Genomic DNA, 42,701 nt, shown 5'->3' with positions numbered 1-42,701 from the left:
CGGGAGAGGGGGCGCCGCTTCCGGAGGGGTCGCAACCATCATGAAGGGCGCCACCTGAATCGGCGTCGCGGTCCCCTCTCCCGCCCCACTCCGCGGGGCACCCTCCCCCGCAGAGGGGAGAGGGTTCGGCGCTGCGGGATCGCTCATGGCACTGGAAAAGCTGGAAAAAATCATTCGGCCGGCAGCGCCCGCGTGGCGGAATCCCCGCGCCGGCGGCGCCCGACCCAGAGCCGGAACCGGTCGAGGTACAGGTAGACGACGGGGGTGGTGTAGAGGGTCAGGACCTGGCTCACGATGAGGCCGCCCACGATGGCGATGCCGAGGGGACGACGCAGCTCCGAGCCCTCGCCGCCGTCGAGAATCAGCGGCAGCGCGCCGAGAAGCGCGGCCAGGGTTGTCATCATGATCGGGCGGAAGCGCAAGAGGCAGGCTTCGCGGATCGATTCCCGTGGGCTCAAGGCGCGGGTGCGCTCGGCGTCGAGCGCGAAGTCGATCATCATGATGGCGTTCTTCTTCACGATGCCGATCAGCAGGATCACCGCGATGAGCGCGATCACCCCGAACTCCTCGCCCGCCAGCATCAGGGCGAGGATCGCCCCGATCCCGGCCGACGGCAGGGTGGAGAGGATGGTGAGCGGGTGGACCCAGCTCTCGTACAGGATGCCCAGCACCGCGTAGACCGCGAGCAGGGCGGCCAGGATCAGCAGCGGCTGGCGCGAGGACGAGGACTGGAAGCTCTTGGCCGCGCCCGCGAACTCGCCGTGGATGGTGGCGGGCATCCGCAGGTCGCGCATGTGGCCGTCGATCGCCGCGGTGGCGTCGCTCAGGCTCTTGCCGGGCGCGAGGTTGAACGACAGCGTCGTGGCGACGAACAGGCCCTGGTGGCTGACCTGGACCGGGGTCGAGCCGGCCTCGAAGCGGGCGAAGGCGGCGAGCGGCACCATCGTCTCCTTGGCGCTGCTGACCGCGGCGCTCGACGAGGCGCTGGAGCGGCCGGAGGACGCGATGGCGTTGGTGGCGGCGTTGCGGGCCGAATCGGCCGCGAGCGCGGCCGCGCTGCCGCTCGCCGCGGTGGCGGCGCTCGCGACGGTGCCGGCGACGGCGTTGGTGGTGGCCGAGCCGCGGGCGGGCCCGCCGGAGGTCGAGACGTAGATGAGCTTGAGGGTCTCGGGATTGTCGAGGAAGCGCGGCGCGATCTCCATCACGACGTGGTACTGGTTCAACGGGTTGTAGATCGTCGAGACCTGGCGCTGGCCGAAGGCGTCGTAGAGCGTGTTGTCGATCTGGGACGGGGTCAGGCCGAAGCGGGCGGCGGTCGGCCGGTCGATGACGAGGCGCGTCTCGAGGCCGCCCTGCTGCTGGTCGGAATTGACGTCGGTGAAGATCGGGTCCTTCTGCAGGACCTCCAGCAGCTTCGGGGTCCAGGTGTAGAGCTCCTCGCTGGTGTCGCCCTGCAGCGTGTACTGGTACTGCGAGAAGCTCTGGCGCCCGCCGACCGAGAAGTCCTGGCGCGGAAACAGGTAGAGCCGGGCGCCGGGAATCGCGGCGAGCTTCGGCCGCAGGCGGGCCATCACGTCGCTGATCGGGTCGCGCTGGCCGAGCGGCTTCAGGCCGACGAAGACGTTGGCCGAGTTGGTGCCGCGCCCGCCGGTGAAGCCGACGACGCTCTCCACTGCCGGGTCGGCCTGGACGATGGCGGTGGCGCGCCTGAGCTTGGCGCTCATCGCCTGGAACGAGATGCGCTGGTCGGCCTGGATGCCGCCGATCATCTGGCCGGTATCCTGCTGGGGAAAGAATCCCTTCGGCACGATGACGTAGAGGTAGACGTTGAGCGCCACCGCGGCGAGCAGCACCAGCATCACGGTGACGCCGTGGCGCAAAGCCCAGTCGAGGGTGACGCGGTAGCCCGACAGCAGCCCGGAGAACGCTCCCTCCAACCCCCGCGCCAGCAGGCCCGGCCGTGCGCCGTGCGCCTCGGGCTTGAGGAAGCGCGCGCACAGCATCGGCGTGGTGGTGAGCGAGACGACGAGCGAGATCAGGATCGCCAGGGACAGGACGACGGCGAATTCCTGGAAGAACCGGCCGATGATGCCTCCGGCGAGCAGGATCGGCAGGAACACCGCGATCAGCGACAGGCTCATCGACAGCACCGTGAACCCGACCTCGCGGGCGCCGAGCAACGCCGCCTCGATCCGCGAGCGCCCGTCCTCGATGTGGCGCTGGATGTTCTCCAGGACGACGATCGCGTCGTCGACGACGAAGCCCGCCGCGATGATGAGGGCCATCAGCGAGATGTTGTCGAGGCTGTAGTCGCACAGCCACATGGCGGCGAAGGTGCCCACCAGCGAGATCGGCACGGCGACGGCCGGGATCAGCGTCGCGCGGGCGGAGCGCAGGAAGCCGAACACCACCAGGATGACGAGGCCGACCGAGATCATCAGCGTGCGCTCGGCCTCCGCGAGCGACGCCCGGATGGTGAGCGAGCGGTCGCCGGTGACGATGAGTTCGGTGTCGCCCGGGAGCGCCGCCTTGAGCTGCGGCAGGGCCGCCTTCAACCGGTCGATCGTCTCGACGACGTTGCCGCCGGGCTGCTTGTAGACGATCAGCAGCACGCCGCGCTGGCCGTTGACGAGGCCGAGGTTGCGCCGGTCCTCGACGCCGTCGACGACCTGGCCGACGTCGCGCAGCCGCACCCCCGCGCCGTTGCGGTAGGCGACGACGATGTCCCGGTAATCGGCGGCCTTGCGGCCCTGGTCGTTGGCGTAGAGCTGGTAACGCCGATCGCCGGCCTCGATCGCGCCCTTGGGCGAGTTGGCGTTGGTGCTGGCGATCGCCGCCCGGATGCCCTCGAGCCCGATGCCGTAGTTGAACAGGACGTTGGGATCGAGCTCGACCCGCACCGCCGGCAGCGACGAGCCGCCGATATCGACGTTGCCGATGCCCTCCAGCTGCGACAGCTTCTGGGCCAGCACGGTCGCGGCGGAATCGTAGAGCGCGCCGGGGCTCAGCGTCTTCGAGGTCAGGCCGAGGATCAGGATCGGCGCGTCGGCCGGGTTGAACTTGCGGTAGGTGGGATTGGTGCGGAGTGCCGTCGGCAGGTCGGCGCGCGCGGCGTTGATCGCCGCCTGCACGTCGCGGGCGGCGCCGTTGATGTCGCGGTCGAGCCCGAATTGCAGCACGATCCGGGTCTGCCCGACGGAGCTCGTCGAGGTCATCTGGTCGACGTCGGCGATCTGGCCCAGCCGCCGTTCGAGCGGAGCGGCGACGGTGGTCGCCATGGTGTCGGGGCTGGCGCCGGGCATCTGCGCCTGGACCAGGATGGTCGGGAAATCGATCTGCGGCAGCGGCGCCACCGGCAGCCGCACGAAGGCGAACAGCCCGGCGAGAAGGACGCCGAGGGTGAGGAGCGTGGTCGCGACCGGGCGCAGGATGAAGGGGGCGGAGAGGTTCACGCGGTGGCCCCGGGGGCACGCCGCAGGCTCTCCCCTCTCCCCGCGGGCGGGGAGAGGGTCACGACCCCCTTGTCGGGGTCGTGACAAGCGGAGGCGAAGCCGGAGCGAGGGTGAGGGGGTGGTGCCGGAAGAGTCTCATCCGGAAACACCCCCTCACCCTCGGCTGCCGCCTCGCTGCTGACCCGACAAGGGGTCAGCAGCCCTCTCCCCGCCCGCGGGGAGAGGGGATGCACACGACCGGAAGTGAGAATCTGCACGGCCGTCGCGCCCCTCACGGCACCGCCTCCCCGGGCGCCAGCCCGCTGCCCCGCCGCCCGCTCAAGCGCCGGCCGAGCCGGTCGAAGGCGAGGTAGATCACCGGGGTCGTGTAGAGCGTCAGGATCTGGCTCACGATCAGCCCGCCGGCGATCGAGATGCCGAGCGGCTGGCGCAGCTCCGAGCCGGTGCCGGTGCCGAGGATCAGCGGGACCGCGGCGAACAAAGCCGCGAAGGTCGTCATCAGGATCGGGCGGAAGCGCAGGATGCAGGCCTCGTAGATCGCGTCCCGCGGGGTCATGCCCTCCTCGCGCTCCGCCTGGAGCGCGAAGTCGATCATCATGATGGCGTTCTTCTTCACGATGCCGATCAGCAGCACGATGCCGATGATGCCGATGATGTCGAGGTCGTGCGAGAACAGCATCAGGCCGGCGAGCGCCCCGATCCCGGCCGAGGGCAGCGTGGAGAGGATCGTGATCGGGTGGACGAAGCTCTCGTAGAGCACGCCCAGCACGATGTAGACCGTCACGATCGCGGCGAGCACCAGGAACAGGGTGTTGTCGAGCGAGGCCTGGAAGGCGAGCGCCGAGCCCTGGAAGATCAGCCGGAAGCTGTCGGGCATCCCCAGCTCCTGCTCGGCGGCCCGGATCGCCGCCACCGCGGGACCGAGCGAGGCGCCCGGCGCGAGGTTGAACGAGATGGTGGTGGCCGGGAACTGGCCGAGATGGCTGATGAGAAGCGGCGCGCGACGCTCGCTCACCTGGGCGATGGCGGTGAGCGGCACTTGGCCGTTGGTGGCGGTCGAGGACGGGAGATAGATCCGCGACAGCGAGTCCAGCGTCCGCTGGAGGTCCGGATCGGCCTCCAGGATCACCCGGTACTGGTTCGACTGGGTGAAGATCGTCGAGATGATGCGCTGGCCGAAGGCGTCGTAGAGCGCGTTGTCGACCGAGGCCGGGGTGATGCCGAAGCGGCCGGCCGTGGCGCGGTCGATGGTGACGTAGGCGGCGAGCCCGCTCGCCTGCCGGTCGCTCGCCACGTCGGCGAGGTCGGGAATCTGCTTCAGGCGGTCGACGAGGCGCGGCACCCAGGTGTCGAAGGCGGCGAGATCCGGGTTCTCCAGGATGAACTGGTACTGCGTCGCGCTCACCGCCGTGTCGATGGTCAGGTCCTGGACCGGCTGCATGAAGAGCGCGATGCCCGGCACGTCGGCGACCCGGGCATTGATCCGCCGGATGATCGCGCTCGCATTCTCCGCCCGCTCGTCGCGCGGGCGCAGGTTGATGAGGAAGCGACCGGAATTGAGCGTCACGTTCTGGCCGTCGACGCCGATGAACGACGACAGGCTCACCACGTCCGGATCCTTGAGGATCTCGGCCGCCAGACGCTGCTGGCGCTCGGCCATGGCGCCGTAGGACACCGTCTGGTCGGCCTGGGTGATGCCCTGGACGAGGCCGGTATCCTGGATCGGGAAGAAGCCCTTCGGGATCACGATGTACAGGTGGACGGTCAGCACCAGGGTGCCGACCGCGACCAGCAGCGTCAGCCACTGGTGGGCGAGCACGCCCCGCAGGGTCCGGCCGTAGAAGGCGATGCCGCCCTCCATCAGCCGGCGCCCGGCATCGCCGATCCGGCCGGCGGCACGGGCTTGAGGCGGCTGGTGGCGCAGGAGGCGCGCGCACAGCATCGGCACGAGCGTCAGCGAGACCACGCCCGAGATGACGATGGTGGCGGCGAGCGTGATGGCGAATTCGTGGAACAGGCGCCCGACCACCTCGCCCATGAACAGCAGCGGGATCAGCACCGCCAGCAGCGAGACCGTGAGCGAGATGATGGTGAATCCGATCTCGCGCGAGCCCTTGAGGGCCGCCTCCATCGGGCTGTCGCCCTCCTCGACGTGGCGGGCGATGTTCTCGATGACGACGATCGCGTCGTCGACGACGAAGCCGGTCGCGATGGTGAGCGCCATCAAGGACAGGTTGTCGAGGGAGAAGCCCCACAGGTCCATCACGGCGAGCGCGCCGACGAGCGACAGCGGCACCGACAGGCTCGGGATCAGGGTGGCGGGCAGCGAGCGCAGGAACAGGAAGATCACCAGCACCACGAGGGCGATGGCGAGCAGCAGCTCGAACTGAACGTCCTCGACGGAAGCCCGGATCGTCACCGTGCGGTCGGTGAGCGGGGTCACCTGGACCGCCGCCGGCAGCGTCGCCTGGAGCTGGGGCAGGAGCGCCTTGATCCGGTCGACCACCGCGATGACGTTGGCGCCGGGCTGGCGCTGGATGTTGAGGATCACCGCCGGCGTGGTGTCCATCCAGGCGCCGAGCTGGGTGTTCTCCGCCCCTTCCACCACCTGCGCCACCGCCGAGAGCCGCACCGGCGCGCCGTTGCGGTAGGCGATCACCGCGTCGCGATAGGCGTTCGGGTCGCGGATCTGGTCGTTGGCGTTGATGGTGAAGGACTGGGTCGGCCCGTCGATCGAGCCCTTCGGGGTGTTGACGTTGAGGTTGTTGATGGTGGTGCGCAGGTCGTCGATGTTGAGGCCGTAGGCCGCGAGTGCCATCGCGTTGAAGCGCACCCGCACGGCCGGCCGCTGCCCGCCCGCCATCGAGACGAGGCCGACGCCCGAGACCTGGCTGATTTTTTGCGCCAGCCGCGTCTCGGCGAGGTCGCGGACCTGCGTCAGCGCCAGGGTCTTGGAGGTGAGCGCCAGCGTCAGGATCGGCGCGTCGGCGGGGTTGACCTTGGCGTAGACGGGAGGCGCCGGCAGGTCGCCGGGCAGCAGGTTGCCGGCGGCGTTGATCGCGGCCTGCACCTCCTGCGTCGCGATGTCGATGCCGAGATCGAGGTTGAACTGGAGCGTGATGACGGAGGCGCCGGCGGACGATTGCGACGTCATCTGGTTGAGGTTGGCGAGCTGGCCGAACTGCCGCTCGAGCGGCGCCGTCACCGCCGAGGTCATCACCTCGGGGCTCGCTCCGGGATAGAAGGTCTGAACCTGGATCGTCGGGTAATCGACCGAGGGCAGCGCCGAGAGCGGCAGGTTGAAGTAGGAGATCATGCCGACGAGCAGGATCGCCAGCATCAGCAGCGTGGTCGCGACCGGGCGCAGGATGAACAGGCGGGAGGGGTTCATCGGAACGCCCGATCATTCTGCACGGACGGCCGTGCGCGCCAAGCCCTCCCCCGCAGAGGCAGGGCTGTGCGGGGAAAATCCCGTCTGAATTCGAAGCGCGGGATCTCCTCTCCCCGCGGGCGGGGAGAGGAGAGACCCGCGCGATTCCTTTCCCCGGACAGCCCTGCCGCAGAAGGGGGACAGGTATGGGCGGCACGCCTCGTCTTGCTCACGGGTTCTGGCTCTGCCGGCGGCGGTGCGGGCGCTCGCCCTCGGAACGTGGAGCCTCCGGCTTCGGCTGGGCGGCGCCGTCCGGCTGGGCTTGCTTCGCCTCCGGCCCGGCCGCCTTCTCGGGCCGCCCGCCGGTGACGCGCACCTGCGCCCCGTCCTTCAAGCGATCGGTGCCGTCGACCACCACCCGGTCGCCGACCGCCAGCCCCTTGGTCACCACGGTGCGCACGCCGTCGCTCTCGCCGATCTCGATCGGGCGCACCGCGACCTTGTCGTCGCCGGTCAGGAGGTAGACGTAGGTGCCCGGCGTGCCGCGCAGCACGGCGGCGGCCGGCATGAGGGCGGCATCGCGCACGGTGTCGACGTCGAGGCGGGCATTGACGAACTGGTTGGGGAAGAGCCGCTCGTCCCGGTTCGGCAGCAGGGCGCGCAGCTTCACCGTGCCGGTGGTGACGTCGATCTGGTTGTCGACGGTGTCGAGGGTGCCGCGGTCCATCTCGGTCGTGTCCTGGCGGTCGAAGATCCGCACCGGCAGGGTGGCGCCGGCCCGCAGCCGGTCCATCACCCGCAGCAGCACCGTCTCCGGCAGGGTGAAGATCACCGACATCGGATGGAGCCGGGTGACGACGACGATGCTGGTCGAGGCGGCGGTGACGTAGTTGCCCCGGTCGATCTGGCGCAGGCCCACCCGGCCCTCGACCGGCGAGGTGATGCGGCCGTACTGGATGTTGAGCTTCTGCTGGTCGATCTGCGCCTTGTCGGACTCGACGACGCCCTCGTACTGCTTGACCGTGGCGGCTTGCGTGTCGACGTTCTGCTTCGAGATCGAATCCTGCCGGTTCAGGATCTGGTAGCGGGCGAGGTCGAGGCGGGCGTTCTGGAGCAGCGCCTGGTCGCGCAGGAGCTGGCCCTGGTACTGGGCGAGCAGGGCCTCGTAGGGCCGCACGTCGATCTGGGCCAGGAAGTCGCCGGCCTTGACGCTCTGGCCCTCGCGAAAGCCGATCTCGGTGAGGTAGCCGCTGATCTGCGAGCGCACCGTGACGGTGTCGAGCGGCGTCACGGTGCCGAGGCCCGACAGCACCACCGGCATGTCGCCCTTCTCGACCGTGGCGATGCCGACCGCCTGGGGCCCCTCCCCGCCCGCGCCGCGGCGCCCGCCGCGGCGGCCGGCGCCGGCCTGCTGCGTCTCCGCCCGCTTGAAGCCGTCCGGCCAGTAGGTGCGGGTGGCCCAGTAGCCGAGGCCGGCGAGCACGAGCAGCACGATCAGCCAGACCACGCCGCGGCCGCGCCGCCGGGGCGGCGACCCGACCGCGTCGTCGGTCCGGATGGGAGACAATTCGTTCATCGACCTGGACAACCCGGACTAGGAGACTCTGCTCTGAGACTTGGCTCTGATACGCGGCTCGCGCCCCCCGCGATGCCCCTCATGTCGTACCGGCGGCGCGGGATGCCGCCTGCGGCACGTCGCCCGCGCCCCTCGGGTCCCGCGCCTCCCGGCCCATTCCGCACGGCAATGCGTCGCCAGTAGGACGGCGATGTTGCCTCACGATTGCTGAACGCCGCCCGTGCGTTGCCCTGGAAGAGCCACGATCCCCACGCTTATCTGAGGACAAGTGGCGCGACATCGCGCCTCCTCCCCTCGGCTGCCATACCCCGACCGTCCGCAGACACGCCCATGCACTTCCTCCACGACCTGCCGGTCGCCGACCTGATCTCCCAGTACGGCTACTGGGCGATCTTCCTGATCGTCACCCTGGAGAGCGCCGGCGTGCCGATGCCGGGCGAGACCGCCTTGATCTCGGCCTCGGTCTATGCCGGCTCGACCGGGCAGCTGCGCATCGGCCTCGTGGTGCTGGCCGCGGCGCTCGCCGCCATCATCGGCGACAATATCGGCTACTGGGTCGGCCGGCGCTGGGGCATGCCGCTGCTCCTCAAGCACGGGGGGAAGATCGCCCTCGACCACCGCCGGCTCAAGCTCGGCCAGTACCTGTTCCGCCGCCACGGCGGCAAGATCGTGTTCTTCGGCCGCTTCACCGCGATGCTGCGCGCCTACGCGGCCCTGCTCGCCGGGGTGAACCAGTTCGACGCCCGCCGCTTCTTCCTGTTCAACGCCGCCGGCGGCATCGCCTGGGCCTCGTCGATGGGCTTCGGCGCCTACCTGTGCGGCCGCTCGATCGAGCACGTCGTCGGGCCGATCGGGCTGGGGCTCCTCGCCGTCGTGGTGTTCGGCGGCATCGCCCTGTGGCTGTTCGTGCGCCGGCACGAGGCGCGGCTGACGCAGGAGGCCGAGCAGGCGATCCCGGGCCCCCTCGCCTGAGGCCGCGCATTGCCGGCCGCGCCCGCGGGTGGCATGAGGCGCGCCACGATACTCCCACCCGCCCCGCGCGGGGCGGCCGCGGCACGCCGCGGTCCCGAACCGGCATGATGACACAGCCCACCCAACCCCTGGCCGCCCACCCCTCGGCCGCCCATCCCTTCGGCACCTTCGCGCCCGCCGGCCTCGTGCGCTGGATCGTCTCGCGCACTGAGCGCCTGCCCGACGAGAGCTGGGGCGCGCGGCGCCTCGCGCTCCTCCTGCGGCGCTGCGCCATCCGCCTGCTGCGCGGCCGGCCCCTCGACGTCGAGCGCTACGGCGCGCGCATGCGGCTGCACCCCTACAACAACAACTGCGAGAAGAAGGTGCTCTTCACCCCGCAGTTCTTCGATCCGCTCGAGCGCAGGCTGCTGGCGGAGCGGGTCGGGCCGGACTGCGTCTTCCTCGACATCGGGGCGAATATCGGCGCCTACGCGCTGTTCGTGGCAGCCCTCGCCGGGCCGGGCGCCCGGATCCTGGCGGTCGAGCCGCAGCCCGACGTGTTCGACAAGCTCGCCTTCAACATCGCCCAGAACCCGTTCGGCCGCGTCAAGGCGGTGGCCTGCGCGGTGGCCGACAAGGCCGGCGAGATGACCCTGTTCGTCGATCCCCGCAACCGGGGCGAATCGAGCCTGAAGGTGGTCGGCACCAACGAGGGCGCGGCGATCCGGGTGCCGGCGGTACCGCTCCTCGACCTCGTGCGCGGCGAGGGCCTGACCCGGATCGACGCGATCAAGCTCGACGTCGAGGGCGCCGAGGACCTGATCCTCGAGCCGTTCCTGCGCCAGGCGCCGCCGGAGCTGCACCCGCGCCTCCTCGTCGTCGAGGACGGCACCGACCTGTGGCAGACCGACCTCTCCGCCCTCCTCACCCGCCACGGCTATCGCCGCATCGCCCAGACGCGGCTGAACCTGATCTTCGAGCGGGCGGCGTAAGGACCGGCCCGGCCCTTGCGAGGGCCCCGGCCCCTCCCGATCTTCACGGGCGCCGATGGCCCCCTTCGCCGCCCGTCCTCCCGCCCGCTCCCCCGACGCCCTCGCCGGGTCGATCGAGCGCGTCACCTTCCACAACGCCGAGAGCGGCTTCTGCGTCCTGAAGGTCAAGGCGCGGGGCCGGCGCGACCTCGTGGCGGTGATCGGCCACGCCCCGGCGGTGGCGGCGGGCGAGTGGGTGACCGCCACCGGCGCCTGGGTCAGCGACCGCGAGCACGGGCTGCAGTTCCGCGCCGACACCCTGGCGGCGACGCCGCCGACCGGAATCGAGGGCATCGGCCGCTACCTCGCCTCGGGCCAGATGCGCGGCATCGGGCCGGAGATGGCCAAGCGCATCGTCAAGGCCTTCGGGGCCGACACCTTCGCGGTGATCGAGGCGGCGCCGGAGCGCCTGACCGAGGTGTCGGGGATCGGCCCCACCCGCGCCGCCCGGATCACGGCGGCCTTTGCCGAGCACAAGGCGGTGCGGGAGATCATGGTGTTCCTGCACGCCCACGGCGTCGGCACCGCCCGGGCGGTCAGGATCTTCAGGACCTACGGCACCGACTCGGTCCAGGTGATGACCGAGGACCCCTATCGGCTCGCCCGCGACGTGCGCGGCATCGGCTTTCGCACGGCCGACGCCATCGCGGGCAAGCTCGGCCTCGCCCCGACGGCGCCCGAGCGCCTGCGCGCCGGCCTCGCCTACGCGCTCCAGGCGGCGATGGATGACGGCCATTGCGCCCTGCCGGTGCCGGAGCTGGTCGCCCGCGCGGCCGAGCTGCTGGCGGTCGAGGCGGGCCTCCTGCGCACCGCCCTCGTCGAGGAGATCGGCGGCGAGTCGGTGGTGATGGACACGATCGGGGACGTGCCGCACCTGTTCCTGCGCGGCCTGCACGCGGCGGAACGGACAATCGCCGAGCGGCTGGTCGCCCTCGACGACGCGCCCCTGCCCTGGGACGAGATCGACGCGCGGGCCGCGCTCGCCCGGGTCGAGGCCGCGACCGGCCGGCCGCTCTCGCCCTCGCAGGCGGCCGCCGCCGCGACGCTGCTCAACGCCAAGGTCGCGGTGATGACCGGCGGCCCCGGCGTCGGCAAGACCAGCACCCTCGACGCGCTGCTGCGGATGCTCGACGAGGCGGGGGCCGCGGTGCTGCTCGCCGCCCCGACGGGCCGCGCCGCCAAGCGGATGAGCGAGCAGACCGGCCGCGAGGCCAAGACCATCCACCGCCTGCTCGAGATCGATCCGCGCCACGGCGGCTTCCAGAGGACCGAGCATTCCCCCCTCTCCTGCGACCTCCTGGTGCTGGACGAGGCCTCGATGATCGACGTGCCGCTGATGAACGCGCTGACCCGGGCCCTGCCGCGCCACGCCGCGCTCTGGCTCGTCGGCGACGTCGACCAGCTGCCCTCGGTCGGGCCGGGCCGGGTGCTCGCCGACGTGATCGCCTCGGGGCGCTTTGCGGTCGCACGCCTCACCGAGGTGTTTCGCCAGGCCGCCGAGAGCCGGATCGTCACGGGCGCCCACCGGATCAATGCCGGGCAGATGCCGGAGGGCTCAGGCACCCCCGACGGCGACTTCTTCGTGGTCCGGATCGACGATCCCGAGATCGGCGCCGACAAGCTCGTCGAGATCGTCACCCGCCGCATCCCGCGCCGCTTCGGCCTCGACCCGGTCAAGGACGTGCAGGTGCTCTGCCCGATGACCCGCGGGGCGCTCGGCAGCCGCCACCTCAACCAGGCGCTCCAGCGGGTGCTGAACCCGAATCCGACGGTCTCGGTCGAGCGCTTCGGCTGGGTCTTCGCCCCCGGCGACCGGGTGATGGTGGGCCAGAACGACTACGACCGCGAGGTGTTCAACGGCGATCTCGGCGTGGTGCTGCGGGTCGATCCCGAGGAGGGCCTGCTCACCGCCGGGTTCGAGGGGCGCGAGGTGGTCTGGCCGTTCGAGGAACTGGACGCGCTGAGCCCCGCCTACGCCATCACCATCCACAAGTCGCAAGGGTCGGAATACCCCGCCGTGGTGATCCCGGTGGCGATGCAGCACTACACGATGCTCGCCCGCAACCTGCTCTATACGGGCGTGACCCGGGGCAAGAAGCTGGTGGTGCTGGTGGCCCAGACCCGCGCGGTGGCGATCGCGGTGCGGGGCGGCGCGCGGCCGCGCTTCACCAAGCTGGCGGAGTGGCTGCGGCAGCCGGCGAGGAAGCGGGCCGGCGGTCCCCGGCGCAGGTCGTCCCTCCCCGCCCCCGCCCCGGACGACTGAAGCGTGAGCGGAGGGAGATCCGGGAACCGGCGCGAGACCTCGCGAAGCGTCCGTCCGATCTGCAACGGTGCAGCATTCAGAGCCGCTTCGCGGCCCATCTCCCCTGGATCCCGGATCTCCCTCCGCTGACGCTCCGGTCGTCCGGGACAGGGGCGCCGGAGGAAGACGAGGGCTCTAATACCCCTTCTTCACCTCGGCGAGCGCCCGCGTCAGCCCGTCGGCCACCACCTGCCGTTCCGTCGGCGAGGCGTCGCGGGCGACGAGCACGCGCTGGCCGCGCGACACGAAGGCCAGCGACATCAGCCCGTATTCCTCGTCCTCGACCTTGTGCAGCCGGGTCCAGAGCGGGTTGAAGCGCCACTCGGCCCGCTCGCCGCGATGGCTGACCCGGGCGACCAGCACCTCGATCTGGCTGATCACCACCTCCTCGAAGGAGCGGCCGCGGCGGGCGTTGAGGGTCAGCGCCAGCCACAGGGCGGCGATGTCGAGGCCGAAGAAGCCGGTGACCGGCCACATCCCCATCTGCAGGAAGGCGATGCCGGTGACGAGCGCGACGCCGCCGCAGGCCGCCATCACGACCCGGAAGCCGAGGCGCGACAGCGAGCAATGCGGCCGGATGGTCGCGGAGAAGACCGGGCGCTCGATCGCGTCCGGGTCGCGCCCGTAGGGGTGCCGTTCGGTCGCGTGGTCCGGTGCCTTGCCGCTCGCCATGCGCCCAATATAAGGCACGCATGACTCGCCGGAAGCAGGCCGCCCCCGACAAAATCACCGCACCCGCGAAGGTGGGGCTTGCCAAGGCGAGCCTGACGGAAGCGGCCCCCGCGAAGGCGGCGCTGGTGAAGCCCCTCACGGCACGGGCGACGACGCCCGAGCCGGTCGATGCCGCGACGCTCGCCGAGATCTTCGCGCGCCTGAGCGCCGCCAATCCGGAGCCGCGCTCCGACCTCGACTACCTCAATCCCTACACGCTGCTCGTCGCGGTGGTGCTCTCGGCGCAAGCCACCGACAAGAGCGTCAACATCGCCACCGCGCCCTTGTTCGCCAAGGCCGACAACCCGGCGGCGATGCTGGCGCTGGGCGAGGAGACGGTGCGGCATCACATCCGCACGATCGGGCTGTTCAACACCAAGGCCAAGAACGTCGTCGCGCTCTCGCGCATCCTGATCGAGGAGCACGGCGGCGCGGTGCCGCGGGAGCGCGAGCACCTGGAGGTGCTGCCCGGCGTCGGCAAGAAGACCGCCAGCGTGGTGCTCAACGTCGCCTTCGGCGAGCCGACCATCGCGGTCGACACCCACATCTTCCGGGTCTCGAACCGCGTGCCGCTGGCGCCGGGCTCGACCACCGACAAGGTCCAGGCCGGGCTCGAGGCGATCGTGCCCGAGCCCTACCGCCTCAACGCCCATCACTGGCTGATCCTGCACGGCCGCTACGTCTGCAAGGCGCGGAAGCCCGAATGCTGGCGCTGCCCGATCGCCGACCTGTGCCGCTACCCGGACAAGACGCCCGGGCCGGGCTGAGGGCGGCCGCCCCCGCTTCCCTCCCGGCCCGAATCTGGTATCCTGCCGGCATGTCCCTGCCCCGTGCCCTCGCGCGCCTGCTGGCCGTGGCGATCGTCATGATCGCCGCGTGCGTCGGCGCGTCGGTGGCCGGGGCCACCGCGGCGCAGGCCCACCAGGGGCACGCCCATCACGCGACGCCCGCCCCCGCTCCCGCGCCGACGCTCGCCGAGGCGCGCGCCGCCGCGGACGGGCCGCGCCTGACCGTGGCGCGTGACGACGAGGCGACGCCCGCCCGGCCCTGCAACGGGCTGTGCTGCGCGACCGGCGCCTCCTGCTGCGCGCCCGGCCTGCTGCCGGACGCCCTGGCGGCCGTCCCGGCCCTCACCCCGGCCCGGCGCCTGACCGCGACCGAGGACGCGCTGCCCGTCGGCATCGTCCCGGATTCCCCGGCACGCCCCCCACGACCCTTCGCCTGACGCCCGCGTCCCGCGCCGGCGCGCCACCCTGGACGGGTGGCCGTCGCCACGGGCGCTCCTCGACGTCCGCTCGTGAAGGTCTCCTCCCCCGATGCTCCCGTTCCGGTCGACGGCCGCGCCGCGCGCGCCAGCCACGGCGCTCGCCCTCTCGGCGCTCGCTCTCCTGGCGCTGCCGTTCCTCGCCACCCTCGCCCTCGCCCACGAGGGTCACGACCACGGTGCGCCCCCGCCGCCGGTCTCGAAGACCGTCGCGCCCCGGGGCGAGGCCGCCTCCGCCGCCTTCGAGCTGGTGGCGATCCCCCGCGGCGACGTCCTGGTGCTCTACCTCGACTGCTTCGCCACCGGCGAGCCGGTCACCGACGCCGTCCTGGCGGTCGAGACGCCGGCCGGCCCCGCCACGGCCGAGGCCGCGCCGGACGGCAGCTACCGCCTCGCCGCCCCGTGGCTCGCGACGCGCGCGGCCGGGGAGAACCACCTCGACCTCGTCGTCACGGTGACGGCGGGAAGCGAGGCGGACGTGCTGCCGCTCACCGTCGCGCTGCCGACGGCGCCCGGGCCGGCCGCGCCCGCCGGTGCCGGGCATGACGGCGAGGGCTGGCCGCACCGGCTCGCCGAGGGCCTGGGCGGCCGCCTCGCCGCCCGCGATCCGGGCGCCGGCCTCGCCGCGGCCGGGGGCTTCGCCCTGGGGCTCGCCGCCATGGGGCTGATGCGGGCCGGGCGCCGGGCGCCCGTCCTCGCCATCCTGGTGCTGGCCGCGACCCTGGTGCTCGGCGCCACCGCCTTCGCGCACGAGGGCGCCGACCACGGTCATCCGGAGACCCGGGCGGCCTTCGTGCCCCAGCCCACGGATCCTGCCGCCGACCTCGCCCAGCGCCTCGCCGACGGGGCGGTGTTCGTGCCCAAGCCGACGCAGCGCCTGCTCTCCCTGCGCACGCAGCTCGCCGTCGAGGGCGGCTACCGGCGCACCGTGTCCCTGCCCGGCCGCGTCATCCCGGACCCGAATGCCAGCGGGGTGGTGCAATCCTCCGTCGGCGGGCGCCTCGCCCCGCCGCCCTCGGGTACCTTCCCGCGGCTGGGCTCGCCGGTGCGCCCGGGCGAGGTGCTGGCCCTCGTCACCCCGCCGGTGCAGCGGGTCGACCTCTCCGACATGCGCCAGCGCCAGGGCGAGCTCGACCAGCAGATCGCCATCGTTCAGCGCCGGGTCGACCGCTACCGCAAGCTCAGCCCCGGCGGCGCGGTCTCGCAGGTGCAGCTCGACGAGGCGCAGGACGAGCTGAACGGCCTGACCGACCGCCGCACCGCCCTAGACCGCATCCGCCAGGAGCCCGAGGTGCTGACCGCCCCCGTGGGCGGGGTGATCGCCGAGGCGGCGGCGGTGGCGGGCCAGATGGCCGCCTCCGGCCAGATGGTGTTCCAGATCGTCGATCCGCGAAAGCTCTGGGTCGAGGCGCTGAGCTTCGACGCCCTGACGCCCGCGTCCGATGCCACCGCGCGGCTTCCCGACGGGCGCAGCCTGCCGCTCGCCTACCAGGGCGCCGGCCTCGCCGACCGCAACCAGGCGATTCCGGTCCAGTTCGCGATCCGGGGCGGCACCGACGGCCTGCGGATCGGCCAGTTCGTCACCGTGCTCGCCGCCACCGACGCCGAGCGGCGCGGCCTCGCCCTGCCGCGGGCGAGCGTGGTGCGCACCGCCAACGGCCAGGACGTGGTCTACGCCCACATCGCGGCCGAGCGCTACGAGGCGCGGCCGGTGCGGGTCGCGCCCCTCGACGGCGCCCGGGTGCTGGTCGAGGCCGGCGTGAGCCCCGGCACCCGCGTGGTGGTCCAGGGCGCCGAGCTCCTGGACCAGGTCCGGTAGGGAGAGCCGCCCATGTTCTCCGTCCTGGTCGCGCAGTCGCTGCGCAACCGCCTGCTCGTCCTGGCGCTCGCCCTCGTGCTGGTGCTCTACGGGGCGTTCAGCCTCACGCGGCTGCCGGTCGACGTCTTCCCCGACCTCAACCGCCCGACCGTCACCATCATGACCGAGGCCGAGGGCTACGCGCCCCCGGAGGTCGAGCAGATGGTGACCTATCCGATCGAGACCCGGTTGAACGGCCTGCCCGGGGTGACCCGGCTGCGCTCGGTCTCCGGCGTCGGCCTGTCGGTGGTCACTGTCGAGTTCGCCTGGGGCACCGACATCTACCGCAACCGCCAGCAGGTCGCCGAGCGCCTGAGCCTGGTCCAGGACCAGCTGCCCCGCGGGGTGACGCCGCAGATGGGCCCGGTCTCCTCGATCATGGGCCAGGTGCTCCTGATCGCGGTCACCGGCGAGACCCTGTCGCCGATGGCGCTGCGCGAGACCGCCGACTTCGTGCTCCGCCCGCGCCTCCTCACGGTGCCGGGGGTGGCGCAGGTGATCCCGATCGGCGGCGAGGTGCGCCAGTTCCGCGTCGCCCCGAACCCGGCGGCGATGCGGGCGCTCGGGGTCACCAACGCCCAGCTCGATGCCGCCCTGCAGCAATTCGGCACCAATGCCGGCGGCGGCTTCACCGACCAGTATTCCCGTGAGTACCTGATCCGGAACATCGCCCGCACGATGAGCCTGGAGGACCTGGGCGACCTCGTGGTGGGGACGAGCGCCAGCGCCCCGGTGCGCCTGCGGCAGGTGGCCGAGGTCTCCTTCGCGGCGAAGGCCAAGCGCGGCGAGGGCGGCTACCAGGGCCGGCCGGCGGTGATCGTCTCGGTCGAGAAGCAACCCGACGTCGACACCGTGGCGCTGACACGGTCGATCGAGGCGGCCTTGAGGGACATCGCGCCCTCGCTGCCCGCCGGCATCGTCGCCGACAGGATCCTCTTTCGCCAAGCCGACTTCATCGAGACCTCGATCGCCAATGTCGAGCGGGTGCTGGTCGAGGCGATCCTGGTCGTCGCCGTGGTGCTGTTCGCGTTCCTCCTGAACGTCCGCACCACGCTGATCTCGCTTACCGCGATCCCGGTCTCGATCCTGACGACGGCACTGGTGTTCCATCTGCTGGGGCTGTCGATCAACACCATGACGCTCGGGGGCCTCGCCATCGCGATCGGCGAGCTCGTCGACGACGCGGTGGTCGATGTCGAGAACATCTTCCGGCGGCTGCGCGAGAACCGCGCCGCCGGCAACCCGCGCCCGGTCTTCGACGTCGTGGTCGCGGCCTCGAACGAGGTGCGCTCGGGCATCGTCTACGCCACGGCGATCATCGTGCTCGTCTTCGTGCCGCTCTTCGCCCTGTCGGGCATCGAGGGGAGGCTGTTCGCGCCGCTGGGACAAGCCTACATCGTGTCGATCCTGGCGAGCCTCGTCGTCTCGATCACACTGACGCCGGTCCTGGCCTCCTGGCTGCTGCCGGGCATGAAGAGCCTCGAGGAGCACGAGAGCCGGTTCATCGGTGCGCTCAAGCGCGCCAACGCCGCGGCGCTCCGGGTGGCGTTCCGCCACCCGCGCCGGCTCGTCGGGACCGTGGCCGTCCTCGTGGCGGGAGCCGGGCTCGCCGCCGCGCAGCTGCCGCGGGCCTTCCTGCCGCCGTTCAACGAGGGCTCGTTCACCGTCACCATGGCCTTCGCCCCCGGCATCTCGCTGCCCGAGAGCAGCCGGGTGGGATCGATCGCCGAGCGGCTCCTGATGGAGATCCCGGAGGTCGCCGCGGTGGGCCGGCGCACCGGCCGGGCCGAGCTCGACGAGCATGCCGAGGGCGTCCACTCCTCCGACCTCGAAGTGGCGCTCAAAGGCGGCGGCCGGCCGAAGGCCGAGCTCGTCGCCGAGATCCGCCGGCGGCTGGCGGTGCTGCCGGTCTCGGTCAATGTCGGCCAGCCGATCTCGCACCGGCTCGACCACATGCTGTCCGGCGTCCGGGCCGAGATCGCGCTGAAGATCTTCGGCGAGGATCTCGATTCCTTACGCCGGGTGGCGGCCTCGCTCCAGGACCGGATGCGGGCGATCCCCGGCCTCGCCGACCTCCAGGTCGAGAAGCAGACCCGGATCCCGCAGCTCGAGATCCGGGTCGATTACGGCCGGGCGGCGCTCTACGGGGTGCAGCCGGCGGCCCTCGTCGAGCAGATCAGCCGGCTCTCCAACGGGCGCCTCGTCTCGACGGTGGTCGACGGCTATCGCCGCTTCGACGTGGTCTTGCGCCTGCCCGAGGCGCAGCGCACCACCGCGGGCCTTGGCGACCTCCTGGTCGAGACGCCGTCCGGCTGGGTGCCGGCGCGCCAGCTCGCCGACATCCGCGAGACCGACGGCCCGAACCAGATCCTGCGCGAGAACGGCCGGCGGCGCCTCGTCGTGATGGCCAATACGACGGCCGGGGCCGACATGGGGGGAATCGTCGCCGCCATCCGCCGGGCGGTGGCGGCCGAGACCCTGCCGCCGGGGGTGTTCACGAGCCTCGAGGGCACCTTCCAGGCGCAGGAGGAGGCGAGCCGCACCATCGGGGCGCTCTCCCTCGTGTCGCTCGGGCTGGTCTTCGCGCTGCTCGCCAGCCGCTACCGCTCGGGCGCGCTCGCGCTCATCGTCATGGGCAGCGTGCCGCTGGCGCTGGTCGGCTCGGTGGCGGCCTTGTGGCTCGCCGGCCAGCCGCTCTCCGTCGCCTCGATGATCGGCTTCATCACGCTCACCGGCATCGCGGCCCGCAACGGCATCCTCAAGATCAGCCACTACCTCAACCTCGCCCTGCACGAGGGCGTGCCGTTCGGGCCGGACCTCGTGGTGCGCGGCAGCCTGGAGCGGCTGACCCCTGTGCTGATGACGGCCCTGTCGGCCGGGATCGCCCTGGTGCCGCTGCTGTACGATGCCGCGAGCCCCGGCAAGGAGATCCTGCACCCGGTCGCGGTGACGATCTTCGGCGGGCTCGTCAGCGCCACCCTCCTCGACGCGGTGCTGACCCCGGTGCTGTTCCTGCGCTTCGGCCGCCGCCCGCTCGCGCGCCTCCAAGCGGCCCGCGACGCCGCGCGGGCCGACGACGCCCACGCCGCGCCCGCACCGGCGGACGCATTCTGATCCTTCCGTCACGACACCCGGAGAACCCGATGCTGCTCCAGAGATTCCTCGCCGCCGGCACCGTGCTGGTCGCCCTGCCGCTCTGCGCGCACCGCGCCTGCGCCCACGAGGGCGTCGGCCACCATGGCGGCCGCCTCGCCGATGCCGGTCCCTACCACGTCGAACTCGTGACCAAGGACCGCCGGGTCGAGGTCTGGGTCTACGACGCCAAGGAGAAGGCCGTGTCCCCGGCCGGCTTCAAGGGCACGGCGATCCTGGTCGTCGGCGGCAAGCCCGCCCGCGTGGTCCTGGCGCCGGCCGAGGCGCGGCTCACCGGCGAGGCCGAGGTGGCGCTCGGCGCGACCCCGAAGGGCGTGGTGCAGATCACCGGGCCTGACGGTGCGGCGGCGAGCGGGAAGTTCAACTGAAGGGCGGCGTGCTTGGCGGAGCACGGCCGACGAAACCGGGTCTCGTCGAGACTCCTGATCCTCGGGCCAACTCATCCCGGGCCTTCGTGAGCCACGTCCCCTTCCCGGACGACTGCAACGAAGTGGACGGAGATCCGGGATCCGGCACAAGACGTCGCGAAGCGGCTCCGTTTGTCTGCAACGGTGCAGCATACGGAGCCGCTTCGCGGCACGTCTCCTGCTCGATCCCGGATCTCCTTCCGCTGCCGCTCCCGTCGTCCGGGAAAGGGGGGAGGTGGCTCGGGAGTGACCGCGAGCCGTCCGCCGCCGCATCCGACAAGGCCGCGGATCGGGGCGCAGCACGATCGGGCGGACTTCCAGCCGGTTCAGACGACGACGGCGTCGGGACGAACGATGACGGGTTGCGCCGCCTGCCGAATCTACGCCGCCTTCCGCATCGTCTGCCCCGACACGAAGTCGCGGATGTTGCGCACGCTCGAGAAGGCGTCGCGGTTGAGCAGGTGTTCCGGGAACTCGATCCCGAAATGCTCTTCCAGGTCCATCATCACCTGGACGGCGCCGAACGAGTCGAGTCCGTTGTCGAACAGGCAGGCATCGTCGGACAGACGGTCGATCGTGCGGGCGAGAGTGCCGTGGCGCGCCAGAATCGTGCGGATGTCCTGCGTCTGAGCCATCGGGCGTCCTCGATCAAGTGGGCTGAGCTTAGCAGTTACACGCCGGAAATCCACCCCGTTCCGGGCGACTGGTGAATCGTCTCGTACCGTCCCGCGCCGGTTCCGCCCTCCGGCCCGCGCGGCACCGATCCTGCGGGCCGGCCATCGAGCCCCGGCCCGGCATCCCCGGACCGGACAGGGTTGTTCGAGAACGGCACGGATGGAGCACGATGCAGGGGCGTGACGGACGAGACCGGTTCGAGGCGCTGGATGCGGGGCGCGGCCTGTGCGCGCTCGCGGTCGCCTTCTTCCACATGCCGCTGGCCCACCCGCTGCTGGCGCAGGCCTGGTTCCCCAACCTGCAATTCTGCGTCGACATCTTCTTCGTGCTGTCGGGCTTCGTGCTGCTGCACGCCTACGGCGACCGGCTGGCGACCGGCCGGCAGGTCGCCCGCTTCGTGCTGATGCGCTTCGGCCGGCTCTGGCCGCTGCACGCCGCGACGCTCGGCCTCCTGGTCCTGCTCGAGGCGGTGCGCCTCGCCTACCTGTCGCACCATGCCGGCACGCCGGTCGCGACCCCGCCCTTCGGCGCCGGCCACCGGCCGGTCGAGATCGTCACCCACCTGCTGTTCCTGCACAACTTCCGCACCTTCGGCGATTACAGCTGGAACTTCCCGTCCTGGAGCATCGCGGTCGAGTTCTGGGCCTCGATGGTGCTGGCCGTCGCCGTGACGGCCGTGGGCCCCCGCGCCCGCCTCGCCTTCGCGGGCCTCGCGATGCTGAGCGCGCTCGCCCTGTGGTGGGCGAGCCCGCGCACGCTGTTCGCGATCCAGAACTGGGGCATCCTGCGCTGCCTGTTCGACCTGTTCGTCGGCGCCCTCGCCTACACCCTGCGCGACGCGCTGCGGCTGAGGCGGCCCGCCGCGACGGCGGCCGAGGCCGCGTCCCTCCTCGCCGTCGCGGCCGTGGTGGCCCTCGCGCCGCAGGCGTTCGGCGCCTGCGCGGCGAGCCTCGTCTTCGGGGCGGCGATCGCGCTGTTCTCGCACGGGCGGGGCGCCCTGTCGGACCTGGCCCGCGCCCGGCCGGCCCAGAGCCTCGGCCGGTGGTCGTTCTCGATCTACCTGCTGCACCTGCCGGTGATCCAGGTCTTCACCACCGCGATGCACTACGCCGAGCAGCGCACCGGCCTGCCGCGGACGGTGATCCTCGGGCACGACCGCTACCTCGATTTCGGCTCCGGCGGCGCCAACCTCGCGGTCGCCGCCCTGCTGGTCGCCGCCACGGTGCCGCTCGCCGCCCTGACCTACCGGTTCGTCGAGCGCCCGTCGCTGGCCTGGTTCCGGCGCAACGACGCCCGGCTGGCCGCTTCGGCCGGGGAGCCCGCCCGCGCTCCGGCCCATACCGCGGTCCATGGCGCGGCCCTGGTGCCGCGCTGACGCGGGCGCGAGGCGGGGCCCGCGACCTGTCCCGGTTTGGGATGGGCCGGCGGCGGAAACGGCTGGGGGATCGGTAACCGAACCACGACTAAGTTCCTGCCCGTGCCCTGGAGGATCAGGGGCGCTCGAACGACACGCTCCGTCGAAGGACGACTGTCGCGAATCGTGTGTCGTCGACCGGTGAAACGCGGTGGACGGAGACGGTGTCCACGACGCGACAGGATCGACCGGACGTCGCGGGCGGGCACCGCAGCTGGACTTGGCAGCAGCTGGGCTTGGACATCAGGTGGGCTTGGCATCCAGTGGACTTGGCATGAGGCAGGGGCACGAGATGACGACGGCAGAGCCCGCCGCGGCCGCCACCCGCAGGACCGGCGGCACGCTCGCCGACCTGTGGGGCTCGGCGCGCCGCCGCGCCCTGTGGATCGTCGCGAGCGCCGGCGTCCTGGCCTCGCTCGGCGGCCTCTACGCGCTGAGGCAGGTGCCGACCTACCGCGCCACCGTCGAGCTCCTGATCGACCCGCAGGCCCTGCAGATCGTCGGGCGCGGCCTGTCGCGCCAGGACGCCCCGGCCCAGCTCGACTTCGCCAACCTCGAGAGCCAGGGGCTGATCCTGCTCTCCGCCAAGCTCCTCGACCCGGTGATCGCGAAGCTCGGCCTCGCCGAGGATCCGGTCCTGACCCGGGGCGCGCCCCCCGGCGCCGACCCGGGCGTGGTGGCGCTCGAGGCCCTGCGCAAGCGCATCGTGGTGAAGCGCGTCGAGAACTCGTTCAACTTCCAGCTCACCGTCGCCTATCCGGATGCGCGGCGCGCGGCCGAGATCGCCAACACCGTCGCGGCGCAGTTCTTCGAGGTCGGCGCACGGGACCGGGTCTCGGCGGTGCGCCGGGCCAACGAGGCGCTGCTGACCCAGGCCGCCGACCTGCGCGTCCAGCTCAACCGGGCCGACGTGGCGGTGGAGCGCTACCGGGCCGAGAAGGGCCTGATCGGCTCCGGCGATGCCGGCCTCCTGGTGTCGCAGCAGCTCAAGGACCTCTACACCCAGATCACCGCCGCCGAGACCAGCCTCGCCCGGCTCGCGGCCCGGCGCGAGGTGGTGCGCGCGTTGCGCGCCCCCGACGGCCAGGTCCAGGCGGTGCCGGAGGCCGACGCCTCGGCGGTGATGGTGTCCCTGCGCACCCAGTACGCCCAGACCCTGCAGGAGATCGCCCAGCTCTCCCGCAGCCTCGGGCCGAGCCACCCGCAGATGATCGCGCTCGCCGCCCAGCGCGCCGCGACCGCCCGGCTGATCGCCGCCGAGGCCGACCGGATCCGCCGCACCATCGAGGAGGACCTGCGCCGCGGCGAGGCCTCCTTGCGCCAGCTGCGCGACCGGGCCGACCGGCTGATCCAGAACCAGACCAGCAGCAACCAGGAGGGCATCCGCCTGCGCCAGCTCGAGAGCGAGGCGGAGGCGATCCGGCGCACCTACAACCTCGTCCTCGACCGCACGAAGGACCTCGAGCAGCAGGAATCGATCAACCCGAGCAACTCGCAGATCGTCTCGCGCGCCACCCCGCCGCTCAAGCCGTCCGACACCCCGGCGCCGATCGTGGTCGTCGCCGCCGGCCTGTTCGGGGCCGTGCTCGGGCTGATCCTCGGCTTCCTCTACGACCTCTGGCGCGGCAACATCACGACGGTCGCGGGGCTCGGCGCGGCCGGCGCGCCGGTCTGGGCCCGGCTGCAGCGGCCGGGCCGGGGCGGCCGGAGCGCCGGCGCCGGCGCCGAGCAGGCCCTCGTGACCGCGGCGCGCGAGCTGCGCACGCGGCTGTCCGGCCGCAGCCAGGCGGTCGTCGTCACCGTGGCCTCCGAGGGTCTCGCCGCGGAGCGCCTGCACGCGGCGGAGGTGCTCGCCGACCTCCTGATCCGCCTCGGCGAGCCGGCCCTGCTGGTGCCCGAGCAGGCCCATGCCCGGCTCGGCTTCGGCGACGGCCCGCGGGGCGACGCGCCGGTCCGCGGCACCCTCGCCGTCCTCGATCCCGCCCGCGGGGTCGATCGGCTGATGCGGCCCGAGATCATCGTGGCGGAGCGCGACGTCGGGCGCGGCGACGGCTGGCTGTCGATCCCCGAGACCTCCGACGCCATCCTGCTCGTCGTCGCCCCGGGCCGGATGACCCGGACCCGCCTCGAGCGCCTGCTCGAGACCCTCGACGGCTCCGGCCGGTTCCGGGCCTCGGGCCTGCTCGGCCTCGTCGCCGTCGAGCCGCGGCGCGCGGCCCTGCGGCGCCCGACCGCTCCGCCCCCTGCCCCGCCCCCCGCCCCCGCGCCGCGTCCCGTGCCCGGCCGCGTGCGGGCGGCATGATCCGCGCGCTCGCCACCCCCGCCCCGCCGGCGGCCGACCGGCGCGCGCCCTACCAGGGGCGGGCCGCCTTCCTGCTGCTGATCGCGGCGCTCGTCTTCAACGCCGCCCTGTGCTTCCTCAACACCGCCGGGTTCCCGGTCTCGGGCGGCACCGTCATCGGCGCCGAGGTGGCGATCATCGCGCTCACCCTCGGCTTCTCCCTCGACGAACGGCCCGGGCCCTGGCTGATCCTCGCCGGGCTCGTCACCTACGGGCTCCTGCTCCTGGCGCTGCGCGGCTCGACCGACGTCAAGGGTGTGCGCGACTTCCTGATCCCGGTCGTGTTCTACAATCTCGGGATGCGCTCGCCGGACCTGCGCGACGCCGACCGGGCGGTGCTGGCCTCCGGCGTCGTCGTGGTGGTGATGGGACTGTTCGAGTATTGCCTGTTCGACTCCTACCAGCAATACTTCAACATCGTGCGCTATTACGTGGCCCGCGGCAGCATGTCTCCGTCCGAGATCAGCGAGCTGACCGGCTCGCTGTTCACCAGCGGCATCCGGCCGGATTCGCGCACCATCCTGCCGTTCCTCGGGCCGCACCGGGTCTCGTCGGTCTTCCTCGAGCCGGTCTCGGCCGGCAATTTCGGCGCCGTGCTGTTCGCCTGGGCGCTCTACCGCCGCACCATGCGCGGGCGGGGCTGGCTGTTCCTCTGCGCCGCGCTCACGGTCATCCTGGCCGATGCCCGCTTCGGGGCCTACGTCTGCGTCGCGATCGCCGGGGCGATGCTCGTCGGGTACCGCCTGCCGCGGCTGCTCTGGTTCGCCCTGCCCTTCACGATCCTGCTGGCGCTGACGGTCTACGGCTACGAGAGCATGCAGGTGACCTGGCAGAACGACATCGCCGGCCGCCTGCTCTGGGCCGCCCTGCTCATCACCTCGCTGCCGCCCGAGGGCGTGATGGGCATCATGCCCGACAAGGTGTTCCTGTCGGATTCCGGCTACGCCTACGCGCTGACCCAGATCGGCGTCGCCGGCGCCCTGGTGGCCTGGGGCCTGTTCGTCCTGATGCCGGCCCGCAACCCCGACGGCTGGCGCCTGCGCTGCGCGATGGCGATCTACCTCTGCCTGCTCCTCGTCATCAGCGACTCGCCGTTCTCGATCAAGACGGCGGCCCTGGTGTGGTTCATGCTCGGGGCGGCGGACGGGGCGGAGCCGGAGGAGGTGCGGCGCATGCCGGCCTGACCCGTCCTCACGCCGTCGGCCGTCTTGGAGCGGCGCAGGACGGAGTGGCGATGACCCCGACCCGCAGCGTCCACGATACCGTCGAGGCGCGTGCCGCGCGCGACCCCGCCTTTCGCGCTGCCCTGCTGGCCGAAATCGGCGAGCGATCACCCGCCGGCGAACCCGATCCCGGCGAGGCGATCCGGTCCCGAGGCGTCGACGGCCCGATGCGCATGCCCGGCCCGGTCGCACCGGACGGGACGGCGAGGAGTCGACAGGGCAAGCAAACATAAGAAAAAAGCCCCGCCGAAGCGGGGCTTTTGTTTGGGGGGAAGTCCCTTGGGACAACCCCGACCTCCGGTGAGAAATCACCTTCGGTCAGCTGAAAGGTTGGCTTTCGCCTCCCCCAGCGCGTGAGCTACGTATGGCATATGCAGCTCGGGCGGTCAACGCTCGCCGCACAAAACTGTTCCCACGAGGGACCGGATGCCGGCCAGCTCATCTCCTGAAATCGACGGCATTTCAGGTCTCCGATTAACATTCACCCGCCAGAGCCGTGCGAGTGAAACTGTATAAACGTGGTCGCAGACAGCCCATACCGGATCGGTTCTGTGGAAACAGGCATGAGATCCCGGCTCGAATTTAAAATAAGATGAGCTGTCTCCGCGCGGCGGGCTTTTGCTCACCGGGACGACCGTGCAGCGCCCGGAAACCGACTGTAGACGGGAGGAGATGACGATCGCCCTCCGCTCCTTGAGCATCTCCGGTTTGACGAGGTGTGTGAAGTCGCACATCACCACCCTGCCCGGGCTCGGAGGGTGGGTGATCGGCCTGCGCACCTCCGCATTCCGCCGTGTCACGACGGATCCGTCGAGGGCCGAGAGAAACGCTTCCGCGGTTTCGGCCGCCATCCCGCCCCTCACCAAGGCGGTTTTCAGTCTTGGCCTCTCGTACTGCGCAGTCACTTTTTCAGAGACAAAACAGTGACGCAGCGCGTCGGCAATCGGTTCTGCCGCCCGTTCTTCGAAACCTCCATCACACAATGTGTCGATGGTTGCTTCACGATCAAAGCTTCTGTGAGGAGTTCTGGCAATCTCCACAGCTCCGCCGACGGCGAGAGCTTGGTCTTCGGAAAAATCAAGGCTTTTAAGTGCCTTGAACATACGAAATGCGTGCGGCACCCGAAAACGTAAGCTCCTGCTTGAGGCGATATGCTCTAAGGCATTACCAAGAGTTTGTCATCATAGCGTCGTCGAGTTGTCGTTCGAGCGATCGTGGACGGCTCTGACAGGCTGGGGTGGTGGAATTTCTGTGTCGTACATTGATCGTGGACTCGCATCCGATAGTATATGTCGATATTCATGATGCATTCGCTTCGTGCGGTTGCGATCTTGTGGTTCGTTTCGGCAGCGTCGGACCGCTGAATCCGTGCGACCTGCCTTCCGGCCCGAGCATCAAGTCCTGGAATTCCGGTCCCGCTGCCCTCGTGAAGGACGCGGGCCGCATCCGGCAGCCGCCGGGCGCCGCAAGGGGGGCGATTTCGCAGGAACGCCACTACCGCGGGCGCGATCGGGTGCCGAAGGCGCTCCCGGCGCGTGTCCGGAGCCCGCCGTCATTCTTGATTGGCCGCGGCCCGCATCCCGGGCGAGACTGACCGGGCGGTCGTCGTCGCCGCGAGGGGGAGCGCCATGCCCGGCACCGTGTCGTCCACCGTCCCGCAGGTGCTCGTCGTCGGCGCCGGCCCGACCGGCCTCGTGCTGGCGCTCCAGCTCGCCCGCCGCGGCGTGCGCGTCCGGATCGTCGACCGGGCCGAGGGGCCGGGCACCGCCTCGCGGGCGATGGTGGTGCAGGCCCGCACCCTCGAGTTCTACCGCCAGCTCGGCTTCGCCGAGGCGGTGGTGGCCGAGGGGGTGAAGATCCCGGCGGTCCGCCTGCGCGAGGGCGGCGAGGAGGTGGCGCGGGTGGCCTTCGGCGACCTCGGCGCGGGCGAGAGCCCCTACCCCTTCGTCCTCGCCTACGCGCAGGACGACCACGAGCGCCGGCTGGCGGCCGAGCTCGAAAAGGCCGGCGTCGCGGTCGAGTGGGGCACGGCGCTGGCCGGCCTGTCGCAGGACGGGGCGGGCGTCCGGGCTCTGCTGTCGCGCGGGGGCGCCGAGGAGGCCTGCGCGGCGTCGTATCTCTGCGGCTGCGACGGCGCCCACAGCCGGGTGCGGGAGAGCCTCGGGATCGGCTTTCCCGGCGGCACCTACGACCAGCTGTTCTACGTCGCCGATACCCGCATCGCCGGCGGCCTGCGCGAGGACCTGTCGATCACGCTGGGCGCCCACGGCTTCGGGCTGATGCTGCCGGTGCGGCTCTCCGGGATGCAGCGCCTGATCGGCCTGGTGCCGGAGGCCCTGGCGGGCCGCAGCGGCCTCGCCTCCGAGGCCTTGACCTTCGAGGATCTGCGCCCGGGCGTCGAGGCGCTGATGGGCATCCGGGTCGAGGCGGTGAACTGGTTCTCGACCTACCGCGTCCATCACCGGGTGGCGGATGCGTTCCGGGCCGGCCGCTGCTTCCTGGCGGGCGATGCCGGCCACGTCCACAGCCCGGCCGGCGGCCAGGGCATGAATACCGGCATCGGCGACGCGGTGAACCTCGCCTGGAAGCTCGCCGAGGTCGTTGCCGGCCGGGCCGGTCCCGCCCTCCTCGACACCTACGAGCCGGAGCGGATCGCCTTCGCCCGCAGCCTCGTCGCCACCACCGACCGGGCGTTCCGGGCGGTCGCCGGGCCCGGCCTCGGCAGCCAGGTGCTGCGGACCTGGCTCCTGCCCCACCTGGTGCCGGCGCTCTGGGGCATCCCGGCGGCGCGCCGGCGCCTGTTCGACACCGTCTCGCAGGTCCGCATCGCCTATCACGACAGCCCCCTGAGCGGCGGCCGGGCCGGGACCGTGCAGGGCGGCGACCGCCTGCCCTACCTCGCCGCGGCCGCGCCGGCCGGGCCCGACACCTTCGCGCCGCTGGCCGACCTGCGCTGGCAGCTCCACGTCCACGGCGCGGCCGATCCGGCCCTCGCCGCCGAGGCCCGGCGCGCCGGCTGGCCGCTCCACGTCTTCCCGTGGAGCGAGGCGGCGCGGGAGGCGGGCTTCGCGCGGGACGAGGCCTACCTGGTGCGGCCGGACGGCTACGTGGCGCTGGCCGGCCCCGGGGCCGGGACGCTCGCGGCCTATCGCGCGCGCTGGGGCCTCGCCGCGCCGGCCCGACCGGCGGCGGGCGGGCGCGAACAGCGTTAACCGGGCCTTAAGCGGATTCCTGCCCTGGTTGCACGACGTGGGAGCCGCCTTCCGGGCCGGCGCTCGCGCGTGGCGCCCTTGGAACCCGTTCATGCTGGACTCGGTCCGGATCTCGCTCAAGGTGCTGAACGCGGCGCAGCTCGCCGGCGTGGCGGCCGCGGCCTTCGGGCTGGCCTGGTTCGGCGGCGCGCTGCCGACCGCCCCGCGCGGGCCCGGGAGCGAGCGGCCGGCCCTGGTCCAGGCCGCCCGGGCCTATGCCGACGCCCTCGACGAGGAACTCGCCGCGTCGATCGCGGAGGCCCGCAACGCCGCCCTGCTCCTGCGCCTCGACGACGCCGCGATCTCCGATGCCTGGCGCGCCGCACGGCTGCAGGACTGGCTCGCCCTCAACCCGCGCTACCGCGACGCGGTGCTCCTCGCCCCGGACGGAACGTTGCGCGCCTCCGGCGGGACGGGGCCGGTCCCGCGGGAGATCGTGCCGCGGATCCCGGCGCCCGGCCGCGGCGCCGAGGTCGCGGTGACGGCCGGCCCCGAGGAGGCGCCGTTCGCGATGACGCTGGCGCTCGGGGCGCCCGGCCGGTCGGACCGCCTCGTGCTCCGGGCCGCGCCCGGCTATTTCGACGGCATCGCCGAGCGGGTCCGGCGCGGCCTGGGCGGCTCCGGCCTGCTGGCGTCCGGCCTGCGCGGGTCCGATCCGGGCCGGGCCGACGGGATCCGCTTCGCGGTCGCCGGCGCCGACGGGCGCGCCCTCCTCGGGCCCCTGCCGGCCGCCGACGACCCGCGCCCGCACGAGGCCGCGCCCACCCGCGGCAGCCGCGACCTCGCCAGCCCGGGCTGGCTCGTCACCGCCGCCGCGCCCGGGATCCCGCTCGCGGGGCCGGCGGGCCCGGACCCGCGCCTGATCGCGCTCGGCCTCGCCCTGGTGCTCGGGGCCGGCGGCCTCGGCTACGCCCTCGGCGGGCGGGTCTCGGCGCGGCTGCGCCGGGTCGCCGACGAGGCCCCGGGCGACATCCTGGGCGCGGCGCCGGCCTCGCGGGTGCGCGAGATCGCGGCGCTCTCGGGCAGCGTCCGCGACCGCACCCTGAGCCTCGACGCCCGGCTCGCCGGGGCCGGCAGCGGCCTCGACCGCGTCCGCGGCCGGCTCACCACCTTCGAGGCGATGTCGGGCTGGACCTGCTGGGAGATCGATCCCGAGACCCGGCAGGTGGTGTGGTCGGATCCCGACGGGGCCGGCAGCGCCGCGGGCGGCGGCCCCGCCCCTGCCGACCGCGTCGCGACCTTCGCCGACCTCGCCGCCCGGTTCGAGCCCGCCGACCGCCCCCTCCTCGACCTCACCCTCGCGGCGGCGCTCGAGGCCGACGGCCCGCACGACGTCGTCCTGCGCACGAGCGGCCCCGGGCCGGAGGCCGGCCGCCGCCTGCTGCTGCGGCTCCTGCGCGGCCGCGACGCCGCCGGCCGCCCGCGGGTGCACGCCCTCAGCCGGGTCATCCGGGAGGGCGAGCCGGCCGACACCCCGGCGGGCGCCAACGAGCGCCGCCGCAACCTCGTCCTGCGCCGGGTCACCGACGGCATCGTCCACGACTTCAACGACGTGCTGACGGTGGTGCTGGCCAATCTCGGCGTGCTGCGGCGCCAGACCGCCCTCGATCCGCGCCAGGCCGCCCTGACCGACGCGGCGCTCGCCGGCGCCCAGCGCGGCGCGGCGCTCACCCGCCGCCTGCTCGGCCTGGTGCGGGGCGACGAGGCGGCCGCCGGCGATCCGGCCTCGCCGGATCTCGCCGCGTCCGATCTCTCGGCCACCGTCGCGGCCTTCCTGCCCTTCCTGCAGGCGAACGTCCTGCGCGACGCGCCCGTCGTCACCCGCATCCCCGAGGGGCTGCCGAAGGCCCTGTGCGGCGAGCGGCTGCTCGAACTGGTCCTGCTCAACCTCGCCGTCCACGTCCGCGACCTCGGCCTGCACGGCTTCGCGATCGGGGCGGCGGCGCATCCGGCCGGGGCGCCGACGCTGCCGGGGATGCCGGACGGTCCCGCCCTGCGGGTCCTGTTCGCGAGCGGGCGCCGGCCTTCCGGCGCGAGCCCGCGCCTCCCGTCGCAGTCCCGGACGCAGGATCATGGCCGGGCGCTCGCGACCGTGGCGCAGCTCGTGCGCGAGCGCGGCGGCGGCTGGCGCCTCGTCTGCGACGGGCGCGGCGAGGAGGCGTTCCTGGCCGAGGTCTGGCTGCGGGCCGAGGCGCCCGCGCCCGACGCGCGCCCGGCCCCGGCGCAGGCGGCGCCCCTGCGCATCCTGCTCGTCGAGAGCGACAGCCTGGTGCGCGCGAGCGTCGCCGAGGCCCTCGGCGAGCTCGGCCACGCGGTGGTCCAGGCCGCCTCCGGCGAGCACGCGCTGGACCTCCTCGGGGACGATGCCGCCTTCGACGCGATGATCGCCGACCAGGCGATGCCGGTGATGACCGGCCTCCAGCTCGCCGCCGCGGTGGTCGAGCGCCATCCCGGCATCCGGGTGATCCTGGCGAGCCCGCACGGGCAGCTGCCGGCGGCGGCCCGCCGCTTCCTGCAGCTCGACAAGCCGTTCCGGCCCGAGGACCTCGCCACCGTGCTCGGCGCCGCCGCGCCGCCGGCGAGCCGGGCCGCGTGATACCCTCGCGCCTCGGCATCGACCCGTCGATGCCGAGGCGTCCGGCGCATCGGCGCCGACGCGAGGACGGGGAAACCCTGCGGGCTTGGCCAGCGCCGTCGAACGGATCCGTTCGACGGCGCGGCGCCACGAGACCGGGCCGGCGCCGCCCCGCCGCGACCGGCCGCGCGCATGTCTTTCCGCATCGGTAAAATTTACCGGCTCCGATCAGGTCGAATGAAAGTCAAATCTTAACCGTCGTCCCGCATAAATCGGTGCACATTCGATCGGTAACGTATGGTGGAGGCGGCGTTGATTGCCTCGAATCGGCATCGAGTATTCCGCCTGCTCGGCGGCGCGAGCCTGGCCGTGCTCGCCACGACCGGCGCCGTCCGCGCCGCGGATCTGAGGGCGGCCGGTACCGGCGCCGACTGGTATACCGGCGCGCAGGCCCAGGCGGTCGACGACAGCTGGGCGATCGCCGTCGACGGGTCCACCAGCGTCACCTCCAACAGTTCGGCCTTCGGCTCGATCACCGTCACGGCGCCGCTCGCCGGCCCGCCGACCCAGAGCGGGCCGCGGGTGCGGGTCGAGGCGATCGCCGGCACCTATTCCTATCCGGGCCAGGCCGTCGCCTCGCGGGTGACGGGCTACCAGGAGGAGGGCTCGGTGATGGCCGGCTACGAGTGGGTCTGGCGCGACGCGGCGCTGGCCGGCTTCATCGGCTTCAACGCCCGCAGCAACCAGCTCTCGATCCCCGATCCCGGCAACCCGGTGGTCGGCACCGGCCTCGGCCTGCGCGTCGCCGCGAATTTCTACGCCAACCCCACCGACCGCACCATGGTGTCGGCCTACGGCTCCTACTCGACCAAGTTCAACGCCTACTATTCCCGGCTCCGCCTCGGCTACATGGTCGCCGACGGCGTCTATATCGGCCCCGAGGCCTTGTTCCTCGGCGACGACTTCTTCCGCCAGTACCGCATCGGCGCCCATCTCTCGGGCGTGAAGTTCGGGCCGGTGCAGATGTCGCTGGCCGCCGGCTACGTCCAGGACCGGGTCCAGGGCTCCGGTTATTATTCGAGCATCGAGGCGCGGGCGAACTTCTGAGCGCCCGTCCGACCTCGTCCCGATGCGCCGGAGCCTGTTCGACCTGCTCGACAGGATGAACATCCTCCCTCGTCGTCCCGGGTTCTCGCCTCCGGCGAGCCCCGGGATGACCCGGAGTGCGGCTGGCATGTGCGCCGCATCGATCGAACCCTGCAATCAAACGGGTCCTAGTCCCTCGTCGATGAGCCGGCACCTCGGGATGAGGTTGTGGGCCGGATCAAGAATCCTCCGCAGGATCGGCGCCCCAAGCCGACCAAGCGCCGAGAGCCCGATCGTCCGGCGTGAGCGGCGGCGCGACGACCGTCGTCCACCCGCCCGCCCCCGCTGCGCACCGGGGACGCGGGCGGGGCGGCGCCCGTCGTCCGGTCGCGCGCCGCGGTCCCCCCGGGCCGGAACGCAGGGACAGGCACGCCGGCGATCCGCCGGGACAAGCGATGCCCCCTGCCATCCCGTTGACGGAAGGGACAGGCGGTGCAGATGCTGGCCATGCAGCACGAATCGGCCGAGCAATCATAGGTTGATTGACGCAAGGTTGTGATCGGGCGCGATCGTTCGGCTTTCTGTTGTGCTCGCACACTGTTCGAGGAAAACATTCAGCAGTTTTTTCTGGGGCGGGAGTGATCTGCGTCAAGTGAGACACGTCGATTTGCGAGCAAATGCGACTTTTTTGCACGTGATTTCGCGGATTGATGGCTTGAGTTGCTGGTCGAAATCAGGTTTTCGTAACGAGAAATCGACACAATCCGATGGCCTAGGGGGCGGTGAGGCTGGAGAGGCGGGCGTGGTGCGTGGGTTGCGATGGCTGGCCTGGATCGGGACGACGGCGGCCGGCCTCCTTCTGCTGAGCCAGCCCGTCGGCACCCAGAACCAGCTCGCGATGAGCCTCGCCGCCATGGCGGCGATGACGGGGCTCTGGCTCCTGTTCGACGGGCCGCGGGCGCGCTTCGTCTTCCTGGCGATGGGCAGCCTGGTGGTGCTGCGCTACATCCTGTGGCGGGTGACCGACACCCTGCCCTCGCCGGGTGACCCGGTCAGCTTCGGCTTCGGCCTGCTGCTGCTGCTCTGCGAGCTCTACTGCGTCTTCATTCTGTTCGTCAGCCTGATCATCAACGCCGAGCCGCTGCGCCGCCGCCCGCCCCCGTCCGCGCCCGCCGCCGAACTGCCCGCCGTCGACGTCTTCGTGCCGAGCTACAACGAGGACGCGGCGATCCTGGCGATGACGCTCGCCGCCGCGCGCCAGATGAACTACCCGCCCGAGAAGCTGACGGTCTGGCTCCTCGACGACGGCGGCACCGACCAGAAATGCGCCGACGCCAATCCCGAGAAGGCCGCCGCCGCCAAGGCGCGGCGGGTGGACTTGCAGGCGCTCTGCGCCGAGCTCGGCGCCCGCTACCTGACCCGGGCCCGCAACGAGCACGCCAAGGCCGGCAACCTCAACAACGGGCTGGCCTCCGCGAGCGGCGACCTCGTCCTGGTGCTCGACGCCGACCACGTGCCGTTCCGCTCGCTGCTCGCCGAGACCGTCGGGTACTTCGCCGAGGATCCCAAGCTCTTCCTGGTCCAGACCCCGCACGCCTTCCTGAATCCCGACCCGATCGAGCGCAACCTCAAGACCTTCGAGCGGATGCCGTCGGAGAACGAGATGTTCTACGCGGTGACCCAGGCCGGGCTCGACAAGTGGAACGGCTCGTTCTTCTGCGGCTCGGCGGCGCTCCTGCGCCGCGTCGCCCTCGACGAGGCGGGGGGCTTTGCCGGCATCACCATCACGGAGGATTGCGAGACCGCCTTCGAGCTGCATTCCCGCGGCTGGACCAGCGCCTACGTCGACAAGCCGCTGATCGCCGGCCTCCAGCCCGACACGCTCGCCGACTTCATCGGCCAGCGCTCGCGCTGGTGCCAGGGCATGTTCCAGATCCTGCTGCTCAAGAACCCGGCCCTGCAGAAGGGGCTCAAGCCGATCCAGAAGCTCGCCTACCTGTCGAGCATGACGTTCTGGTTCTTCCCGATCCCGCGGCTCGCCTTCATGTTCGCGCCGCTCCTGCACATCTTCTTCGACCTGAAGATCTTCGTCGCCAGCGTCGACGAGTCGATCGCCTACACGGCGACCTACATCGTCATCAACCTGATGATGCAGAACTACGTCTACGGTAAGTTCCGCTGGCCGTTCGTCTCCGAGCTCTACGAGTACGTCCAGGGCCTGTACCTGTCGAAGGCGATCGTCTCGGTGATCTGGTCGCCGCGCAAACCCACCTTCAACGTCACCAACAAGGGCGCGACGCTCGACCACGACCACCTCTCGGCCCTGTCGCTGCCGTTCTTCGCCGTCTACGGGCTCCTGCTCGTCGGCTGCCTGGTGGCGGGGTGGCGCTACCTGTTCGAGCCCGGCGTGACCAACCTGATGCTGGTCGTCGGCCTGTGGAACTTCTTCAACCTGCTCACCGCCGGGGCGGCGCTCGGGGTCTGCGCCGAGCGCCGCCAGCTCGAGCGCACGCCGTCGTTGACGATCGCCCGCCGCGGCCAGCTCACCCTCGCGGGCCGGGCCGTGGACGTGGCGATCGAGCGGGTCTCGGCCGAGGCCTGCACCGTGCGGATGCCGGCGGCCTTCCTCGCCCCCGGCGCCGGCCAGCGCCCGGTTCCGGGCACCCTCGCGGTCGAGCCCGTCGCCGGGGCGCGCCCCGCCGGCGCCCTGCCGGTGGTGCTCGGGCCGGTCACCCGCACCGGCACCGACGCGGTCTGCCGCCTCGCCTTCGGGGCGCTGCGGCCCCGGGACTACGTCGCCCTTGCCGGGCTGATGTACGGCGACGCCGAGGCGATGCGCCGGTTCCAGCTGCGGCGGCGGCGCCACAAGGACCTGTTCACCGGCACGCTCCAGTTCATCTGGTGGGGCCTCGCCGAGCCCGTCCGCGCCCTGCGCTACGGGCTGGCCGGCGAGGCGCCCCGGCCGGTCGCGGTCGAGGCCCCGGCCGCGGCGCCGGTCTACGACGAATCCGTTCCGCCGCCCGCGCCGGTGCGGCCGGTCGAGCTGCCCCTCGCGGCTCCCCAGCGCCCGACGATGCCGGTGCGGCCCCAGGCCCAGGGTCAGGTCCATGCCCAGTCCCACACCCCTGCCCAGTCCCATGCCCTGTCCCCTGCCCCCGCGCCGGCTCACGCCGAGGCGGAGGCCGACGGCGACTGGGTCCGCCTGATGCTCGACTACGAGAACGACCGTGCGCTGGCCGCGGGCCGCCGCCGCACCGATGCGGCGTGAGGCTGCCATGATCCTGCGCCGCGTGGCTGCGCTCCTCCTCGCCATTCTCCTGACCACCCCCGCCCTCGCCCAGAGCTTTCTCGGCACCGGCCCGGCCGAGCGCCTGACCCTGCCGCCGGCCGGCGAGCCCCTGCGGCCTCCAGCCCCGAAGCCGCCGCCGGCGGAGACCGAGGCGGCCCGCCGCGGCGTGCCGATGACCGCGGCGGCGGCGGTCGCGGCGGCGCGGCGGTTTCCCGCCGGGACCCGGGGCTACCGCCTCGCCGGCGAGGAGGATTCGCTGCAATTCCCGGTCTACCTGACCGAGGCGCAGGCGCGGGGCCAGACGAAGCTGCGCGTCTCCTACCTGTCGGCGATCTCGGTGGCGCCGGAGGCCTCGGAGCTGTCGGGCAGCGTCAACGGCACCAAGGTCGGCTGGACCCGGATCCAGGCGCCGGGCGCCGTGAAGGTGGTGGAGTTCCCGCTGCCCGAAGGCCTGCTCAAGGCCGGCTACAACGCGGTCTCCCTCGCGGCGAGCCAGCGCCACCGGGTCGATTGCTCGACCGAGGCGACCTACGAGCTGTGGACGCAGATCGACCCGTCGCGCTCCGGCCTCGTCGTCGGGCAGGCCGGCGACCTCGACCTCAAGACCCTGGCGGCGCTCGAGCCCGACGAGAGCGGCGCCCTGCCGATCGGCGTGCTGCTCGCCGAGCGGCCGAGCCCGGAGCGGCTCGAGCGGATGATCGGCGCGGTGCAGGCGGTCGCCCTCGTCGGGCGCCTCGCCCGGCCGGCGGTCACCTTCGGTCCGGCCCTCTCCGGCCGCGCCGGCCTCAACCTGCTCGTCGGCACCGCCGCCGAGATCCGCGGCACGGAAGGATTGGAGGAGCTCGGGCCGGTCACCGGCCCGCGGGTCGCGCTGCTCGGCCCGCGCGGCAGCCGCGCCCCGGTCCTCGTCGTCACCGGCACGAGCGCGGCGGAGGTGCGCCAGGCGATCGCGACGCTCGCCGCCTCCGGCGACGGCTCCGGCACGCCGGCGGGATCCCGGCTCGCCGAGCTGACCCGGGGCTACCCGGTCCGGGGCGGCGAGAGCCTGACGCTCGACCAGCTCGGCGTCGCCAGCCGCGAGTTCAACGGCCGCCTCCTGCGGGTCGGCTTCGACCTGCGCTTCCCGGCGGATTTCGTCCCGGCCGATTACGGCAAGGTGATGCTGCACCTCGCCGGCGGCTACGCCGCCGGGCTCGAGCCGAGCGCCCGGATCGTCGTCGACATCAACGGCCGCAACGCCGCCAGCGTGCCCCTGCCCTACAGCCGCGGCGAGGTGTTCACCGACAGCGCGATCCCGCTCCCCTTGAGCCTGTGGCGGCCGGGCCTCAACCGGGTCGAGATCAGCGCCCAGCTGCCCACCGCCGCCGACCGGACCTGCGACACCCTCGCGCCCGGCGCCCGGCGCGCCCGCTTCCTGTTCCTCGACCGCACCCGCCTCGACGTGCCGGCGCTCGCCCGGGCGGTGCGCAGCCCCGACCTCGCCGCCGTCAAGGCCGGGGCGGTGCCGTTCGCGACACCGGGTGACCCGGCCTCCGGCCCGCGTCCCCGCCTGATCCTGCCGACCCCCGACCGCGATTCGGCCTCCGCCGCCGCGACGCTCGCGGCGCGCCTCGCCATCGCGGCCGGCCGGGTGATCGACTTCGCGCTCGGCAGCGACGAGCGCGAGGCGGGCGGCGCCCGCCTCGTCGTCGCCCCGATCCGCGCCCTCACCCCGGCGACCCTGGAGGCGGTCGGCCTCGATCCGGCCCAGGTGCGGGCGATCTGGGAGGGCCGCGCCGAGACCGTCGCCACCCCCGGCCCGTTCGGGGCCGAGGGCGTCGTCACCCTCGACCGGCTGCGCCGCAACCTGCCGATGCGCTGCGCCCTGCCGGCCTTCACGACGCCCTTGCGCAATGCCGCGCCGGCCGCACCGGTCCCGGCCGCTCCCGCGACGCCGGTCGCCGCGGCGGCGGCCGCCGCTCCCGCCCCCGCCGACAGCGACGCCGACCTCGTGGCGCGCTGGGACGAGTCGGCGCGCGGCTTCGGCACCGTTCCGGCCGTGCTCGCCAATGCCTGGGAGGGCCTGTCGCGCCGGGCGGCCGACCTGCGCGACCTCGCCGCCCGGGCCGCCGGCGGCCCGGCGCCCGAGGCGGTGCCGCTCAATCCCCGCGCCTCGCTGATCGTCGCCCAAGGAGGCGGGCAAGCAAGCGGGCAAGGCAGCGGACAGGCGGGCGGCGGGGGAGCGGGCCAGGGAGTGGGCCAGGCCGCGATCCAGGCCGCGAGCCGCGACGCCGGCCGGGGCGAGGACGGCATCGTGCTGGTGACCGCCCCCAACCCCTCGATGCTGCGGGCCTCCGTCTCGTGCCTCGTCGACCCGGTGGTCTGGACCAACCTGACCGGCCAGGCCGCCTTTCTGGACGCATCCGACGGCAGCCTCACCACCGTGCAGCCGGCGCGCGTCGGGCTGATCGAGACCCAGGGCCGAGGCCTCACCAATCTGCGCCTCGTCGCGGCGGCCTGGCTCTCCCTCAATCCCGGCGCCTACGTGGCGATGACGCTGGTGATGGCGCTCTGCCTCGGCCTCGCCACGACCAGCCTGGTGCGCCAGCTCGGCAGGAGGAACACGTGAGGCGCCGGACGTCTCCCGCCGGGCAGGGTCGTCGCCCGTACGCCCGTCTTCCCGCCGGCCTTCTCCTCGCCTGGCTCCTGCCGGCCCCGCTCCTGCTGGCGCCCGCGCCGGGCCGGGCGCAGGGTCCGCAAGCCCCGCAGGGTCCGCAAGCCCCGCAGGGTCCGCAAGCCCCGCAAGCCCAAAGCCCCCAGGTGCCGCAGCCGGCGCAAGGGCAACCGGCCGAGCGCGCATCCGAGGGCGTGCAGACGGCCCAGAGCCAGGAGGCGAGCCCGGTGCCCCCCGCCACCGCCGTGCCGGGCCTGCCCCAGGCCCCCGCGGCCGAGGCGGCCGGCCGCGCCGCCGGGCCGGCGCTCGCCGGCAGCCTCGGCGACGATCCGAGCTGGCGCGCCTACCGGGCCCGGTTCGTCACCGAGAAGGGCCGGATCGTCGACACCGCCAACGGGCTCATCAGCCACAGCGAGGGCCAGGGCTACGGCATGCTGCTCGCGGTGGCGGCGGGCGACCGGGCCGCCTTCGAGCGGATCTGGGGCTGGACCCGCGCCAACCTGATGGTGCGCTCCGACGAGCTGATGGCCTGGCGCTGGGCACCGGACCACCGCCCGGCGGTCGCCGACATGAACAACGCCACCGACGGCGACATCCTGGTCGCCTGGGCGCTGACCGAGGCGGCGGAGGCCTGGGGCGAGCCGTCCTACCGCACCGCCGCGCGGCGCATCGCGGTCGAGTTCGGCCGCAAGACGATCCTGTTCCGCGATCCCCACGGCCCCCTGGTGCTGCCGGCGGTCACCGGCTTCTCGGCCCGCGACCGGGCCGACGGGCCGCTCGTCAACCTGTCCTACTGGGTCTTTCCGGCCTTCCAGCGCCTGAGCCTGGTCGCGCCCGAATACGACTGGGCCTCGGTGATCCGCAGCGGCGTCGAGATCCTGCGCCGCTCGCGCTTCGGCCCGAGCGGCCTGCCGACCGAGTGGATCTCGGCCAAAGAGGACGGCTTGCGCCCCGCCGACGGCTTCCCGCCGCTGTTCTCCTACAACGCAATCCGGATCCCGCTCTACCTCGCCTGGGCGGGCATCGGCCGGCCGGAGGATTACGCGCCGTTCCGGACCCTGTGGGGCGGGATCGACCGCGAGCGCCTGCCGATCGTCGATACCGGCGACGGGCGCCCGGTCGAGTGGCTGAGCGAACCGGGCTACACCGCGCTCCCCGCCCTCGTCGCCTGCGCGCAGGACGGCACCCCCTTCCCGGAATCCCTGCGCAGCGTGCAGGACGGGCAGAACTACTACCCGACCACGCTCCACCTCCTCGCCCTGGTGGCGGCCCGGATGCGCACTCCGTCATGCCTCAAGCCGTGACCCGCCGCCTCGTCGCGGCCGCCGCCCTCGCCCTCGCCGCGCCCGCCCTCGCCGCGCCCGCCCTTGCCCAGGCGCCCGAGGCGCCGGTCCCGCGCGTCGTCTACGGCGACGGGGCGCGCGCGCCGGCGATCATGGTCGACCCCGAGACCTCCCGCACCCCCGGCATGGTCGACGAGAGCGCGCTGCGCTACTACGCCTCGCAGAAGCAGACCGCCCGGATGAAGGCGGAGATCGCCCGCCTGAAGCGGCTCTATCCGGGCTGGAGCGAGCCGCCGGACCTCGACAGCCTGCAGCCGAGCCCGCCCGAGGAGGCCCCGCTCTGGGACCTGTTCACCGCCGGCCGCCTGCAGGACCTGCGCGCCGCGATCACGGCCCGCCGCTCCGTCGATCCGGCCTGGCAGCCCTCCGAGGAACTGGCGCGCAAGCTGCGCCGGGCCGAGTTCCGCTCCAGCGTCGCGGCGGCCTCGAGCAAGAACCCGGAGGAGATCGTCGCCCTCTACCGCGCCGATCCGGGCGCCCTCGACCCGGCCGACGTCGAGAGCATCTGGACCATCGCCGACGGCCTCGCCGCCACCGGCGCGACCGAGGACGCCTTCACGCTCTACAAGTCCGTCCTCGACGGCAACGCCGATGCGGGGGCGCGCCTCGCCACGATTCAGAAGGCGATGGCCCATCTCAAGATGGACCAGGCCGAGCGCCTGATCGCCATGGGACGGCAGGATCCGTCGGGGACTTCCGAGTTCGACCCGATCCGCCTCGACATCACCCGGGCCCGCATCGCCGCCTTCCTGCACGACGAGCCGGCCCAGACCCCGACGCTGCCCGACCTCACCGCCTTCCAGGCCTATGCCCGCAAGACCGCCGAGCCGAGCCAGACCGGGCTCCTCGGCTGGTACGCCTACAAGCGGCGCCAGTTCCGCGAGGCGCTGGAATGGTTCAAGCAGGCGATCGCCCGTGGCGGCGACGCCATGGTGGCGCACGGCCTCGCCCACACCCTGCGCGAGCTCAACATGACGCGCGAGGCCGAGGAGGTGGCGTTCGCCTGGCGCGACCGCTTCGTCGGCAACGAGCTGCTCTACATCGACCTGCTCGAGCGCAAGCTGACGCTCGCGAGCCCGCCCTTCATCGAGCCGGCCCGGATCGAGCGCTACGCCCGGGTCGTCAACGCTACCGCCTCCGGCGAGGGCGCGCAGGGGCTGGCCTGGTACGCCTACAATTCCTGCCAGTTCGATGCCGCCCTCGAGTGGTTCCAGCGGGCGGTCGCCTGGATGCCGAGCGAGAGCACGGTGTTCGGCTACGCCCTGACCCTGCAGCGGCTGAAGCGCCAGCGCCCCTACCTCGAGGTGGTCAACCGCTACGACGGGCTGTTCCCGAAGGTGGTCGAGCTGCTGTTCCGCGAGAGCCAGGGCGGACCGCCGCTGCCCTGCGCCGTGCAGGGCGCGCCCCCGCCCGCCGGCCGGGCGGCACCGGCACCGGCCGCCGCCCCGCGGCCGGAGCCCCAGGCCTCCTACGGCCGCGTGCCCCGGCCGGACGCCGCCGGCGGCCGGGCCGAGGCCGTGCCGCAGGCGGTCCAGCGCGGCGAGTTCCCCCTGGCGGTGCCCCTCGACAACCCGTTGCGCTATCCGCCCGCCGGCCTCGCCCAGGCCGCGGCGCCGGGATCTTACGCCCGCGAGCCCGCCGCGCCGGCCCCGCCGCTCGTGGCGCGCCGGGTGCCCGGGGCCGGGGCGATGCCCTACGAGCGCTACGGCTACGCGCTGCTGCCCGGCTATAACGGCCTCGACAAGCCGGAGGGGCTGGGCACGGCCCCGCCCGGCACCCTGTGGCAGGAGCAGCAGGCCGAGCGCGGCCGGTCCGCCGCCCCCGAGAGCGTCCGGTTCTCGGTGCCGGCCCGCACCACCTCGGAGCGGACGCTGCCCCCCGAGAAAGGCTATCCGTGAGCGGTCGCACCCTTGCCGGAGCCCTTGCCGGAGCTCTTGCCGGAGCTCTTGCCGGCATCCTCGCCGGCCTCATCTGGGCGGGGCCCGCCGCGGCGCAATCCGCCCCGGCCCTGCGCCTGCCCGGGGCCGGCCGGGTCGCCAGCGTGGTCGAGACGCGCCACCGCGACGGCTTCGACCAGCGCATCGCCTATGACGGCGGCGACGGGCGCAACCACGCCGAGATCGCCCTGCGCAACGAGACCGGCGACCTCCTCCTCGCCTTCCCGCCGCGGCTCGCCAAGCCGAGCGAGTTCGGCATCGCCGGGGAGATCGCGGTGCGCTTCCCCGGCGAGGCGTTGCGGGTGGTGCCGCCGCGGCGCAACGCCTACGGCCCGGTCGGCATGGCGCTCGGCGCCGATTGCCTCTACGCCTGGCAGTGGTTCGAGCGGCCGCGGCCGGGCGCGGCGACCGCCGGTCGCGACGGGCTGTTCGGCGCCGCCGACCCGACCGCGCCGCGCCGCGCCCTGTCGCTGCGGATCCGGCTCTGCCGCACCGCGCAGGCGAGCCTCGCCCAGCTCGTGGCGGCGGTCGAGCACATGACCATCGCCCTCCCGGGCGACGGTGCCGTGCGGGCGGCCGCCCCGCCGCGCCCGCGGGTCCGCCGCCGCCCGCCGAAGCCGGCGCCCCGGCCGGCCCCGGCCGAGGCCGCCCCCGCCGAATCCGTCCCCGCGTCCCGCCCGCGTCCCGCGCCGGAGCGCCCGGCGCCGCGTCCGCAGCCGCCCCGGGTCGAGCCGGCGCCTCCGCCGACCGTCCCGGTGCCCCCGGCGGCCGAGGGCGGGCGCCGCTACCTCGCCCCCCGCCCGCCGGCGGCCCGCCCGCCCGAGGCCGCGCCGGCCCCC

26 protein-coding genes are annotated in these 42,701 nt (G+C 72.9%); 20 read left to right on the top strand and 6 right to left on the bottom strand.

What is annotated here, in order from left to right; genetic code table 11:
- Window positions 1–170: 170 nt before the first annotated feature.
- From A5481_RS24470 to A5481_RS24460, 3 genes are all read right to left on the bottom strand, one after another.
- Complete coding sequence (locus tag A5481_RS24470; RefSeq protein ID WP_048436721.1) at window positions 171–3,452, bottom strand: efflux RND transporter permease subunit; 3,282 nt, start codon at window positions 3,450–3,452, stop codon at window positions 171–173.
- Window positions 3,453–3,723: 271 nt separating this feature from the next.
- Window positions 3,724–6,843 carry an MdtB/MuxB family multidrug efflux RND transporter permease subunit gene (locus A5481_RS24465; RefSeq protein WP_048436722.1) on the bottom strand — a complete coding sequence of 1,040 codons (3,120 nt, stop codon included), beginning with the start codon at window positions 6,841–6,843 and terminating at the stop codon, window positions 3,724–3,726.
- Window positions 6,844–7,051: 208 nt separating this feature from the next.
- Entirely contained in the window at window positions 7,052–8,398 is a 1,347-nt protein-coding gene (locus A5481_RS24460; protein WP_048436723.1) for an MdtA/MuxA family multidrug efflux RND transporter periplasmic adaptor subunit, read from the bottom strand.
- Between the two features lie 330 nt (window positions 8,399–8,728).
- On the opposite strand from A5481_RS24460, the gene A5481_RS24455 reads away from it, so the two are divergent.
- From A5481_RS24455 to recD2, 3 genes are all read left to right on the top strand, one after another.
- Window positions 8,729–9,370: a DedA family protein gene (locus tag A5481_RS24455; RefSeq protein ID WP_048436724.1), complete on the top strand. Its 642-nt coding sequence runs from the start codon at window positions 8,729–8,731 to the stop codon at window positions 9,368–9,370.
- Between the two features lie 104 nt (window positions 9,371–9,474).
- On the top strand, window positions 9,475–10,341 hold the full coding sequence (locus A5481_RS24450) for an FkbM family methyltransferase (protein ID WP_048434823.1): 867 nt from the start codon (window positions 9,475–9,477) through the stop codon (window positions 10,339–10,341).
- Between the two features lie 55 nt (window positions 10,342–10,396).
- Window positions 10,397–12,643 (top strand): SF1B family DNA helicase RecD2, encoded by a 2,247-nt coding sequence (gene recD2, locus A5481_RS24445; protein ID WP_048434824.1) that lies wholly within the window; start codon window positions 10,397–10,399, stop codon window positions 12,641–12,643.
- A 174-nt stretch (window positions 12,644–12,817) separates the two neighbouring features.
- Here recD2 and A5481_RS24440 read toward each other — a convergent pair whose 3' ends face one another.
- The gene (locus tag A5481_RS24440) at window positions 12,818–13,354 is read right to left on the bottom strand and encodes a DUF2244 domain-containing protein (RefSeq protein WP_048434825.1); all 537 of its coding nucleotides are present in this window, start codon (window positions 13,352–13,354) and stop codon (window positions 12,818–12,820) included.
- A 20-nt stretch (window positions 13,355–13,374) separates the two neighbouring features.
- Between A5481_RS24440 and nth the strand changes: the two genes are divergently transcribed.
- The 5 genes from nth (at window position 13,375) to A5481_RS24415 (ending at window position 20,036) form a co-directional block, all read left to right on the top strand.
- Complete coding sequence (gene nth, locus A5481_RS24435) at window positions 13,375–14,160, top strand: endonuclease III (RefSeq protein WP_082173197.1); 786 nt, start codon at window positions 13,375–13,377, stop codon at window positions 14,158–14,160.
- Between the two features lie 50 nt (window positions 14,161–14,210).
- Window positions 14,211–14,618, top strand: a complete 408-nt coding sequence (locus tag A5481_RS24430; protein ID WP_048434826.1) for a hypothetical protein — start codon at window positions 14,211–14,213, stop codon at window positions 14,616–14,618.
- A gap of 91 nt (window positions 14,619–14,709) precedes the next feature.
- Window positions 14,710–16,476, top strand: a complete 1,767-nt coding sequence (locus A5481_RS24425) for an efflux RND transporter periplasmic adaptor subunit (RefSeq protein WP_048434827.1) — start codon at window positions 14,710–14,712, stop codon at window positions 16,474–16,476.
- 12 nt (window positions 16,477–16,488) lie between these two features.
- Window positions 16,489–19,629 (top strand): efflux RND transporter permease subunit, encoded by a 3,141-nt coding sequence (locus A5481_RS24420; RefSeq protein WP_048434828.1) that lies wholly within the window; start codon window positions 16,489–16,491, stop codon window positions 19,627–19,629.
- A gap of 29 nt (window positions 19,630–19,658) precedes the next feature.
- Window positions 19,659–20,036, top strand: a complete 378-nt coding sequence (locus A5481_RS24415) for a hypothetical protein (protein WP_048434829.1) — start codon at window positions 19,659–19,661, stop codon at window positions 20,034–20,036.
- Window positions 20,037–20,455: 419 nt separating this feature from the next.
- Here the strand turns inward: A5481_RS24415 and A5481_RS24410 are convergent, their stop codons facing one another.
- Window positions 20,456–20,710 carry an acyl carrier protein gene (locus A5481_RS24410; RefSeq protein WP_048434830.1) on the bottom strand — a complete coding sequence of 85 codons (255 nt, stop codon included), beginning with the start codon at window positions 20,708–20,710 and terminating at the stop codon, window positions 20,456–20,458.
- Between the two features lie 209 nt (window positions 20,711–20,919).
- On the opposite strand from A5481_RS24410, the gene A5481_RS24405 reads away from it, so the two are divergent.
- From A5481_RS24405 to A5481_RS33860, 4 genes are all read left to right on the top strand, one after another.
- The gene (locus tag A5481_RS24405; protein ID WP_048434831.1) at window positions 20,920–22,125 is read left to right on the top strand and encodes an acyltransferase family protein; all 1,206 of its coding nucleotides are present in this window, start codon (window positions 20,920–20,922) and stop codon (window positions 22,123–22,125) included.
- A 331-nt stretch (window positions 22,126–22,456) separates the two neighbouring features.
- The gene (locus A5481_RS24400) at window positions 22,457–24,466 is read left to right on the top strand and encodes a GumC family protein (protein WP_064504377.1); all 2,010 of its coding nucleotides are present in this window, start codon (window positions 22,457–22,459) and stop codon (window positions 24,464–24,466) included.
- Complete coding sequence (locus A5481_RS24395) at window positions 24,463–25,689, top strand: hypothetical protein (protein WP_064504376.1); 1,227 nt, start codon at window positions 24,463–24,465, stop codon at window positions 25,687–25,689. The genes A5481_RS24400 and A5481_RS24395 overlap by 4 nt, the downstream gene beginning before the upstream one ends.
- A gap of 50 nt (window positions 25,690–25,739) precedes the next feature.
- A complete protein-coding gene (locus A5481_RS33860; RefSeq protein WP_156311777.1) occupies window positions 25,740–25,961 on the top strand; it encodes a hypothetical protein in 222 nt (73 codons plus the stop codon).
- Between the two features lie 153 nt (window positions 25,962–26,114).
- Here the strand turns inward: A5481_RS33860 and A5481_RS32770 are convergent, their stop codons facing one another.
- Window positions 26,115–26,831 (bottom strand): type II toxin-antitoxin system PemK/MazF family toxin, encoded by a 717-nt coding sequence (locus A5481_RS32770; RefSeq protein WP_082173013.1) that lies wholly within the window; start codon window positions 26,829–26,831, stop codon window positions 26,115–26,117.
- Between the two features lie 525 nt (window positions 26,832–27,356).
- Here A5481_RS32770 and A5481_RS24385 point away from each other — a divergent pair.
- The 8 genes from A5481_RS24385 to bcsN all read left to right on the top strand — a co-directional run.
- Window positions 27,357–28,940 carry an FAD-dependent oxidoreductase gene (locus A5481_RS24385; protein WP_245238728.1) on the top strand — a complete coding sequence of 528 codons (1,584 nt, stop codon included), beginning with the start codon at window positions 27,357–27,359 and terminating at the stop codon, window positions 28,938–28,940.
- 91 nt (window positions 28,941–29,031) lie between these two features.
- On the top strand, window positions 29,032–31,575 hold the full coding sequence (locus A5481_RS24380; protein ID WP_048432951.1) for a response regulator: 2,544 nt from the start codon (window positions 29,032–29,034) through the stop codon (window positions 31,573–31,575).
- A gap of 348 nt (window positions 31,576–31,923) precedes the next feature.
- The gene (gene bcsS / locus A5481_RS24375) at window positions 31,924–32,661 is read left to right on the top strand and encodes a cellulose biosynthesis protein BcsS (RefSeq protein ID WP_245238726.1); all 738 of its coding nucleotides are present in this window, start codon (window positions 31,924–31,926) and stop codon (window positions 32,659–32,661) included.
- A 781-nt stretch (window positions 32,662–33,442) separates the two neighbouring features.
- Window positions 33,443–35,908, top strand: a complete 2,466-nt coding sequence (gene bcsA, locus A5481_RS24370) for a UDP-forming cellulose synthase catalytic subunit (protein WP_064504374.1) — start codon at window positions 33,443–33,445, stop codon at window positions 35,906–35,908.
- 7 nt (window positions 35,909–35,915) lie between these two features.
- Window positions 35,916–38,537 carry a cellulose biosynthesis cyclic di-GMP-binding regulatory protein BcsB gene (locus A5481_RS24365; RefSeq protein ID WP_245239021.1) on the top strand — a complete coding sequence of 874 codons (2,622 nt, stop codon included), beginning with the start codon at window positions 35,916–35,918 and terminating at the stop codon, window positions 38,535–38,537.
- Window positions 38,534–39,886, top strand: coding sequence for a family 8 glycosyl hydrolase (locus A5481_RS24360; RefSeq protein WP_425339758.1), 1,353 nt, complete (start codon window positions 38,534–38,536; stop codon window positions 39,884–39,886). The genes A5481_RS24365 and A5481_RS24360 overlap by 4 nt, the downstream gene beginning before the upstream one ends.
- Window positions 39,871–41,823, top strand: a complete 1,953-nt coding sequence (locus tag A5481_RS24355; protein ID WP_156311972.1) for a hypothetical protein — start codon at window positions 39,871–39,873, stop codon at window positions 41,821–41,823. The genes A5481_RS24360 and A5481_RS24355 overlap by 16 nt, the downstream gene beginning before the upstream one ends.
- Window positions 41,820–42,701, top strand: an 882-nt coding sequence (gene bcsN, locus A5481_RS24350; protein WP_064504373.1) for a cellulose biosynthesis protein BcsN, incomplete at its 3' end; no start/stop codon positions are given. The genes A5481_RS24355 and bcsN, both read left to right, overlap by 4 nt.

This window comes from Methylobacterium platani, from assembly GCF_001653715.1.
GTDB lineage: Bacteria > Pseudomonadota > Alphaproteobacteria > Rhizobiales > Beijerinckiaceae > Methylobacterium > Methylobacterium platani.
The sequence above is the reverse complement of the archived record's forward strand: the minus strand, read 5'-3'. Positions and strand labels throughout refer to the sequence as shown.

Bases quoted from the DNA above. Each gene is read 5' to 3' on its own strand.
- A5481_RS32770 (WP_082173013.1), bottom strand. From the start codon at position 26,831: ATGTTCAAGGCACTTAAAAGCCTTGATTTTTCCGAAGACCAAGCTCTC.
- recD2 (WP_048434824.1), top strand. From the start codon at position 10,397: ATGGCCCCCTTCGCCGCCCGTCCTCCCGCCCGCTCCCCCGACGCCCTC.
- A5481_RS24430 (WP_048434826.1), top strand. From the start codon at position 14,211: ATGTCCCTGCCCCGTGCCCTCGCGCGCCTGCTGGCCGTGGCGATCGTC.
- A5481_RS24440 (WP_048434825.1), bottom strand. From the start codon at position 13,354: ATGGCGAGCGGCAAGGCACCGGACCACGCGACCGAACGGCACCCCTAC.
- A5481_RS24380 (WP_048432951.1), top strand. From the start codon at position 29,032: ATGCTGGACTCGGTCCGGATCTCGCTCAAGGTGCTGAACGCGGCGCAG.
- A5481_RS24455 (WP_048436724.1), top strand. From the start codon at position 8,729: ATGCACTTCCTCCACGACCTGCCGGTCGCCGACCTGATCTCCCAGTAC.
- A5481_RS24460 (WP_048436723.1), bottom strand. From the start codon at position 8,398: ATGAACGAATTGTCTCCCATCCGGACCGACGACGCGGTCGGGTCGCCG.
- A5481_RS24395 (WP_064504376.1), top strand. From the start codon at position 24,463: ATGATCCGCGCGCTCGCCACCCCCGCCCCGCCGGCGGCCGACCGGCGC.
- A5481_RS24385 (WP_245238728.1), top strand. From the start codon at position 27,357: ATGCCCGGCACCGTGTCGTCCACCGTCCCGCAGGTGCTCGTCGTCGGC.
- A5481_RS24415 (WP_048434829.1), top strand. From the start codon at position 19,659: ATGCTGCTCCAGAGATTCCTCGCCGCCGGCACCGTGCTGGTCGCCCTG.
- A5481_RS24410 (WP_048434830.1), bottom strand. From the start codon at position 20,710: ATGGCTCAGACGCAGGACATCCGCACGATTCTGGCGCGCCACGGCACT.
- A5481_RS24400 (WP_064504377.1), top strand. From the start codon at position 22,457: ATGACGACGGCAGAGCCCGCCGCGGCCGCCACCCGCAGGACCGGCGGC.
- A5481_RS33860 (WP_156311777.1), top strand. From the start codon at position 25,740: ATGACCCCGACCCGCAGCGTCCACGATACCGTCGAGGCGCGTGCCGCG.
- A5481_RS24465 (WP_048436722.1), bottom strand. From the start codon at position 6,843: ATGAACCCCTCCCGCCTGTTCATCCTGCGCCCGGTCGCGACCACGCTG.
- A5481_RS24365 (WP_245239021.1), top strand. From the start codon at position 35,916: ATGATCCTGCGCCGCGTGGCTGCGCTCCTCCTCGCCATTCTCCTGACC.
- A5481_RS24420 (WP_048434828.1), top strand. From the start codon at position 16,489: ATGTTCTCCGTCCTGGTCGCGCAGTCGCTGCGCAACCGCCTGCTCGTC.
- A5481_RS24425 (WP_048434827.1), top strand. From the start codon at position 14,710: ATGCTCCCGTTCCGGTCGACGGCCGCGCCGCGCGCGCCAGCCACGGCG.
- A5481_RS24450 (WP_048434823.1), top strand. From the start codon at position 9,475: ATGATGACACAGCCCACCCAACCCCTGGCCGCCCACCCCTCGGCCGCC.
- nth (WP_082173197.1), top strand. From the start codon at position 13,375: ATGACTCGCCGGAAGCAGGCCGCCCCCGACAAAATCACCGCACCCGCG.
- A5481_RS24355 (WP_156311972.1), top strand. From the start codon at position 39,871: ATGCCTCAAGCCGTGACCCGCCGCCTCGTCGCGGCCGCCGCCCTCGCC.
- A5481_RS24405 (WP_048434831.1), top strand. From the start codon at position 20,920: ATGCAGGGGCGTGACGGACGAGACCGGTTCGAGGCGCTGGATGCGGGG.